Source organism: Pleomorphomonas diazotrophica (genome assembly GCF_002844595.1).
GTDB lineage: Bacteria > Pseudomonadota > Alphaproteobacteria > Rhizobiales > Pleomorphomonadaceae > Pleomorphomonas > Pleomorphomonas diazotrophica.
On the sequence record NZ_PJNW01000005.1, the window covers coordinates 1 to 55,991 of the forward strand.

53 protein-coding genes, 1 tRNA gene and 1 riboswitch are annotated in these 55,991 nt (G+C 65.8%); of the genes, 25 read left to right on the top strand and 29 right to left on the bottom strand.

The annotated features are described in order from the left end of the window. Positions 1–197: 197 nt before the first annotated feature. Entirely contained in the window at positions 198–641 is a 444-nt protein-coding gene (locus CXZ10_RS08245) for a MerR family transcriptional regulator (RefSeq protein ID WP_244617197.1), read from the bottom strand. A 339-nt stretch (positions 642–980) separates the two neighbouring features. Between CXZ10_RS08245 and CXZ10_RS08250 the strand changes: the two genes are divergently transcribed. From CXZ10_RS08250 to CXZ10_RS08260, 3 genes are all read left to right on the top strand, one after another. After that, on the top strand, positions 981–4,484 hold the full coding sequence (locus CXZ10_RS08250) for a peptidoglycan-binding protein (protein ID WP_143741499.1): 3,504 nt from the start codon (positions 981–983) through the stop codon (positions 4,482–4,484). Positions 4,485–4,654: 170 nt separating this feature from the next. Next, complete coding sequence (locus CXZ10_RS08255; protein WP_101288685.1) at positions 4,655–5,578, top strand: sulfite exporter TauE/SafE family protein; 924 nt, start codon at positions 4,655–4,657, stop codon at positions 5,576–5,578. 1 nt (position 5,579) lies between these two features. Next, a complete protein-coding gene (locus tag CXZ10_RS08260) occupies positions 5,580–6,344 on the top strand; it encodes a TIGR02186 family protein (protein ID WP_101288686.1) in 765 nt (254 codons plus the stop codon). Between the two features lie 56 nt (positions 6,345–6,400). Here CXZ10_RS08260 and pdeM read toward each other — a convergent pair whose 3' ends face one another. From pdeM to CXZ10_RS08280, 4 genes are all read right to left on the bottom strand, one after another. Further along, the gene (gene pdeM, locus CXZ10_RS08265) at positions 6,401–7,117 is read right to left on the bottom strand and encodes a ligase-associated DNA damage response endonuclease PdeM (protein ID WP_244617188.1); all 717 of its coding nucleotides are present in this window, start codon (positions 7,115–7,117) and stop codon (positions 6,401–6,403) included. Further along, positions 7,114–9,630 (bottom strand): ligase-associated DNA damage response DEXH box helicase, encoded by a 2,517-nt coding sequence (locus CXZ10_RS08270; RefSeq protein WP_101288979.1) that lies wholly within the window; start codon positions 9,628–9,630, stop codon positions 7,114–7,116. Before CXZ10_RS08270 ends, pdeM begins: the two co-directional genes overlap by 4 nt. Before the next feature lie 37 nt (positions 9,631–9,667). Further along, entirely contained in the window at positions 9,668–10,576 is a 909-nt protein-coding gene (locus CXZ10_RS08275; RefSeq protein WP_143741500.1) for a class I SAM-dependent DNA methyltransferase, read from the bottom strand. 82 nt (positions 10,577–10,658) lie between these two features. Continuing rightward, positions 10,659–11,072, bottom strand: a complete 414-nt coding sequence (locus CXZ10_RS08280; RefSeq protein ID WP_101288688.1) for a tellurite resistance TerB family protein — start codon at positions 11,070–11,072, stop codon at positions 10,659–10,661. A gap of 206 nt (positions 11,073–11,278) precedes the next feature. Between CXZ10_RS08280 and CXZ10_RS08285 the strand changes: the two genes are divergently transcribed. Further along, on the top strand, positions 11,279–12,943 hold the full coding sequence (locus tag CXZ10_RS08285) for a lysine--tRNA ligase (RefSeq protein ID WP_101288689.1): 1,665 nt from the start codon (positions 11,279–11,281) through the stop codon (positions 12,941–12,943). A gap of 49 nt (positions 12,944–12,992) precedes the next feature. Here the strand turns inward: CXZ10_RS08285 and CXZ10_RS08290 are convergent, their stop codons facing one another. Next, the gene (locus tag CXZ10_RS08290) at positions 12,993–13,688 is read right to left on the bottom strand and encodes a thermonuclease family protein (protein WP_143741501.1); all 696 of its coding nucleotides are present in this window, start codon (positions 13,686–13,688) and stop codon (positions 12,993–12,995) included. Between the two features lie 149 nt (positions 13,689–13,837). Between CXZ10_RS08290 and CXZ10_RS08295 the strand changes: the two genes are divergently transcribed. From CXZ10_RS08295 to CXZ10_RS08305, 3 genes are all read left to right on the top strand, one after another. Then, a complete protein-coding gene (locus CXZ10_RS08295; RefSeq protein WP_210199881.1) occupies positions 13,838–15,031 on the top strand; it encodes a glycosyl hydrolase family 8 in 1,194 nt (397 codons plus the stop codon). Between the two features lie 203 nt (positions 15,032–15,234). After that, positions 15,235–15,588, top strand: a complete 354-nt coding sequence (locus tag CXZ10_RS08300) for a DUF952 domain-containing protein (protein WP_101288692.1) — start codon at positions 15,235–15,237, stop codon at positions 15,586–15,588. After that, complete coding sequence (locus tag CXZ10_RS08305; RefSeq protein WP_101288693.1) at positions 15,585–16,685, top strand: quinone-dependent dihydroorotate dehydrogenase; 1,101 nt, start codon at positions 15,585–15,587, stop codon at positions 16,683–16,685. Before CXZ10_RS08300 ends, CXZ10_RS08305 begins: the two co-directional genes overlap by 4 nt. A gap of 42 nt (positions 16,686–16,727) precedes the next feature. Here CXZ10_RS08305 and CXZ10_RS08310 read toward each other — a convergent pair whose 3' ends face one another. The 7 genes from CXZ10_RS08310 to lsrF all read right to left on the bottom strand — a co-directional run bounded on the left by CXZ10_RS08310 (position 16,728) and on the right by lsrF (position 23,631). After that, positions 16,728–17,465: a ribulose-phosphate 3-epimerase gene (locus tag CXZ10_RS08310; protein WP_101288694.1), complete on the bottom strand. Its 738-nt coding sequence runs from the start codon at positions 17,463–17,465 to the stop codon at positions 16,728–16,730. A gap of 10 nt (positions 17,466–17,475) precedes the next feature. After that, positions 17,476–17,772, bottom strand: a complete 297-nt coding sequence (gene lsrG, locus CXZ10_RS08315) for a (4S)-4-hydroxy-5-phosphonooxypentane-2,3-dione isomerase (protein WP_101288695.1) — start codon at positions 17,770–17,772, stop codon at positions 17,476–17,478. 164 nt (positions 17,773–17,936) lie between these two features. Next, positions 17,937–18,962 (bottom strand): autoinducer 2 ABC transporter substrate-binding protein LsrB, encoded by a 1,026-nt coding sequence (gene lsrB, locus CXZ10_RS08320; RefSeq protein WP_101288696.1) that lies wholly within the window; start codon positions 18,960–18,962, stop codon positions 17,937–17,939. 76 nt (positions 18,963–19,038) lie between these two features. Continuing rightward, positions 19,039–20,040: an ABC transporter permease subunit gene (locus CXZ10_RS08325; protein ID WP_101288697.1), complete on the bottom strand. Its 1,002-nt coding sequence runs from the start codon at positions 20,038–20,040 to the stop codon at positions 19,039–19,041. Beyond that, positions 20,037–21,104 carry an autoinducer 2 ABC transporter permease LsrC gene (gene lsrC, locus CXZ10_RS08330; protein ID WP_210199882.1) on the bottom strand — a complete coding sequence of 356 codons (1,068 nt, stop codon included), beginning with the start codon at positions 21,102–21,104 and terminating at the stop codon, positions 20,037–20,039. The genes CXZ10_RS08325 and lsrC overlap by 4 nt, the downstream gene beginning before the upstream one ends. Then, positions 21,101–22,618, bottom strand: a complete 1,518-nt coding sequence (gene lsrA / locus CXZ10_RS08335; protein ID WP_101288698.1) for an autoinducer 2 ABC transporter ATP-binding protein LsrA — start codon at positions 22,616–22,618, stop codon at positions 21,101–21,103. Before lsrA ends, lsrC begins: the two co-directional genes overlap by 4 nt. A gap of 128 nt (positions 22,619–22,746) precedes the next feature. Continuing rightward, positions 22,747–23,631, bottom strand: a complete 885-nt coding sequence (gene lsrF / locus CXZ10_RS08340) for a 3-hydroxy-5-phosphonooxypentane-2,4-dione thiolase (RefSeq protein WP_101288699.1) — start codon at positions 23,629–23,631, stop codon at positions 22,747–22,749. Positions 23,632–23,998: 367 nt separating this feature from the next. Here lsrF and CXZ10_RS08345 point away from each other — a divergent pair, with 367 nt between their 5' ends. The 3 genes from CXZ10_RS08345 (at position 23,999) to CXZ10_RS08355 (ending at position 26,945) form a co-directional block, all read left to right on the top strand. Then, entirely contained in the window at positions 23,999–24,949 is a 951-nt protein-coding gene (locus tag CXZ10_RS08345) for a sugar-binding domain-containing protein (protein ID WP_101288981.1), read from the top strand. Beyond that, on the top strand, positions 24,946–26,508 hold the full coding sequence (gene lsrK / locus CXZ10_RS08350) for an autoinducer-2 kinase (RefSeq protein WP_101288700.1): 1,563 nt from the start codon (positions 24,946–24,948) through the stop codon (positions 26,506–26,508). Before CXZ10_RS08345 ends, lsrK begins: the two co-directional genes overlap by 4 nt. Before the next feature lie 83 nt (positions 26,509–26,591). Next, a complete protein-coding gene (locus tag CXZ10_RS08355) occupies positions 26,592–26,945 on the top strand; it encodes a cupin domain-containing protein (protein ID WP_101288701.1) in 354 nt (117 codons plus the stop codon). Here the strand turns inward: CXZ10_RS08355 and CXZ10_RS08360 are convergent. Beyond that, entirely contained in the window at positions 26,942–28,036 is a 1,095-nt protein-coding gene (locus tag CXZ10_RS08360; protein WP_101288702.1) for a low temperature requirement protein A, read from the bottom strand. The genes CXZ10_RS08355 and CXZ10_RS08360 overlap by 4 nt on opposite strands. Before the next feature lie 158 nt (positions 28,037–28,194). Here CXZ10_RS08360 and CXZ10_RS08365 point away from each other — a divergent pair, with 158 nt between their 5' ends. Further along, positions 28,195–28,557 (top strand): plasmid stabilization protein, encoded by a 363-nt coding sequence (locus CXZ10_RS08365; RefSeq protein ID WP_101288703.1) that lies wholly within the window; start codon positions 28,195–28,197, stop codon positions 28,555–28,557. Between the two features lie 245 nt (positions 28,558–28,802). Next, positions 28,803–30,356: a sensor domain-containing diguanylate cyclase gene (locus CXZ10_RS08370; RefSeq protein WP_101288704.1), complete on the top strand. Its 1,554-nt coding sequence runs from the start codon at positions 28,803–28,805 to the stop codon at positions 30,354–30,356. A gap of 63 nt (positions 30,357–30,419) precedes the next feature. Here the strand turns inward: CXZ10_RS08370 and CXZ10_RS08375 are convergent. The 3 genes from CXZ10_RS08375 to CXZ10_RS21340 all read right to left on the bottom strand — a co-directional run bounded on the left by CXZ10_RS08375 (position 30,420) and on the right by CXZ10_RS21340 (position 33,151). Next, a tRNA-Gly gene (locus CXZ10_RS08375) sits at positions 30,420–30,493 on the bottom strand. Positions 30,494–30,527: 34 nt separating this feature from the next. Continuing rightward, positions 30,528–31,619: a 2'-deoxycytidine 5'-triphosphate deaminase gene (locus CXZ10_RS08380; RefSeq protein ID WP_101288705.1), complete on the bottom strand. Its 1,092-nt coding sequence runs from the start codon at positions 31,617–31,619 to the stop codon at positions 30,528–30,530. Between the two features lie 125 nt (positions 31,620–31,744). Then, positions 31,745–33,151, bottom strand: a complete 1,407-nt coding sequence (locus tag CXZ10_RS21340) for a diguanylate cyclase domain-containing protein (RefSeq protein ID WP_180335915.1) — start codon at positions 33,149–33,151, stop codon at positions 31,745–31,747. 216 nt (positions 33,152–33,367) lie between these two features. Continuing rightward, positions 33,368–33,447: riboswitch (SAM riboswitch) on the top strand. 74 nt (positions 33,448–33,521) lie between these two features. Here CXZ10_RS21340 and CXZ10_RS08390 point away from each other — a divergent pair. The 7 genes from CXZ10_RS08390 to nudC all read left to right on the top strand — a co-directional run bounded on the left by CXZ10_RS08390 (position 33,522) and on the right by nudC (position 38,790). Further along, complete coding sequence (locus tag CXZ10_RS08390) at positions 33,522–34,700, top strand: O-succinylhomoserine sulfhydrylase (RefSeq protein ID WP_101288706.1); 1,179 nt, start codon at positions 33,522–33,524, stop codon at positions 34,698–34,700. A 48-nt stretch (positions 34,701–34,748) separates the two neighbouring features. After that, on the top strand, positions 34,749–35,099 hold the full coding sequence (locus CXZ10_RS08395) for a MarR family transcriptional regulator (protein WP_101288707.1): 351 nt from the start codon (positions 34,749–34,751) through the stop codon (positions 35,097–35,099). Continuing rightward, positions 35,096–35,980, top strand: a complete 885-nt coding sequence (locus CXZ10_RS08400; RefSeq protein WP_101288708.1) for a C40 family peptidase — start codon at positions 35,096–35,098, stop codon at positions 35,978–35,980. The genes CXZ10_RS08395 and CXZ10_RS08400 overlap by 4 nt, the downstream gene beginning before the upstream one ends. Positions 35,981–36,099: 119 nt before the next feature. Beyond that, positions 36,100–36,951: a transporter substrate-binding domain-containing protein gene (locus CXZ10_RS08405; RefSeq protein WP_180335916.1), complete on the top strand. Its 852-nt coding sequence runs from the start codon at positions 36,100–36,102 to the stop codon at positions 36,949–36,951. Between the two features lie 28 nt (positions 36,952–36,979). After that, a complete protein-coding gene (apaG, locus tag CXZ10_RS08410; protein WP_101288710.1) occupies positions 36,980–37,372 on the top strand; it encodes a Co2+/Mg2+ efflux protein ApaG in 393 nt (130 codons plus the stop codon). Positions 37,373–37,518: 146 nt separating this feature from the next. Beyond that, complete coding sequence (locus CXZ10_RS08415; protein ID WP_101288711.1) at positions 37,519–37,794, top strand: DUF6460 domain-containing protein; 276 nt, start codon at positions 37,519–37,521, stop codon at positions 37,792–37,794. Between the two features lie 60 nt (positions 37,795–37,854). Beyond that, positions 37,855–38,790 (top strand): NAD(+) diphosphatase, encoded by a 936-nt coding sequence (gene nudC / locus CXZ10_RS08420; protein WP_101288712.1) that lies wholly within the window; start codon positions 37,855–37,857, stop codon positions 38,788–38,790. Positions 38,791–38,793: 3 nt separating this feature from the next. On the opposite strand, the gene CXZ10_RS08425 is transcribed toward nudC, so the two are convergent. Further along, positions 38,794–39,678 (bottom strand): prephenate dehydratase, encoded by an 885-nt coding sequence (locus CXZ10_RS08425; protein ID WP_101288713.1) that lies wholly within the window; start codon positions 39,676–39,678, stop codon positions 38,794–38,796. 112 nt (positions 39,679–39,790) lie between these two features. After that, positions 39,791–40,537, bottom strand: a complete 747-nt coding sequence (locus CXZ10_RS08430; protein WP_101288714.1) for a 3-deoxy-manno-octulosonate cytidylyltransferase — start codon at positions 40,535–40,537, stop codon at positions 39,791–39,793. 183 nt (positions 40,538–40,720) lie between these two features. On the opposite strand from CXZ10_RS08430, the gene CXZ10_RS08435 reads away from it, so the two are divergent. After that, on the top strand, positions 40,721–41,446 hold the full coding sequence (locus tag CXZ10_RS08435) for a c-type cytochrome (RefSeq protein WP_101288715.1): 726 nt from the start codon (positions 40,721–40,723) through the stop codon (positions 41,444–41,446). 37 nt (positions 41,447–41,483) lie between these two features. Here CXZ10_RS08435 and CXZ10_RS08440 read toward each other — a convergent pair whose 3' ends face one another. Beyond that, a complete protein-coding gene (locus tag CXZ10_RS08440) occupies positions 41,484–42,362 on the bottom strand; it encodes an EamA family transporter (RefSeq protein ID WP_101288716.1) in 879 nt (292 codons plus the stop codon). 68 nt (positions 42,363–42,430) lie between these two features. Beyond that, on the bottom strand, positions 42,431–43,015 hold the full coding sequence (gene betI / locus CXZ10_RS08445) for a choline-binding transcriptional repressor BetI (RefSeq protein WP_101288717.1): 585 nt from the start codon (positions 43,013–43,015) through the stop codon (positions 42,431–42,433). Positions 43,016–43,307: 292 nt separating this feature from the next. Here betI and CXZ10_RS08450 point away from each other — a divergent pair, with 292 nt between their 5' ends. Genes CXZ10_RS08450 through CXZ10_RS08460 form a run of 3 tightly spaced genes read left to right on the top strand, consistent with a single transcriptional unit; the run spans position 43,308 to position 46,165 of the window. Further along, a complete protein-coding gene (locus CXZ10_RS08450; protein WP_101288718.1) occupies positions 43,308–44,243 on the top strand; it encodes a choline ABC transporter substrate-binding protein in 936 nt (311 codons plus the stop codon). A 33-nt stretch (positions 44,244–44,276) separates the two neighbouring features. Continuing rightward, entirely contained in the window at positions 44,277–45,107 is an 831-nt protein-coding gene (choW, locus tag CXZ10_RS08455) for a choline ABC transporter permease subunit (protein WP_101288719.1), read from the top strand. Between the two features lie 11 nt (positions 45,108–45,118). Next, positions 45,119–46,165: an ATP-binding cassette domain-containing protein gene (locus tag CXZ10_RS08460; RefSeq protein ID WP_180335917.1), complete on the top strand. Its 1,047-nt coding sequence runs from the start codon at positions 45,119–45,121 to the stop codon at positions 46,163–46,165. A 4-nt stretch (positions 46,166–46,169) separates the two neighbouring features. On the opposite strand, the gene speB is transcribed toward CXZ10_RS08460, so the two are convergent. From speB to CXZ10_RS08475, 3 genes are read right to left on the bottom strand one after another with little or no spacing between them, the layout of a single operon-like run. Continuing rightward, the gene (speB, locus tag CXZ10_RS08465) at positions 46,170–47,069 is read right to left on the bottom strand and encodes an agmatinase (protein WP_101288720.1); all 900 of its coding nucleotides are present in this window, start codon (positions 47,067–47,069) and stop codon (positions 46,170–46,172) included. A gap of 28 nt (positions 47,070–47,097) precedes the next feature. Next, on the bottom strand, positions 47,098–48,495 hold the full coding sequence (locus tag CXZ10_RS08470) for an ATP-binding protein (protein ID WP_210199883.1): 1,398 nt from the start codon (positions 48,493–48,495) through the stop codon (positions 47,098–47,100). Next, complete coding sequence (locus CXZ10_RS08475; protein ID WP_101288721.1) at positions 48,492–49,220, bottom strand: response regulator; 729 nt, start codon at positions 49,218–49,220, stop codon at positions 48,492–48,494. Before CXZ10_RS08475 ends, CXZ10_RS08470 begins: the two co-directional genes overlap by 4 nt. Positions 49,221–49,445: 225 nt before the next feature. Between CXZ10_RS08475 and CXZ10_RS08480 the strand changes: the two genes are divergently transcribed. After that, entirely contained in the window at positions 49,446–49,997 is a 552-nt protein-coding gene (locus tag CXZ10_RS08480) for an EF-hand domain-containing protein (RefSeq protein ID WP_180335918.1), read from the top strand. A 66-nt stretch (positions 49,998–50,063) separates the two neighbouring features. Here the strand turns inward: CXZ10_RS08480 and CXZ10_RS08485 are convergent, their stop codons facing one another. The 5 genes from CXZ10_RS08485 to CXZ10_RS08505 form a co-directional block, all read right to left on the bottom strand. Then, positions 50,064–51,128 carry an ABC transporter ATP-binding protein gene (locus CXZ10_RS08485; protein ID WP_101288723.1) on the bottom strand — a complete coding sequence of 355 codons (1,065 nt, stop codon included), beginning with the start codon at positions 51,126–51,128 and terminating at the stop codon, positions 50,064–50,066. Positions 51,129–51,162: 34 nt separating this feature from the next. After that, on the bottom strand, positions 51,163–51,945 hold the full coding sequence (locus tag CXZ10_RS08490; RefSeq protein ID WP_101288724.1) for an ABC transporter permease: 783 nt from the start codon (positions 51,943–51,945) through the stop codon (positions 51,163–51,165). After that, a complete protein-coding gene (locus CXZ10_RS08495) occupies positions 51,942–52,823 on the bottom strand; it encodes an ABC transporter permease (protein WP_101288725.1) in 882 nt (293 codons plus the stop codon). Before CXZ10_RS08495 ends, CXZ10_RS08490 begins: the two co-directional genes overlap by 4 nt. A 105-nt stretch (positions 52,824–52,928) precedes the next feature. Then, on the bottom strand, positions 52,929–54,029 hold the full coding sequence (locus tag CXZ10_RS08500) for an ABC transporter substrate-binding protein (RefSeq protein WP_101288984.1): 1,101 nt from the start codon (positions 54,027–54,029) through the stop codon (positions 52,929–52,931). Positions 54,030–54,297: 268 nt separating this feature from the next. After that, on the bottom strand, positions 54,298–55,239 hold the full coding sequence (locus CXZ10_RS08505; RefSeq protein ID WP_101288726.1) for a 2-hydroxyacid dehydrogenase: 942 nt from the start codon (positions 55,237–55,239) through the stop codon (positions 54,298–54,300). Between the two features lie 182 nt (positions 55,240–55,421). Between CXZ10_RS08505 and def the strand changes: the two genes are divergently transcribed. Then, on the top strand, positions 55,422–55,940 hold the full coding sequence (gene def / locus CXZ10_RS08510) for a peptide deformylase (RefSeq protein WP_101288727.1): 519 nt from the start codon (positions 55,422–55,424) through the stop codon (positions 55,938–55,940). Positions 55,941–55,991 lie beyond the last annotated feature (51 nt).

Genomic DNA, 55,991 nt, shown 5'->3' on the forward strand with positions numbered 1-55,991 from the left:
GGCTTCGGAACTATCAGGCCTCAGGCGCCGGCGGGCCTCCGGCCCTTGGCTTTCGCTCCGCTTGACGTCTTTCGAGACGCTTCGGGTCTCGAAAGACCCGCTTCGCGCGGCGTCGCTTGACGCCGGAAGCCGACAAGGCGGCTTCGGAACTATCAGGCCTCAGGCGCCGGCGGGCCTCCGGCCCTGGCGTCCGCCCTTCAGCTCCGGCGCGCGCCGGCTTCCTTCTCTTCCTTTTCCTTGAGAAGGCCGCTCACCACCGCCGTGGTCCGGCGCAGTTCCATCAGCGCCTGCTCGATTTCCTTTTTCTGCTTCTCGAGAATGGCGATCCGATCGTTGAAGCGGTCAAGGGCCACCTTGAGCTGGGCCGCCTGGCCGTCGCGCAAGTCATAAAGATCGAGCATGCCCTTGATCTCGGTCAGCGAGAAGCCGACGCGCTTTCCCATCAGCACCAGCTTGAGACGGGCACGGTCGCGACGCGAGTAAAGGCGATTGAGCCCTTCCCGACGCGGATTGATGAGGCCTTTGTCTTCGTAAAAGCGCAGCGTGCGCAGCGTGACGTCGAACTCGCGGGCGAGATCGCCAATGGAAAACAGCGATCCGCGCGGATGAACTCCGTCGTCATCCTCGAGCTTGTCGGCTATGACCGCCCCGATCTGCGCCTCGGCGGCCGGCTCGTCACTTTCGGTCACCGTCAGGTCCCTCCATGCAAGGTCGCTCCGCTTTGGCTCCGCGCCTTGAGCCAACCTGCGCATACGCTTCCCTTTACGTCAAGGGCGAGGGAGAGGGGCGCCAGTATCGTCATTTTTCGGGGCGTCCAGGTAAGGTTCCGTTCAGAGCGCTTAAAAAGTGGCAAAGAACGGCTGCCCAGTTAACCCGGCGTTTACCCTGTTTTTGCAAATTGCCCAATGAATGCATCCTGGCGGCGTTCTGCCCCGGCGGCTCTTGCCGCGAGGGCGGCGTTGCAAACGGGGAGAACAATCATGGCGTCGCGGGCTACGTCTCGTTTGGGCGGCGGAATGGACGGAGCGAGCCAGTACGATCGGGAGCCGGCAACCTTCGGCTACGGAGCGGAAAGCGGTCGGCAGGCTGGCGACCCGGTTGATCGCATCCTCACGTCGCTCGATCGGCTGGGGGAGCGCATCCGCACCCTGTCCCCGGCGGAAGAACGCCGGAGCTCCCGGCCGACGTCCCGCTCCTCCGAACCCGACGACCTGCAAAGGGCCATCGAGCAGATTTCGCGCAAGCGCGAGGCCTATGACACCGGCCGCCTCGGCCGCCGGGATGGAGCCGACGTCGCCGAACTCGGTGCTCGGGTCCGCGCACTCAGTCAGGAAATGAGTAGCGACCGGCGCCGGGCACCGGCCTTTGGTGAGGGGCTCGCCACGGAGGTGGCCGATCTCCGGGCCGAGGTGGAGCGGCTGGTCGAGGCAAGCTCAGGGAGAACGCTGGAAAGCGCCTTCGACACGCTGGTGGCGCGCCTCGACGATATCCGCGCCTCCGTCGACAATCCGCGCGTCGTCGGTGACCTCGTGCAGCGGCTTGCCGAGATCCGGCGGCTGATTGCCACGCTGCCCTCGGGCGACCAGGTCGGCGTCATCACCTCACGTCTCGATCGCCTTGCCGAGCGGCTCGACCAGGGCCTCGGCGACCAGCGGGTACTCGGCGATTTCGGACGCAGCCTGTCGGACCTTGCCGCCGCCGTGGCCCAGCTCGACAAGCGCGAGGTGATTGCCGCCATCGAACGCCGCCTCGATGACGTTGCCGGCAGCATCCGCGCCATCGAACGCGACATGGGCGATTTCTCGCGCTGGCAGGACGGCCTCGACAAGCAGAACGCCACACTGTCGCAGGTGGCCCAGCGCTCCGAGCAGTTGCCGCGCTTTGCCCATGAACTGGAACGGCAGTCGGTCTCCATCGAACGGATCGCCCGCTCGACCGAGGGGCTGCCACGCCTTGCCGAGGAGATCGACGGCCTTCGCGTTTCCCTGGACCGTCCCGGCGTAGCGCTCGATGCTGCCGCCATCCGGGCGCTCGACGAGCGGTTTGCCGAGCTCGGCCGGTCGCTGGAAGCCCAGCTCAGGCCGGCAGCCGGCGGCTTACCGGCCGACCTCACGGCAGCCCTGTCGCGCATCGAGGCCAAGCTGACCGAGCCGACGCCGAACGTCCGCATTTCGGAAATCGAAGACCGCATCGCCGTGCTGACGCGCTCGGTCGCCGACATCGACTTTGCCACCGGCAAGGATGTTGCTGCGCTCGAAAAGGCCGTGGAGCGCTTGCGTGAGGACGTGCTGGCTGCGGCCGGCCGGCCCGACGCCGGTCTTGCCGCCGACGTGCGGACGCTGGTCGAGCGCCTCGATCGGCTGGATGCGCCGTCGATCGGCACCGCCGCGTTCGACCGCCTGGAAAGCCGGATCGCCGACATAGCCGCTCGCCTGGAGACCCGGCCGAACGAAATCGCCGCCCTGGCCGACGCGCTGGAACGGCTCGACGCGACGATGTCGAGTTCGCTGTCGGTCGACGCCATCGCCGATCGCGTGGCAGCCGTTGCCGGCCGGCATGGTGACGACGCTCCTGCCCGCCTTGCCAGCGTCGAGGCCGGCATCAGCCGGCTTGGCGAGGATCTCAGGGCCGATGCCGAGCGCGACCGCGGCCTGCTGCTGGCCATCGGCCAGACGGTGGAACGCCTAGCCATGCGCGAGGTCGGCGGCAGCGGAGCGAACGCTGACACCGCCGAGCCTTCAAGCCCCTCCAAGGACAGCTGGCAAGAGATCGAACAGGCGCTCTCCAGGCGAATGCCCGCTGCCGCCGACGTCGATGAAGGCGACGACCTGCCGCGCATCTTCGGCCGCAAGTCCGCAACTCCCCCCCGTGTCGAGCCGTCGCTCGGCAAGCCGGAGCATTTGGCCGACAAGCCAGGGCATTTGGCCGATGAGCCGACGCTGCCGCCCGGTTTCGACGTCAACAAGCCGCTTGAACCCGGTTCCGGCAAGCCGCGCCTGCCGAAATCGTCTCCCACGGACGAACGGCCTGCCGCGGCGGACGCCGCGCGCACGCCGACCAAGGCCGATTTCATCGCCGCCGCCCGCCGTGCCGCCCAGGCCGCCGGCAGCGGCCTTCCCGGCGAAACCGGCAAGGATGAGGCGACGGCCAGTGGAAAGCCGCGCTTTGCCCTGCCGAAAGTCAGCTTCAACCTGCGCAAGGTGGCGGTCGCCGCCGCCGTCGTGCTGATCGCGCTTGGCCTCGCCAAGATTGCCAATGACACTCTGAACCGCTTCTCCGCCTCGGAGGAAACGCCGGCAGAATCCACAGCGTCGCCGGAACCGACCGCATCCACCACGCCGGCCCCGGAAGCGCCCGCCCCTGAGGCGCCGATCCCGACAACACCGGCCATCGAGGCGCCCCCCGCCTCCGAGCCGCCTGCTGCTGTGGCGCCCATGAGCGAGACCGCTCCTGCGCCAACACCGCCGGCCAGTATTGAGATACCCCCGGCCCCGCAGGCGGCGGCAACGCCGAGCGGCTTCTCGCAGACGCCGCCGGCACTTCCGACCGACGGCTTCGCGCCAACTACCGCTTCACCCGAAACGACGGCGGGGATGCCGGCCGCGCCGGTGACGGCCAAGGCGCCCCCCGCGCTGCCGGATGCCATCGGCTCCAAGGCGTTGCGCGACGCGGCCGCCGGCGGCGACCCGCTGGCCGCCTTCGAGGTCGCGTCCCGCTTCGACGACGGGCGGGGCGTGCCGCAAGATCTCGCGTCGGCGATCGATTGGTACCGTCATGCCGCCGAGGCAGGTCTTGCACCGGCCCAGTACCGGCTCGGCAGCCTTTATGAAAAGGGTATCGGCACGGCGCGCGATGCCAAGACCGCCGCGGAGTGGTATGCCAAGGCTGCGGCACTCGGCAACGCCAAGGCGATGCACAATCTTGCAGTGCTCAATGCCGAGGGCAGCCTCGGTTCGCCCGACTATGCGTTGGCCGCCAAGTGGTTCCAGGACGCCGCCGAACACGGCGTCCGCGATAGCCAGTTCAACCTCGGCATTCTCTACGCCCGTGGCCTTGGCGTGCCGCGCGATCTCGCAACCTCCTACAAGTGGTTCGCGCTCGCGGCCACCGGGGGCGACGCCGACAGTGCCAAGAAGCGTGACGACATCGCTCAGGTTCTGTCCAAGGAGGACCTCGCCCGCGCCCGTCTCGCCGTCGAGACATGGGTGGCCAAACCCCTCGATCCCAAGGCCGAGGACATCCCGCCGGCCGATCCGGCCTGGGCGGCGGCGCCCGAGCATACGGCCTCGGTCGACACGTCCCGGACGATCGCCCGTACCCAGGCCGTCCTCACGAGCCTAGGCTTCGACGCCGGTCCGGCCGACGGCAAGATGGGACGCAAGACGCGCGATGCCATCGCCGCCTTCCAGGCCTCAAAGGACCTGCCCGTCACGGGCGAGATCGACAAGGCGCTGATCGACGCGTTGGGCATGTCGACCATCTGAATGCCCGAAAGCTGCTTCCGCCCCCGGCGCCTCGGCCCCGGGGGCTTTCTTTTTGCCCGGCTGATGCGTTTTTTTGCCGGAAAGCCATGGCAAAGGCCGTTCCGTTGCACTTTCGCAAGGGGTTGCAAGCTAATACTGGCCGACAGATGCCTTTGAACGGATGACGGGTCGTGGATCTCTACCTGCCGATCGCCGAAATGCCGATGAACGTCTTCCTGTTGCTCGGAATGGGCGCGGCGGTCGGCTTCCTGTCCGGCATGTTCGGCGTGGGCGGCGGTTTTCTGCTGACGCCGCTCCTCATCTTTTCCGGCATCTCGCCCGCCGTCGCCGTCGCATCGGTATCCTCGCAGATCGTCGCCAACTCGGCCTCGGGCGTCCTGGCCTACCTTCGCAAGAAGACGGTCGACCTGAAGCTCGGCCTTTATCTCACGCTGTCCGGCATCATCGGCTCGTCCATTGGCGTCTGGGTTTACGGGGCCCTGCGCGGCGCCGGCCAGCTCGACGTGGTCATTGCCCTTTGCTACGTCGCCTTCCTCGGCACCATCGGCATGCTGATGACCGTCGAGGCCGTCAGGGCGATCCTCGCCAAGCAAAGGGGCACGCCGCTGCCCGTCCGCCGACCGGGGCAACACAGCTGGATCGCCGGCCTGCCGCTCCGGGTCCGCTTCCAACGGTCACGCCTCTACATCTCTGCCCTACCGGTCGTCGCGCTCGGCGCGGCCATCGGCTTCCTTGGCGCGCTGCTCGGCATCGGTGGCGGTTTCATCATGGTGCCGGCGCTCATCTATCTCTTGAAGGTACCGACCACCATCGTCATCGGCACGACGCTGGTGCAGACGCTCGGCACCATGGCCTTCACCACCTTCATGCAATCGGCCACCAACCAGACCGTGGACGTCATCCTCGGTCTTGCGCTGATGGTCGGCGGCGTGGTCGGTGCACAGTTCGGCGCCCGCGTCGGCCAGTCGCTGCGCGGCGAGACGCTGCGCCTCCTGCTCGGCCTCCTGGTGCTATCGGTCGGCCTGCGTTTCGCCGTCGATCTGGTGGCAAGGCCCGACGAGCTCTATTCGATCAGCCGCATGGGAGGGGGATGACATGCCGATCCGCCTCCTCATCCTTGCCGCAGCGCTCGTCCTTCTCTCTTCACGGCTCTCCGCCGAAACCTTGGTGACGGCTCTGTCGACCGAGCGCGTCTCCATCGAATCGAACTTCACCGGGGCGGGCGTCGTCATCTTCGGCACCGTCGAGCGCGACCAGCACACGGTCGCCCGGGGCGAGCCCTACGAAATCGTGGTAACGCTGACCGGTCCGCTGCGGTCCATGGTCGCCCGCCGCAAGGAGCGGATTGCCGGGATCTGGATCAACCGCGCCTCCGGCGAACTGCCGCGCGTGCCGGCCTTCCTGGCCATCGCCACCACGGCGCCGATGGCGGACGTGGCCGGCAATCGCGTTCGAGCCGGCCAGGGTCTCGGCTTCGACATGCTTCCGACACGCGGCCTGCCGGATGCCCTGCCGCCGGTTCGTACCGAGTTCGATGCCGCCTTCTTTCGCCTGATGCAGAAGGAGGGCCTCTTCACCCTTGATGAGGGCAGCGTCGAGTTCCTGTCACCGCAACTGTTCCGGGCGCCCATCGCCCTGCCGGCCAACGTGCCGATCGGCTGGTACACCGCGACCGTCTATCTCTTCTCCGGCGGCGTGCTGCTCGCCAAGACGACGCAGGATTTCTCGATCCTGAAAGGCGGCTTCGAGCAGACCATCACCGATCTCGCCCATCGGCAGCCGGCCCTCTACGGCCTCGCGACCGTCGTCGTGGCCTGTTTCACCGGTTGGCTGGCCGGCGTGGCGTTCCGCAGGGACTGAACACGTCTGGGTATCGCGTTGCTCGAAAGCCGGCGCCCCCTTTTTCGACGCGATGGCTAGTCCGGCAGGAACTCCCCCGAACGCACCGGATAGACGCGCCCGTCCGACAGCATCCAGGCGATGAGGCGCGACCGCTCGAACAGCCCCTTGAAGGCCGCATCCATCACGTTGAGCCCGCCGGTATAGGCGCCGAAGGCCGGCAGCAGGCAGCGGCTACCGTCGCAGACGAAGGCGCGCCGGCGGACCGTTCGGCTTCGTCCCACCTTGGCTGCCGGATGCAAGTGACCCGCCACCTCGCCAGTGCATCGGCCAACGCGCGGTTCGTGCCGGAAGACAAGAGGTCCCACGGCGATCTCGGCCACCGGCGTTCCACCGAGGCCGGCCGGCGGCGACGGGTCGTGATTGCCGGCGACCCAGGTCCAATCGACCGAACCGACCAGGGCCACCAGGTTTTCGAGGTCGGCCGGAGCAAGCCGCCCCTCGGCGTCACCATCGTGGAAGCTGTCGCCGAGGGCGATGACCCGCTCCGGCCGCAGACGGCTGATGGCCTCACCGAGCGCCCGGAGTGTCGCGCGCGTATCATAGGGCGGCACGAAACGGCCGCGCGCGCCATGGGAGGAGCCTTTTTCGAGGTGCAGGTCGGCGACCACCAAGAGCCGCTCTTCCGGCCAGTGAAGCACGCCGGACGCGTCGAAGCGCACTGCGGCGCCATTCAGATTCACGAGCCCACCCGCGGTCAGCACGTCGTCGTCTCCCTGTCTCAGCGCCGTCACGCCATGGCCTCCCGGATGATTTCGTCGGCCGCTTCACGAAGGACATCCTCGTCGGCCTCGCCCGCCACGCGCTCGCCGCCAATCTCCAGCATGATCGGTACCGCCAGGGGCGAGATGCGGTCGAGCCGTTTATGGACAATGTGACCGTTGATTCGGGAGAGCATATCCGAGAGGCGCCGGAGGTCCAAAAGACCGGTGGAGGCGTCGGCCCAGGCCGCCTCGAGCAGGATGTGATCGGGCTGGTGCTCACGCAATACGTCGTAGATGAGGTCGGTGGAAACCGTCACCTGCCGCCCCGTCTTCTGGGCGCCGATGGCATTCTTTTCGACAAGTCCGGCGATCATGGCGCAGGCCTTGAACATGCGCTTCAGGAGATAGCTCTCGGCCATCCAGGCTTCGAGATCGTCGCCCAGCATGTCCGGCTCCAGGAGGCGCGACAGCGTCGGCTCGCCATGGGCGAAGGCGCTGCCGACGTCGGCGGCGCACCAGACGCCGATCACGTAATCGGTGGCGATGAAGCCGAGCGGCTTCAAGCCGAAGCGTTCGAGCCGGCGGGTCAGCAGCATGCCGAGCGTCTGGTGGGCAAGCCGTCCCTCGAAGGGGTAAAGCACCAGGAAATGGCGTCCCCGATGGGGGAAGGTCTCGACCAGGAGTTCGTCGGGCTTGGGCAGAAGGGAATGGTCCCGCTGCAGGGCGAGCCAGTCACGCACCGGCGCCGGCAGCTTGCCCCATGACGAGGGGTCGGACAACATCCTGCGGACGCCGGCGGCGAGAAAGGTGGAGAGCGGGAACTTGCCGCCGGCATAGACGGGGATGCGCGGGTCGCTCGACCGCGCCCTCGAGACGATCACCTCCGTCTCGCGCATGCCCTCGAAGCGCAACACTTCGCCGGCAAACAGGAAGGTATCGCCCACCTTCATCTGCTCGCAGAAGTACTCCTCCACCTCGCCGAGCAGGCGTCCGCCCATCACCGGTCCGCGCCCGCGCGCCTTGCCGCCGAGCCGCACCTTCAGCATCGGACTCTCGATGATGGTGCCGACGTTTAGCCGGTAGGCCTGTGCAAAGCGCGGATGGGTCAGACGCCATGTGCCGTCGGCGGTAAGCTTGATCTTGGCGTAGCGCTCGTAGGCGCGAAGGGCGTAGCCGCCAGTGGCGACCAGGTCGACAACCCGATCGAACCGCTCGCGGTCGAGCTGGCGGTAGGGATAGGCCGAGACGACTTCGGCATAGAAGTCATCGGCCCGAAACGGGCCGGCCACCGCCCGGCCGAGCACGTGCTGGGCCAGTACGTCGAGTGCGCCGTCGCGGATCGGCGGCGTGTCCTGCGCGCCGATGTAGTTGGCATCAAGCGCCGCCTGGCATTCCAGCACCTCGAAGCGATTGGCCGGCACCAGGAGCGCCGTGGAGGGCTCGTCCATGCGGTGGTTGGCGCGACCGACCCGCTGGGCCAGACGGCTGGCGCCTTTGGGCGCACCGACGTGGATGACGAGGTCGATGTCACCCCAGTCGATGCCGAGATCGAGCGTCGAGGTGGCGACCACCGCACGGAGGCGACCGTCGGCCATCGCCGCCTCCACCTTGCGCCGCTGGCCCACGTCCAGGGACCCATGATGAAGGGCGATCGGCAAGTTGGCGTCGTTGAGCCGCCACAGCTCGGAAAAGATCATCTCCGCCTGACTGCGGGTGTTGACGAAAATCAGCGTCATGCGACGACGATCGATCTCGGCGAGCAGGCCCTCATAGGCGTAGCGGGCTGAGTGGCCGGCCCAGGGAATGGTCTCGTCCGCCTCGAAGATGCGGATGTCGGGGCGGGCGCCACCGATGACGGTGACGATCTCCGAAAGAGCCTGCGGCTTGTCCGGCGCCTGCGGCACCAGCCAGGCGCGCAGTTCATCCGGATCGGCGACGGTGGCCGACAGGCCGACGGTGCGGATGGCCGGGGCAATGGCGCGGAGACGAGACAGGCCAAGCGCCAGGAGGTCGCCGCGCTTGCTGGTCACCAGCGCATGCAGCTCGTCGAGGATGACCGTCTTCAAGTCCTCGAAAAAAGTCTCGGCGTCGTGGCCGGCAAGCAGAAGCGCCAGCTGCTCGGGCGTGGTGAGCAGGATGTCGGGCGGAATGAGCTTCTGCCGCTGACGGCGCGACGCGGACGTGTCGCCGGTACGTGTCTCGATGGCGATGTCGAGGCCAATCCCCCTGATCGGCGTTTCAAGGTTGCGCTCGATGTCGACGGCCAGCGCCTTGAGCGGCGAGACGTAGAGCGTGTGGATGCCGCGACGGCGCGTGCCCGGTTTCCACTTCGGCCGACCGGCAAGGTCGACGAGCGACGGCAGGAAGCCGGCCAGCGTCTTGCCGGCACCCGTCGGGGCGATCAACAGCACCGAACGACCCGCAAGGCCGTGGTCGAGCAGCGCAAGCTGATGGGCGCGCGGGCTCCAGCCGCGCGACGCGAACCAGGCCTCGAACTTGGGGGGCAGAAGATTCGTCTCGGTCACGGCGGGAGTAAGCCCGATTTCCGCGAACAAGTGAAGAACATTTGCGTGAGAGCGGTCAGCCCTCGTGCCGAGCCACCACGATCAATCCTCGGATCGGTTCACCGCGATCGAACCTCAGCGTGTCGCGCTCAAGCTCGACGACGGCCAAGCCGGCCTCGGCGAGCACTCGCCGGACATAGGACTCGCCATGGGCGTAGCGCAGGCTGTCGCGCAGCACCAGGCCGTCGCTGTCGGCCTCTTCGACCGTGAACGAGAAAAGACCATCTGGCGCGAGGCGGTCGGCGACCGCCGGAAACAATGTGTCGAGGGCACCGACATAGACCAAAACGTCGGCGGCGGTGACGAGGTCGTAGCCGTCGTCGGCGGCGGCAAGGAAGGTGGCCGCATCGGCAACCACCAGTCTCTGATAGCGCCGTCCGGCCTCGGCGCGGCCGATCATCTCCGGCGAGAGGTCACAGCCCGACACATGCTCGATCCGGCCTTTCAGCACCTCCGCCATCAGGCCGGTGCCGCAACCGAGATCGAGACCACGGGCAAAGCTCGCGCCGGGACGGACTCTGTCGATGAGATCGGCAATCAGCCAGGGTGCGCGATAACCGAGGTCTTCCACCAGTGCCGTCTCGAAGCGGTCGGCATAGTCGTCGAAGAGCCCGCGCACATAGGCGGCAGGCGGCGCGTCGGGAACTTCGGCAAGGCCGAGCGCGGCGAGCTTCAGCGATATGCCGAACAGCCCGTCATGGTCGCGCTCCGCCGCCTCTCGCAGCAGCGGCTCGGCTTCCTCCCGGCGACCATCGGCGGCGAGGGCATCGGCCGCGCCGACCAGGGCCGGCAGCCAGCCGGGCGTGCGCTCCAGCGCTTGCAGAAAAAGGTCGGCGGCGGCCGCATGATCGCCGGCGTCGAGATAGGCGCGGGCGTATTCGTAGCGGCGGTCGGCGAGAAGATCCCCGGAGGAGACAGCGTGCAAGATGATGACACTCGGCGGAAAGGGCGCCGCGTCATCCCGCCAAAGCCCGCCGTCGTCAAGATGGATTCCACAGCCTCTCGGCTTAACTCAGCTTGCGATAGCGGACGCGGGCCGAGTGCTCGATGGCGGCGACGGCCAGCTTGTCGAGGGCGAAGCGGTCTTCCAGCATCTGCAGGAACACCAGCTCCTCCTGCTTGACGTCGACGTCGGAGGCGGCAACCTCGATGGCCAACGCATAGGCCGTCTCATAGAGGCGCTCGGGCAACGACGTGGCCACCCGATCGAGGATGTGGTCGATGCCGTTCACCGACTTCAAGTTGGCCGAACAGGCGTCGGCGATCTCGCCGATCGACCCCTCGAAGCCCTGGAACACCGGCAGGAAACCGATCAGCCGCTCGAACTGGTTGAGTTCGCGCTCGGTCATGTTGCGGTCGGCGATGGCGGCGGTGACCATCACCCAGATCAGCGCTTCCTGGGTGGACAACGGCTTATGCATGGAATCCTCGGCCAAAGGTCAAACGGCACCCTATTTGGGACGCCGTTGGAAAAAGCGCAAGCATCCTCTCGGCGGAGGCGCTTGCCTTGCCGCCCATCTTGCCGCCGATTGACGAGAAAAGCCGGCGCGTCCTTGACCTTTCCGGGCCTCGTCCCTACTGTCCGCCCCGCCCGGAAACTCCGGGTTTTCTCGAACAGAGGCAACCGATGGCAACCGTTTCTTCCACCCTGCTCTCCGATCCCGCGCTCCTCGCCGCGGCCGGCCGCTCCAAGGCCTGGCCCTTCGAGGAAGCCAAGAAGATCGTGGCGCGGATCGAGAAACGCAAAGACGCCTCGAAGCCGGTGATCTTCGAGACCGGCTACGGCCCGTCGGGCCTGCCCCACATCGGCACCTTTGGCGAAGTGGCGCGCACCACCATGGTGCGCCATGCCTTCCGCGTGCTGACCGGCGACAGCGTGCCGACGCGCCTTGTCTGCTTCTCGGACGACATGGACGGGATGCGCAAGGTGCCGGACAACGTGCCGAACCCGGAGCTGCTCAGGGCCAACCTCGGCAAGGCGCTGACCAACGTGCCGAACCCGTTCGATAACGGCTATCCGAGCTTCGGCCACAACAACAACGCCAAGCTCCGGCAGTTCCTCGACACCTTCGGCTTCGACTACGAGTTCATGTCGGCCACCGAGGAGTACAAGAAGGGCACCTTCGACGAGATGCTGCTGCGCATGCTCGCCAAGTATGATGCCGTCATGGAGATCATGCTGCCGACGTTGCGCGAGGAGCGGCGAAAGACCTACTCGCCCTTCCTGCCGGTGCATCCCAAGACGGAAGTCGTCATGCAGGTGCCGGTCGAAGAGCGCAACCTTGAAAAGGGCACCATCGTCTGGACCGACCCGGCGACAGGCGAGCGCTTCGAGACGCCGGTCACCGGCGGCCACGCCAAGTGCCAGTGGAAGCCGGACTGGGCTCTGCGCTGGGCGGCGCTCGGCGTCGACTACGAGATGAGCGGCAAGGACCACATCGACAACGTCAAGACGTCGTCGCGCATCTGCAAGGTGCTGGGCGGCAACCCGCCGGACGGCTTCAATTTCGAGCTGTTCCTCGACGAGAACGGCGAGAAGATCTCGAAGTCGAAGGGCAACGGCCTGACCATCGACGAGTGGCTGACCTATGCCTCGCCCGACAGCCTTGCCCTCTACATGTTCCAGAAGCCGAAGACGGCCAAACGATTGTTCTTCGACGTGATCCCGCGCGCCGTCGACGAGTATTTCGCCTATCTCGAGAAATACCCGACGATGGACGTCGACCAGCAGCTTGCCAATCCGGTCTGGCACATCCATTCCGGAGAGCCGCCGGTGACGCCGGTGCCGGTCAGCTTCTCGATGCTGCTCAACCTCGTGTCGGCCAGCCATGCCCACGACAAGGGTGCGCTCTGGGCCTATATCGGCCGGCATACGCCGGGCGTGACGCCGGAAACGCACCCGAAGCTCGACGAGCTCTGCGGCTACGCGCTGGCCTATTACCAGGATCGGGTGAAGCCCTTCGTCACCTTCCGCACACCGGACGACGAGGAGCGGCAGGCGCTCGCCAAGCTGCGTGACGCGCTCGACGCGCTGCCGGTCACCACCAGCGCCGAAGCCATCCAGGACACGGTACTGTCGGTCGGCCGCTCGTTCCCGCGCTTCCAGGATCCGTCCAAGAAGAGTCCCGATGGCGGACCGGGCGTCAGCCTCGAATGGTTCGCGACGCTCTACCAGGTGCTGCTCGGACAGGAGAAGGGCCCGCGCTTCGGCTCCTTCGTCGAGCTCTACGGCCTGAAGGAGACCGTGGCGATGATCGACGCGGCGCTTGCAGGCACGCTCGGCCAGGCCTGACGTTCACAGGCAGCAAGACATTGAAGGCTGGCGTTCGCGCCGGCCTTTTTCATTCCGGGACGGGTGGCTGGAGACTGCCGTCGCCATAGCGGCCGAGCTTGTCTTCCTTTGCCTTGGCGGCGTAGGGCGCCAGCAGCGGATCGGCGGGGTCGAGCGGTTCGGCCCAGCCTCGGCTCACCATGAACAGCGACAGGTTGCGGTTGCCGACCCAGCAGTCGGCCAAGCTATCGCCATCCTCACCCGGCGCGGCGATACCGACGCAGCCGACCGAGCGCGGGCCGATCAGGCGCGCAAGGTCGGCGCGGGCGCGGGCGCCGCAGTTCCATCGGCCGGCCGTCCCGTCGCAAGTATCGGAAAAGGCAGTACCAGTAACACCTGCGAGATGGACAACCATCGTCTCCCGGTCGCGGATGGCTCGGAAGCGCACGGCATCGAGCACGGTGACGCGGGGATATAGCGCCTCGAAGCTCGCTGGCGGCGGAGGCGGTGGCGGCAGTTTCGGTCGATCAGCCGCCTGGCCCAGGGCGACCTCGACCGGAGGCGGCGCCTTGGCGGCGAGCGGTTGCCGGAGAACGGGTGGCGACGGCGGGCGGCCGAAGTCGAGTATGGTTGGCCGGACCTTCGCCAAATCGTCGCGCTTGGTGTCGTCCCACAGCCAGAGCAGCGCTGTGGCGGTCAGCGCCAAGCCGGCGACCAGTGGCGCCAGGCAGCCCATGAGAAAACCGTGCCGTCCCTGTCGAGCCATCGCCTGAGAAATGTCCTTGTCTGAAGGTGTGCGGCGGAAAATGCTGGATTCTCGTTATCGGAGCAAGCTGTCGCGGGCCTTGGCCGTGCTTTACTGACATTTGGCGCCTATGGTTGCCGGCAGTCCCGCGGACAATGGAAGGACGCCACATGCGCAGAGCTCTACTGGTTCTGATACTTCTCCTTCCCCTGGCGGCAGAGGCGTTGCCGCTCTCCCCTTCGATGCCGCGAAGCGAGCGCCTTACGGTCCTCGATACGTTCTGGGCCGAATGGAAACGGCTCTACCTGCGCGAGGGTTGCGGCGGCGCCTATGTTGCCACGTCCGGCGACGGAAAGACGACCTGGGGCGGGAGCGCCGCAAAGACGCTGACGGTGTCCGAGGCTCACGGATATGGCATGCTTGCCCTGGTCCAGATGGCCGATCGTGATCCTGACGCACATCGCCTCTTCGACCTGATGCAGGCTTTCTTTGTCGCTCATCCCGCCGCCTCCGGTCCCGGCCTCATGGCCTGGAACCAGACCGGAGATTGCCGCGACGCACCGGATGGCGGCGACCGTTCGGCATCGGACGGCGATCTCGACGTGGCGCTGGCGCTCCTGAAGGCCGACCAGCGCTGGGGCGGATACGGCAAGCTGGCCGCCTCCGTCCGGACGGCCATCCTCGCCCGCGAAGTTACCCCCGACGGCATGATGATGCTCGGCGACTGGGCACGGAACGATGATGACGGCACCTATGCCGGTTCCTCGCGGTCCTCGGACTTCATGCCGGCCAGTTTCGCCGCGTTCGCCGCGGCCGGTGATCGGGATGCCAGGCGCTGGAGCGAGCTTCGCGATCGGGGCTACCTGGTCTGGGGCGATCTGTCCCGGCGCTACGCTCGAAAAACCGGCCTCGTTCCCGACTTCCTGACCGGTCTGCCGGACGAGCCGCGTCCCGTGCCGACCAACTTCCTCGAAGGCCGTTTCGACGGGGCTTTCTCCTGGAACGCCTTACGCTTTCCGTGGCGGCTGTCGCTGGACTTACTGATGACCGGTGACGAGCGTGCAGCCTCCCATCTTGCCGCGCTCAATCGCTGGATCCGAAAGGCGAGCGGCGGTGATCCCCTGCGCATCGCAACGACTTATCGCCTCGACGGGCGAGTGCCTCCGGACCAGGACACCGGCTCGGCGGCATTCATCGCCATGTTCGCGGCCGGCGCCACGGCTGGAAGCGGCGATGCTGCGGCGGATCAGGCATGGCTGGATACCCTGTGGGCCGCGTTGCTGACGATACCCGCCACCGAAGAGGACTATTACGGCAACACCCTGAAACTCCTGGCAATGATTTCGCTCTGCGAAGAGACCTAAGCCATCGATCATCCCGATCCTTTGCACCGCTCTCGTCAAATAGCTCTTGCCAGACGCAGGTGCATGCCTTTACTCCGGCCCGTGCTCGCAGCCTGACGGCTTGACCAAGAAGCCCTCCCTTGACCGGTGAACTTCATTCCGTCCGAGCGAACTGCGACGCCGATTGAACCTATGGAAGGGCCACGGCCTTTCGGAGTTCCGCCATGGATCGTCTCGTCTACAAGATTGTGCCGCGCGCTTTGTGGGAAGCCGCCGAAGCGACCGGCGTGTTCGCCGGCGCATCCGTCGATTTCGAGGATGGCTTCATCCACCTGTCCTCGGCGGCGCAGGTCAGGGAGACGGCGCGGCTCTACTTTGCCGGTCAGAACGACCTTCTGCTGATCGGCGTCGAGACCGCCCCCCTCGGCGAGGCGCTGAAATGGGAGGTTTCGCGCGGCGGCGATCTCTTCCCGCATCTCTACGCACCGCTGGAGTTCACGGCCGTGGACTTCGTGGTGCCGCTGCCGCTCGGGCTGGATGGCGCCCATCAGTTCCCCGACCTGGAGACCGGACGATGACCCTTTCCGAACTGATCGGCTCGTTCAGCGCCGCCGCGCTCCGGCGCTTCGATCCGGAGATGGCGCACGCGCTGGCCGTCACCGCCATGCGGCTCAATCTCGCGCCCGGCCTGCCCAAGATGGTGGACGATCGCCTTGTCGTCGACTTCTTCGACATGCGGCTCGACCACCCGGTCGGGCTGGCCGCCGGCTTCGACAAGGATGCCGAGATCGCCGATGCGCTGCTGACGCAGGGCTTTTCCCATGTCGAAGTCGGCACGGTGACGCCGCGGCCGCAGCCGGGCAACCCCAAGCCGCGCATCTTCCGCCTGCCCGAGGCGAATGCGGTGATCAACCGCTGCGGTTTCAACGGCAAGGGGCATGCCCATGCCCTCAAGCAGCTCGAACGGCGTAATGGCCGGCCGGGGGTCATCGGCGTCAACGTCGGCGCCAACAAGGACAGCGCCGACCGCACGGCCGATTATGTGACGGGCATCAAAGCCTTCGCGGGCCTCGCGTCCTATTTCACCGTCAACATTTCCTCGCCCAACACGCCGGGCCTCCGCGACCTGCAGGCGAGCGCCGCGCTGTCCGATCTCATTGCCCGCGTCATCGAGGCGCGCGATGAGACCGCAGTGGCCGTCGGCCGGCGGACGCCCGTGCTGGTCAAGATCGCGCCCGACCTCGACGAGGCGGCGCTTGACGACATCGCCGCCGTCATCTCAGCCCGCAGCGCCGACGGTCTCGTCGTCTCCAATACGACGCTGTCCAGGAGCGGCGTGTTCGGGCCGACTGCTGCCGAGCCGGGCGGCCTGTCCGGCAAGCCGCTGTTCGAGCGCTCGACGGTCGTGCTCGCCAAGATGCGCGAGCGGGTCGGCCGCGCCCTGCCGATCATCGGCGTCGGCGGCGTGATGACCGGTGAGGATGCCTATCTCAAGATCGCCGCCGGCGCCAATCTGGTGCAGGTCTACACCGCTTTCATCTACGGTGGCGGCAACGCCATCAACGCCATCAACGCCGACCTGCTGGCGCGTATCGAGAAGAGCGGCATCGGCTCGGCGCGGGCGCTTGCCAGCTCTGACAGCCGCGCCTGGGCCAGCCGTCCGATTCCAGCCTGAAGCGCCCGCCGGTCAGGTTGACTCAACCTGACCGAAAAGCGGCTATCGCCGAGCGGCGGCGTGCAGCCCTTCGAGATTGTCGGCGATGCTGGCGCCGGCCTTGAAGACGGCGCTGCCGCTGACGATGACATCCGGCCGGAAGCCAGAGGCAATGCCGATGGTTGCCTCGGTAATGCCGCCGTCGATGGCGATGAGCGGGTCGACGCCGGCCTCGGCGGCGAGCAGCCTCAGCCGCTCGACCTTGCGGCCGAGCGCCGCGTCGGGAGCCCCACCGCTCCAGCCGGGATCGACGGCGAGCAACGTCACCATGTCAATCTGATCAAGGACCGGCGCCACGACATCAACCGGCGTCGCCGGGTTGAGCGCCACCGCGCGCAGCACGCGCCGGCCCGACCGTCCCGCCACGTCGACGTCCAGCATGGCGAGCGCCCGGTGGAGATGCGTGAGCCCTTCTGGATGGACGTGCACGATATCCGCGCCGGCCTTCAGCGTGGCAGGTATCAGGGCGATCGGGTCGGCCACCATCAGGTGGACGTCTTTCAGCATTTGGGTTCGCGCTGCCGCGACGAGCAAGGGGCCGGCGGTGAAGGCGGGGCAGAAGACGCCGTCCATCACATCGAAATGCAGGAGGGCGCTGCCGGCCGCCTCAAGGTCTGCAACAGCGGTGCCGTAGGCCATGGCATCGGCCGCCAGAAGACCAACGCTGAGGCAAGGCGCCGCGCGGCGCAGGAACGCTTTCAGGGCGTCGCGCGTCGCAAGATCATCCAGAGTGGGGAACATCGGCTCCTCGTCAGTCGCGCGGCATGATGCCGACAAACACCTTGTGGCTGCGCGGCCCGGTCATGATGTCTTCGAGCTCGGCCTTCACCTTGAGATAATGCGGTGTCGTCTTGTGGAATTTCACCGCCGCCTCGTCGACGAAGGCCTCGTAGATCGTGAAGCGGGTGGGCTCGGCGGGATCCTGCAGCACGTCGAAGCGGCGGCAGCCGGGCTCCTTGAGGGTGCCGTCGCGATTGGCGCCGAAGACGCGCAGGAAATCGTCGATGCGGTCGGGCTTGACGTTGATCTCGACGAGCGTGACGTGCATGGCCGGAACCTCCAGATTGAGCGAGAAGAAAAGGATGGCCGGCCGCCGATGAATAGCGGCCGGCTCTCCGGAATCCCGAGCGGCCTGATGGGGGGACGGCCGACGGGGGAGGAGCGGACGGCGGAACGGGAGGGACCGCCGTCTCGCGGAGCTTGCGGCTTCGATCAGAAGTCGAAGTTGTCGATGTTGTCCTTGGTGAACACCTGACGCTCGGGCAGCAGGATAATGCCGTTGTCGTCGGCTTCATAGCTGTAGCCCTGGACGCTGTTCGGGCTCACTTCGACGGTGCCGATCTCGGGAATGTCGAGCTTGTCGCCGACCTTCATCGCGCCGTTCTTGAGGAGGTGATCGGCGACATAGATCGAGATGGCACCCTGCTTGGTGACGTCCCAGAGGCCAAAGGCCTTGACGGTGTCACGCTTGACGTAGGGACGCATCACGTTCGGCGTCGAGAAGCCGACGATGGTCACCTTGCCGGCGCGGCCGACGTTCTCGGCAGCCTGGGCGGCGGCGGGAAGCGCGTTGGCGTCGGGGGCGATGATGATGTCGACATCCTTGTAGGCCTGCAGGATGCTTTCACCCGTCTGCAGCGACTTCTGGGCATCGTTGTAGCCATACTGGGTGGTGACGATCTCCCAGCCCGGCTTGTCCTTGGCGATGATCGCCTTGGCCTGCTCGACCCACTGGTTCTGGTCGGTCACCGTCGGGCTCGAGTAGAAGAAGGCCACCTTGGCCTTGTCGGCCGGGTGCTGCTCGGCGGCCATGTCGACCAGGAGCTTGCCGAGCTGGGCCGGCGTGCCCTGGTTGATGTAGTAGCTGCGGCACTCGGGATTGACGTCGCTATCCCAGGTCAGGACCTTGATGCCGCGCTGCATGGCGCGCTTCAGCGCCGGGCAGAGACCGTCGGGCGACACGGCGGAAACGACGATGGCATTGAAGCCCTGGTTGGCGAAGGTGTTGATATACTGCACCTGGCCGGACACCGACGGCTCGGTCGGGCCGTCATAGGTCACCTCGACGCCGAGCTTCTTGCCGGCCTCGACGGCGCCCTTGCCGCCGGAGGTGAAGAAGCCGACGCCCACCAGCTTCGGGATGAAGGCGATGCGGGTGCTGTCGGCGGCGACCGACGGTCCGGCGAAGGTCGCGGCGGTGGCCACGGCAAGCGCGAGGGAAACGGTACCAAACTTCATTGTTTGCTCTCCTTCCAAGCATGGCCCATGGGGCTGGAGCCCCTGTTTGGGCCTTTCCTCCACAAACGTCTGACCGTCATTCGGCGGCAACGTTCCTCAAGACCCGCCTGTGCTGGAACCAGACGCGTCCCATTTCAGAGAGGCTGCGCAAGGCAACCACGATGACCAAGAGGCCGCCCGACAGGGCGCTCGATACATGGCTCGACACGCCGACGAGCTGGAGACCGGTCTGCAGATAGCCGACCAGGAGCGCGGCGAGCGCCGTACCCAGGATGGTGCCCGAGCCGCCGTAGATCGACGTACCACCGAGCACCACGGCGGTGATCGCCGGCATCAGCGCCGTCGACCCGAAGTCGGAGCGGGCCGAGCCGAAGTAGGAAGCGAGGATCAGACCGGACAGCGCCGCCATCAGGCTGGTCAGCGCATAGGCGACCACCAGCGTGCGGAACACCGGCGTGCCGGCATAGGCGGCGGCGCGCGGGTTCTGGCCGATCAGGTAGACGTAGCGACCGAAGCGGGTCCGGTGAAGCAGCGCCATGAAGCCGACGGTCAGCACCAGGAACAGAGCGAAGGGCAACGGCAGGCCGAAGACCTCGAGATTGGCGAGATTGACGAAGGCCGGGTCGAAGTTGCTGATGCCCTCGTAGCCGGTGGCGCCGGCGAGGCCGGACAGCACCAGTGCGGCGCCGCCGAACAGGAAGCCGGTGCCGAGCGTGATCACCAGCGGGTTGACCTTCGACAGATGGATGGCGACGGCGTTGAAGACGCCGCCAAGCGTGCCGACGGCGAGCGCTGCCACGGCCGCCATCCAGATGTCGACGCCGCCCACCCAGAGGATGCCCAAGGTGATGGCCGACAGGCCCATCACCGAGCCGAGCGACAGGTCGATGCCGCCGGTGATGATGACCAGCGTCAGGGCCAGCGCGGTGATGCCGACATGGATGAAGTCGGAGGTGGCGTAGAGCAGCATGGACGGCTGCAGGAACACCGGGTTGATGGCGCCGAACACCAGGATCTCGGCAATCAGGAGCAGTGCGAGCACGCTCTCCCAGCGCTTGAGGGCAGGATGAAGCTTCATTTGCGCGCCTCCGAGGTCTCAAGTGCCGTCTTGAGCGGCCGCACCGCGGCCTTGGCAAGCTCGCCTTGCTGGCCGGCCGCCTGCGGATCGATGAACTTGCGGTATTTCTGGTAGCGGAGGAGGCGATCGACGGCCTCGCGGATCTTGCCATCGGTGATCAGCACCACCAGCAGGATGGCGCCGGCGATGATGTCGTTCCAGTAGGCCTCGAGGCGCAGCAGCACGAGGATGCTGTCGATCGACGTCATGAAGTAGGCGCCAAGCGCCGCGCCGAGCACCGTTCCGGTGCCGCCCAGCAGGCTGACGCCGCCAAGTACGCTGGACGCGATGGCGCGCATCTCCATGCCGGTGCCTGCGGTGTTGGGAATGAAGCCGATCTGCGAAGCGAAGATGACGCCGGCCAGCGCGGCCAGGAGGCCGTTGAGCCCGTAGGCGACGATCTGCACCTCGTTGACGCGGATGCCGATGAGACGGGCGCCCTCGCGGTTGTCGCCGACCGCGAACATCGACCGGCCGAAGGCGGTGTAGCGCAGGCCGAGATGGGCGGCGATCAACAGGACCAGCACCAGCCAGGCGACCGGCGACAGGCCGAGCGCCCCGGCCTTGGTCAAGGCCTTGAACCCTTCCGGCAGACCCTCGATCCAGCTGCCGCCCGACAGGAGATGGACGAAGCCGCGGTAGAGGCCGAGCGTGCCGAGCGTGGCAACGATGGCCGACACCTTCAGCCACGACACCAGGACACCGTTGAAGAGGCCACAGAGAAGACCGACGAGAAGCGCGACGCCGATCGAGGCGGGAATGCCCCAGCCGGCATTCATCAACAGGCCGGCGACCACCGCCGCAAGGCCCATGATCGAACCGACGGAGACGTCGAGGCCGTGCGTCGCCATGACCATGGTGGCGCCGATCGCCAGCACGAACAGGATGAGGCTATTGCCATAGACGAGCAGCATCGTGTCGAGGGACAGGTAGCTGTGGTCGACGAGGCCGAGAATCGCGAAGAGGAAGACGATGATCAGCGCGACCGAGGCTTCGCGGTGGCGCTGCAGGAAGCGGATGATCATTGCGCAGCGTCCATTTTGGCGCCGACCCCGAAGGAGAGGCGGGCAATGGCGTTGATGGTGATGTCGGAGCCTTCGAGCAGGCCGCCCGGATAGCCGTGGTTCATCACCAAGACGCGGTGGCTGAGGCGTTCGACCTCCTCGTGGTCGGAAGAAATCAGGAGGATGGCGAGGCCCTCGCCGGCCAGCCGGTCGATCAGCCGGTAGATGTCGGCACGCACGGCGACGTCGACGCCGCGCGTCGGCTCGTCGAGGATGAGGACGCGCGGACCGGCGGCGAGGCACTTGGCGAGCAGCACCTTCTGCTGGTTGCCGCCCGACAGCGTGCGAACCGGCTGATCGGCACTGCCGCAGACGATGCCCAGCAGTTTGATCTGTTCGGAGAAATCGGCCCGTTCCTTGGCGAGCGGCAGCCATTCGCGCCCCCGGTGGAGCACCAGCGCCGAGGCGTTCCAAACGAGCGGTGCGTTGACGAACAGCCCCGACACTTGCCGGTCTTCCGGCAGGTAGACGACGCCGGCATCGAGGCTCTGGCGCGGGCCATGACCGGTAAGCGGCTTGCCGTCGACGAGGATGCGGCCACGGGCGGCGGGGCGGATGCCGTAGATGGTCTCGGCGAGTTCGGTACGTCCGGAGCCGACGACGCCAGCAAGGCCGAGGATCTCGCCGGAATGCAGCGAAAAGGTCACGTCGGCGAAGCCTTCGCCGGCCAGTCCTTCAACGCGCAGCCGTTCGGGCCCGCGCTCCACCGGGGCGGCGGCGCGGCCGAGCGTGAAGCCTTCCTTGCCCTCGACATGGGTCATGGCGGCGACGATCTCGGCGTCGGTGAAGGACTTCGGCGGGCCGGCCAGCACCACTTGGCCGTCGCGCAGGATGGAGACAATGTCGGCGATCTCGCGGATCTCGCCAAGCTTGTGGGAAATGAAGAAAATGCCGACACCCTGGGCGGTGAGCGCCCGGATGCGCTCGAACAGCTTGCCCACCTCGCGCGGGGTCAACGCTGACGTCGGCTCGTCGAGAATGAGGATGCGGGCGTCACGGATGAGGCCGCGCAGGATCTCGACCATCTGCTGGTCGGCCACTTCGAGCTGGCCGGCCTGGGTCGACAGCGTCATGCCGGCGCCAATCTCGGCGATCAGCGTTTCGAGGCGGGCACGCAGGTCCTTGCGATTGCCGGGAACGTGCATCAGCACGTTTTCCTCGACCGACAGGCTCGGGAACAGCATCGGCTCCTGCGGCACCAGATGGATGCCGGCCTGACGGGCGGTGACCGGCGTCATCGCCGAAGCGTCTTCACCGCAGACCAGGAGTTCGCCTCGGTCGACGCAATGCAGGCCGGCGATCATCTTCATCAGCGTCGACTTGCCGGCACCGTTGCCACCCAGCAGCGCGTGCACCTCGCCCGGCCGAAGCGTCAGGTCGACGCCGCGCAGCACGGCGATGGAGCCGAAGAATTTCCAGATTTGCCTGGCTTCGACCAGCGGGCATCGCTGGTCGGTCGGCGAGATCCCCGCCATGTCGACAGTCTCCCAACTTTGTTCTTGGAAACGCTGGGGCATGCCCGCGCCTCGGTGCCCTTGCCGGGCGGTCCGCCGGACCTCCCATGGAGGCCCGACGGCGCGGTTCGCGGTCCGTGTAACTGGCCTTAGGCGGCCTTGGCCTTGCCGGCCTTGTAGATGTCGTAGGCCTTGTCGACGCTCTCTCCGTCATGCACCACGGCGCGCACGGCAGCGATCATCGCGACAGGACAATCGGACTGGAAGATGTTGCGACCCATGTCGACGCCGGCCGCTCCCTGGTCGATGGCGCGCCAGGCCATTTCGAGCGCATCGCGTTCCGGCAGCTTCTTGCCGCCTGCGATGACGATCGGCACCGGGCAGCCGGCCACGACCTTCTCGAAGCCAGTGTCGATATAATAGGACTTCACGATGTGGGCGCCGAGTTCGGCACAGATGCGCGTGGCGAGGCCGAAATAGCGGGCGTCGCGCACCATGTCCTTACCGACACCCGTCACCGCCATGGTCGGAATGCCGTAGCGATTGCCGGTGTCGATCAGCTTGACGAGATTGGCGAGCGACTGATGCTCGTACTCGGCGCCGACGTAGACATTGGTGGTGATCGCCGAGGCATTGAGGCGGATGGCATCCTCAATATCGACCGCGACCAGTTCGCGCGACAGCTCGGTGAGCACGCTCATGCCGCCAGAACAACGCAGCACCACGGGCTTGCGGCTGTCGGCAGGCATGGTCTGGCGGAGACCGCCGCGCGTGCACATCAACACGTCGGTGTAGGGAACGAGCGGGCGAATGGTGAGATCGAGCCGTTCAAGGCCGGTGGCCGGCCCCTGGAAATAGCCGTGATCGAAGGCCAGCATGACGGTGCGGCCGCTCTTGGGCTGGAAGATGCGGGCAAGACGATCCTGCATGCCCCAATCGAGAGAAACGGAACCACGAACGGGGAACGCCTTCACCTCGACCGGTTTGTCCAATCCGAAATCCTTGCCTTCCTTCACGTCGTCCAAATCGGCCATGAGGTCCTCCAATGGGTGGGCGGGGTCTGCAATCAGCAGTACCTATCGTTCAAATGAACGCCGCCTTATCAATTGCACACCGGATTATTTGCCGACCGGCCGCCATCGTCAACCAGAATTCTGCACATAAGTGACATCGCGATCCAAACGAACCCGGCCGCAAATTTCAGGCATTCGAGAAATCCCGTGATAACTCATTGATTTTCCTTATACACGCGGTGATCACCCAAAAGCCTAATGCGACTTAATGATGATCAGAAACTTCCCGTCTTGCGCTTATGTGCGCATCGTGATCATATGATCGACGGAAACACCGCGTCGAGCCGCTGATCGGGTCGTGCGTGCAAATGTCTTGAAGGTGAGCGACGTGAACGAAGCCAACGACGAACTGGCATTCGAGCCGCACGAGGAAGAGCTGCTGAGCCGCGTTGCCTGGCACTATTATCACGACGGCCTGACGCAGAGCGAAATCGGCGAGCGCCTGAACCTATCGCGCATCAAGGTGTCGCGCATGCTCGACCGCGGCCGGAAGATGGGACTGATCCACGTTCACATCAACTCCAGCTATGGCGGCTGCTTTGCGCTCGAGGCCAGGCTGCAGGAAATCTACGGCCTCGACGAAGCGCGCGTCATTCCCGCCCAGGAGACCGGCAACATCAACGATCGTCTCGCGGAAGCGGCCAGCCAGTATCTGATGGGCCGCCTCAAGGACCAGGAAATGCTGGCGGTCGGCTGGGGCGCCACCGTGATGGGCACGCTGCAACGCCTCGCCCGCACCCTTTCCTACAGAGACATCTCACTGGTGAGCCTGACCGGCGGCGTCTCGGCCTATATCGAAGGCGTCGCCTCCGGCCGCTCGTCCCAGAACGTCCATCTCATTCCGGCGCCGCTCGTCGTGTCGCAGGAGAATATCGCCGAGGCGATCCGGGCCGAGCGGCATGTCGTCGAGGTGATGAGCATGGCGCGGACGGCCAACTATGCGCTGGTCGGCATCGGCGCCGTCGCCGACGAAGCGACGCTGATCGCCTCCGGCTACGCCAGCCGCTCGCAGTTCGAGATCTTCCGCCGCCAGGGTGCCGTCGGCGACATTATCGGCATCTTCTACGACCAGAACGGCGAGCCGCTCGACCTTCCCTTCCACAAGATGCTGGTCGGCCTCGATTTCGGCGCCCTATCGGCCATCCCGCAGGTCATCGCCGCCGCCGGCGGCCCCAAGAAGATCGATGCCATCCGCGCCGCCGCCCGTGGTGGGCGCATCGACGTGCTGATCACCGACGAGCCGACCGCCCAAGCCATCATCGAGAAAGACCAAGCATGACCCCCCACGTTCTCGCCATCGATGCCGGCACCGGCAGCGGCCGGGCCGTCATTTTCGATCGGGCCGGCCGCCAGGTGGCGGTGGCGCAGGAAGAATGGACGCATCTCAGCGATCCGCGTCATCCCGGCTCCATGGAGTTCGACTGCGCCGCCAACTGGGCCTTGCTCGTCCGTTGCGTGCGCAAGGCGCTGGCTGACTCTGGCCTACCGGCATCGGCTATCCGGGCCGTCAGTGCCACATCGATGCGCGAAGGCATCGTTCTGTGGGACCGGAATGGGCGCGAGCTCTGGGCCTGCGCCAATGTCGACTCGCGAGCGTCCGACGAGACGAAGGCCCTTAAGGCTGCCATGCCCGGCTTCGAGCGCGACGCCTATGCCGTGACCGGCCAGACCTTCGCGCTCGGCGCCATTCCGCGGCTCAAATGGATCGAGCGCCACCTGCCCGATGTCCACGCCCGCACGGCGCGGATGTGCATGCTGTCCGACTGGATCGTTGCCCGTCTCTCGGGCGAAATCGTCTGCGATCCGTCGAATGGCGGGACCAGCGGCCTCCTGGCGCTCGACAGCAGGACCTGGGATGCCGATGTTGCCCGCCGGGCCGGTGTCGACCCGGCCATCCTGCCGCCCGTCCATGAAACCGGCACGGCGATCGGCCGCGTGACGGCCGCTGCGGCGGCGGACACCGGTCTTGCGGCAGGAACGCCGGTGGTGGTCGGGGGCGGCGATGTGCAGCTCGGCGCGCTCGGCCTTGGTGTCGGTCGCGCCGGCGAAGCGGCGGTGCTCGGCGGCACCTTCTGGCAGGAAGTGGTCAACATGCCCAGGCCGACCGCCGATCCGGCCATGCGGGTGCGCGTCAACCCACACGTGGTGCCCGGCCTCAGCCAGGCCGAAGGCATCGCCTTCATGGTCGGCATGACCACCCGCTGGTTCCGCGACGCCTTCTGCGACGAGGAAAAGCGAATCGCCGCCGAGCGAGGCATCGACGTCTACGCCCTGCTCGAGGAGAAGTCGGCGACGGTGGCGCCCGGCGCCAACGGCATCCTGCCCATATTCTCGGACGTGATGAACTGCGGCGCCTGGTATCACGCCGCGCCGTCGCTTCTGAACCTGTCGCTCGACGCCAGCGTCTGCGGCAAGCCGCAGATCTTCCGCGCCATCCAGGAGAATGCGGCCATTGTCGCCTCGGAGAACCTGCGGCTCGCCGCAGACCTCGCCGGCGTGACGCTCACCGATCTCGTCTTCGCCGGCGGCGCGTCCAAGGGGGCGCTCTGGGGTCAGATCCTGTCCGACGTCACCGGCCTGCCGGTGAAGGTGCCGGAAGTCACCGAGGCCACTGCGCTGGCCGCCGGTCTCGCCGCCTGGGTCGGCATCGGCGAATACGCCTCGCTGCCGGAAGCGGCCGACGCCGTCGTTCGCTGGCGCCGCCGCTACGAGCCGGATGCCAGTCGACACCTCTTCTATGGCGAGGTGACCCAGCGCTGGCGCACGGCCTATGCCGCCCAGCGGCAGCTCGTGGACGCCGGCATTACCCGATCGATGTGGAAGGCTCCCGGCCTCTAGCGCCTGCGCCGGAAGCCAGCCGTAAACCGAAGATTCGAGTTGAAAAGGACCGTCGTCCCGACAAGGACAGCGGCGGAGGACCAATGTTCAAGACCAAAGAAGACGAGCACGACTATCGCTTCGGCGATCATGGCCCCAAATATCTGCTGCGCGGTCCGCGCATCGATATCGGCGTGGTGACGCTGCAGCCGGGCCAGCATTTCAACACCCACAAGCACCAGCATATCGAGGAGAACTTCCTGACGATCGCCGGCGAGGTGCACATGTATGTGGACGGCGAGCTGCATGTGCTCGGCGTCGGCGATTTCCTGCGCTGCGAGCCCGGCGAAGGCCATCACGTGGTCAACCGCGGCGATACGCCGTGGAAAGCGGTGTTCGTCAAGGCGCCCTACGATCCCAAGGACAGCGTACCGATCGCCTGGTCGCCCGAAGATTAGTGGCCGGCGCGCGCCATCATCTCATCAGCGATGAGTGCAGCGACGGCGATCGCCAAGGCGAGGCCGAGAAGCCCGGCCGGCGGGAGCGAAACCACAGAAAGCAAGCCGCCTGCGACGGCCGCGGCGAGACGCGGCAGCGCGCCGTGAAGCTTCATGCCATGGCGGAACAGAGCCGTTCCGGCATAGTAAAAGACCAGTCCGAGAGCGAGCCAGAAGGAAAGATGCGCCTCCCCTGCCTGCGGACCGAAATGCTCCTTGAGGCCGACCGACAGGCACAGCACGCCGCCGATCATCATCAGGAAGGCGAACCAATAGGCCACCAGCGCGGCCCGTCCGCGCTCGGCCGGAGCAAGAGCGGATAGCCGCCGTTCGGCGCGCCTGTCGTCACCGGCAAAGTAGGCCGACCACAGCGCGATGATGATGGCAAGCGACAGGCCCGCCTCGATCAGACCGGTCACCACGCCGCCGGCGGAGAGCGAAATGCCGATCGAAATAACGCTCTCGCCAAAGACAATGAGCAGCAGCAAGCCATGCCGCTCGACGAAGTGGTCGGGTGACAGCGTGAATGCGCGCGCCGAATAGAGCAGCGCCATGGCGACCAGAACGACGACCACCAGAGCCTGGGCGATACTGCCGGCAAGACCTGGCAGGTAGCCGGACACGCCCAGCAACAGCGCGGTACCGACATTGACGGCGCCGAAGCGCAAGGTCGGACCGACCAGGCCGGCGAGTTTGGCGAAAGCCAGGATATGCACCGCCACGACAAACAGAGCGCCACCGCCGAGCACGGCGGTACTGTGCTCGTGCAGCCCCGGAATGCCGATGGCGAGGAAGAACGTGCCGGCCATGGCGACCAGCATGACCGCTGTCAACGCTCGCGGCGAGGCGATGTGGCTCGCCAGCCAGACGTAACCACCATACATCCACCATAGGAAAGTCAGGATCGACAGGGCGCCGATGACATCGCCTGGCGTGTGCGCCGCCTTCAGAAGATGTGTGACTTGGGTGATCGCAAAGACGAAGGTCAGGTCAAAAAGAAGCTCGACCGTCGCCGCGCGACGCTCGCCTGTCCCCTCAACTGCTGAAGTCATCGAGGCCCCCGCCCAAAACGACGCCGAAATGCAGATCGACAAGAATGACTGGGAGAGTAGTCGATTCGAGGTGCCATGCAACCGAAGACGGCGCGACGCGGAACTTTCTCGTCAGCGGGCGGTTTAGGCCGAACCCACCAGCAGGAAGGAGAGGTTCCATGCCCCGGGGAGACAAATCCGCCTATACCGACAAGCAGAAGCGCAAGGCCGAGCATATCGAGGAAAGCTACGAAGAGCGTGGCGTATCCGAGGACGAAGCCGTGCGCCGCGCCTGGGCGACTGTCAACAAGGAAAGCGGCGGCGGCAACAAGTCCGGCTCGGGACGCGGCCGTCCGGACACCCACGTTTCCTCCGAGAAAGGTGGCCGCAGAGGTGGTGCCGCCTCGGCATCCCGGTCGCGGGAAGACCGCTCGGCCTCGGCCAAGAAAGCCGCGGCCTCCCGATCCAGAGAGGAACGATCGGCTTCAGCCAAGAAGGCCGCTGCGACCCGCAAGCGCAACCGGGAGGGGGCTGCCGGGTAAGCTTTGCCCGGCGGCGGGGATCAGGAAAGCTTTGGCACACGGTTCGTCGAGATTCCGTCCGATTCAGTTGCAACATTCTCGCCTTTTAGTGAAAACGTTTTCTTTCTCTGAATTTGACTGACAGGCAGCAGGTTTTTTCCGACCCGGCTCTATATCATTTTGATTGATAAGCGATTTTTCACTGTTGCCTGATAGTGACCCTTGGGCGCCTTACTGTCGCTTTGTTTCGCTTGCCCGAGGCTTTAATGCGAATCCGCCTTGTCGTTCTCGCCGTGCTGTCCATTTGCCTGACACCCTTTCTTGTCGGGCAAATCATTGGGGCGCAGAAGGAGCGAGCGGATGCCGTCAGGAACGTCGAGCAAGGGCTCAGAACGTCCATCAACAGAACGCGCGATTTCCTGATGGACGTACAAGCCGACGTCGAGAATATGGCTTCGCTCATCGCGGCCAATGACAGCTTTCAACGTGTCCCCCCCGCCGAATGCAGCGAAAACCTCAATAAAATCCGCTCCATGGATAAGCGGATCGAACATATTTCCATTATGACACCCAAAGCGGTCGTCTACTGCTCCTCCACAAGCTCTGCGGAAGGGATTGCCGCACAGGGGCCATCAAAGCATTTCAAGAGCATACGCCACAGCAATACATTCTGGGGAGACATCCACTACAGCAGCATCTCCAATACTGTCGTCATATCATCTGTATCCGTCATAAAAAAGAACGATAAAGTCGAGTATCTCGTCGTCATATCCCTTACCGTATCCGCTTTGCGGAACGATATCTTCGACCTGTTTCAAGTTCCACTTGGGAAGGCGATCCTTGTGAACGGGAAAGGAGAAACACTCGACTCGGCGGCCCTGGCTCAGCCAGATTTGTCTTTCGACCAAACCACAATAGACGCGTCGTCTTCCATCGAGGCAGGTATCATCGCACCACGGACGAAGGACGAGACTGCCAGTTACATCGGCGTTGTAAAGCTCCCCATGAACGATGCGCGCATGCTTTTCTCAACACCTCTGAAGGGGGTTTACTCCAGAGAAGATCAGAAGCTCGGGTTTGCCATCGTCATATCCCTCTTTGAAGTCATCATTCTGGCCGCCACCGTCATGACGGCGATCGAGTTCTTCTTCTTCCGGACCTTGAGGAAAATAACGAAGCTCGCCAGCGAGATCACCTCCGGCGGACAGGGGCAGCGCATCTCGGTCAAATCGCCCTTCCCCGATTTCAAGGTGCTCGCCTCCGCCCTCAACCTCATGGTGGAGAGACTGGACGATGCCAGCAAGCTGGATTCCCTGACGGGGCTGGCGAACCGGCGCGCGCTCGACGTCCATTTCGAGCATTGCGACCGGCTTTTGGCCGATGAGCAAACGGCTCTCGCCGTTGCCATGATCGATATCGACGGCTTCAAGCGCTTCAACGACAGATTTGGCCACGCGGCCGGCGACAACGCCTTGCAGCAGGTCGGCCGAACGTTGCGTCGTGTCGCAAGGCGCGGAACCGAAATAGCGGCACGCTACGGCGGCGAGGAATTCACGCTGGTGCTGACCATCACCGACGCCGCCAAGCTCTACGCCTACCTGGATTCGGTGCGGCAGTCGGTGGAGGATCTCGCTATCCAGCACCCAGACTCGCCCTTTGGCCACATAACCATCAGCATCGGCTATGCCGTGGCCTCCCCTGGAATGACCATGCGACAGACTGTGGAGATGGCCGACGCGGCGCTCTACGCCTCCAAGGCTGCAGGCCGCAACCGGGTAACGGCCGGCCAGGCGTCACCGCCCATTGCAGCCGACATTTGAGGCCGCAGACCCGGGTCGCACGCAAGAACACCTGCGCGATCAACTCACTGGAGCGATGAAAGCTGGAGCGGGTGAAGGGAATCGAACCCTCGTATTCAGCTTGGGAAGCTGCTGCTCTACCATTGAGCTACACCCGCGACGCGACCTAGATCGCAGCCCCGCCCGGCGCTGTCAAGAGGCCCGGAAGTGCTTGGACAGCTTCAGCCCTTGCGCCTGATAGTTGGATCCCATGCCCTGACCATAGAGGGTGGACGGCACCTCCACCATGCGCTCGTAAACGAGGCGGCCGATGGTCTGCCCATGGTCGAGGATGAAGGGCACGTCGTGGCTTCTCACCTCCAGCACGGCGCGCGCGCCCTTGCCGCCGGCCGGGGCGTGACCGAAGCCGGGATCGAAGAAGCCTGCGTAGTGAACGCGAAACTCGCCCACCAGGGGATCGATCGCCACCATCTCGGCCGCCGTTTCGGGGGGCACCTGCACCGCCTCGCGCGAAACCAAGATGTAGAACTCGTCCGGGTCGAGGATCAGCGACGGCCGGCCGCGCGCCGTGATCGGCTCCCAAAAATCGGCGACCTCCTGGGCGGCCTTGGCGTCGACGTCGAGAACGCTGGTGTGGCGTCGGGCCCGATAGCCGATCAGCGCGCCCTCGCCCGCCCCGGCAAGATCGATGGACAGCGTCAGGCCGTGCTCGAAGCGCGGCTCCCGATCGACCAGCGGATAGCGAGCGTGAAGCGACGCCAACTCGGTATCATCGAGGCGCGCGTCGCCGCGGCGGAAACGGACCTGGCTCAGCCGCGACCCGGCCCGCACCTTGATCGGGAAGGTGCGCGGCGACACCTCGACCCAGAGCCGCCCGCGGTAGCCGGCGGCGATCTGGTCGAAGGCGACGCCATGATCGGTGATCAGCCGGGTGAAAACATCGATGCGACCGGTCGAGCTCTTGGGATTGGCGGAGGCTGAAACCTCGGCCGGCAGCGCCAGGGATTCAAGCACCGGCACGAGGTAGACACCGCCCGTCTCCAGCACCGCGCCGGCGCTCAGATCGAGTTCATGCAGTGCGAGATAGCCGAGCTTCTCCTCGACGGTGGCGTCACCGCCGGGAAGGAAACTCGCCCGCAAGCGATAGGCGACCGGCCCCAGGCGCAGATCGAGGCTAGCCGGCTGGATCTGATCGGCATCGAGCGGCCGCGTCGAAGCGATGGCACCGGCGTCGAACAACTCGCGAATGCGATGGGCGGGAAGAATGCCGGCGGTCTCGGTCATGGCGTGCTAAGCATCCGGAAGGCAAGGAGAAGGCCGGCATCGGAAGGGTGCCGGCCAAGCTTTCCGAAGCTCTAGCCTGTTTTGCCGTCCATGGAAACTCGAAGACCGGCGAAAATCATCGCCCCTCAGGCTCCGGCAGGCTGAGGGGCGACAGGATTCCGGGAAACCGTCTCGCTGCGCATGTTCTTGCGATAGAATCTGACCAGTCCCTTGCCGCCCTGCTTGGCCGCGTAGAGCGCGGCATCGGCCTTGTGCAGCAAGGCGGCAACGTCGAGGCCATGTTCCGGCGCCAAGGCAACGCCGATGCTGACACCGATGACCAGCGAGTGACCATTGTACTGATAGGGACTGCTCAAGGCGGCCAGCACCGCTTCGGCACGCGCTTCGATCAGCTGCCGATCGTCCGTCGGGATGACCATGACGAACTCGTCGCCGCCGAGCCGGGCCACCGTGTCCTCGGCCCGGCAGAACTCGCGCAGACGACGCGCCACGCCGATCAGGACGGCATCACCGGCGGCATGGCCGGCGCTGTCGTTGACCTCCTTGAAGCCGTCCAGGTCGAGATAGAAGACCGCTGCCGCGGCGTCGTCGCCGCGCTTCGGTTCAAGCAGGCGTTTCATGCGGTCGAGCAGCAGCAGCCGGTTCGGTAGGCCGGTAAGCGGATCGTGCAGCGCTTTCTCCTCGCTGACGCTGATCAGCCTGACAGCGCGGCGTGCAAAGACCAGCACCACGGCCGTCAGCACCAGATAGCCCGCGAAGACCAGCACCAACCCTGGTCCGACGGCCTTGAGAATCTGGTCACCCAGCAGGATGGGATCCCAGACCAGCGAGTCGCCCATGGTGCCATTCTGGCTCATCAGGCGCAGGCGGCCGGGACCTTCAGTCGTCTGCCCGAAGCCGGGCTCGTAGCTGAGGTTCGGCAGCATGAAAGTTTCGGCCAGGTCTTCCAGGCTGGCGCGGTCGACACGGCGACCGATCGCGAGAACATGGCCGCCATCGGCCGACTTGTCGCGGTCGTCGACGGCATGAATTCCGGCCAACGCGAACAATATGGGCGCGCCGTCGACCGCGATGAGCTGGGTAGCCGTGTCGGCCAGGCGGCCGGCACGCCAGCGCGAGATCAACTGGCTGAAGGCCGGCGGCAGAACACCACGCGCTTCCGTCGACACGACCCGCCCGCCGGTACGTGAGAACAGGGTCCGATCATCCGGGTCGAGAATGAAGAAGAAGGCCTCGTCCTGGTCGGCCGTGAGATGGCTGGCAAGCCAACCGGCATCGAAGGCATCGACGACATGAGCGGCCGTCTCATCGCGACCGGCCATGCCGGCGGCCTGGTTGGCGAGCTCTTCGGCGAAATGCTGAAAGGCATTCTTCGCCGCGCGCTGCTGGAACTCGATGGACAGGTGGTTCTGCTTGGACGACAGCATCAGCACGCCGACGATGGCGCCGGCGAGCAAAAGGGCGATCAGGCCGAACATCGGCAGGATCACCCGCAGGAAGAATCGGCGATCAAGGCTGGCCGTCGGGGTCATCTGGGCTCCGGAGATACGGTCGCATGACCAATATCCTGAACCTCCATCAACCAATAATCCGTGCAGGTCCGGGATTAATCTCGGTATGCCAAACGCGATCTTATGAGGATGGGCAATTTCGCCGTTGCCCTCTGCTGCCTCAGGCGGCACTCCGCCGATTCTGCAACGAGCGGCAATGGCCTTCGGCTTGACCTTTGTCCGCGCTTCCCCTAGCCTTGATTCCATCGTGGTTCTTTGAGCCGACCGGCTTGCCGCCACGCTAAACAAGGCTGCTAAAAGGTCGGGACGGACATGTCGATCGTTGACACCCGGCTCGCCTATGCGCAGCCGGGTTTGCTTTTTCCGGTCTCCGACAGCGAAGGACGAAGACATGACCAAGGTCACCTGGCATCCCGACACCGCCCTCGTGCATGGCGGCAGCCTGCGCTCGCAGTGGGGGGAGACGTCCGAGTCGATGTTCGTGACGCAGGGCTTCGTCTATGACAGCGCCGAGCAGGCGGAGGCGCGTTTTCTCAACCTCGATCCGGGCTTCCAGTACAGCCGGTTCTCCAATCCGACCGTCACCATGTTCGAGGAGCGCATGGCACTGCTCGAAGGCGCGCCGGTGGCGCGGGCGACGGCCACCGGCATGGCGGCGGTGACGGCCGCCATTCTGTCGCAGGCGTCGGCCGGCGACCATATCGTGGCGGCGCGGGCGCTGTTCGGCTCCTGTCGCTACATCGTCGAGGACCTGGCGCCGCGCTTCGGCATCTCATGCACGCTGGTCGACGGCCGTGACCTCGACCAGTGGCGGGCGGCGGTACGGCCGAACACCCGCGTCTTCTTCTTCGAGAGCCCGACCAATCCGACGCTGGAAGTGGTGGACATCGCCGCCGTGGCCGAGATCGCCCATGCCGCCGGCGCGCGCCTCGTCGTCGACAACGTCTTCGCCACCGCCCTCTACCAGAAACCACTGGAACTCGGCGCCGACGTGGTCGCCTATTCGGCCACCAAGCATATCGACGGTCAGGGTCGCTGCCTCGGCGGCGTCGTCCTGTGCAACGAGGAGTTCCTGGAGAAACATCTCCAGGTGTTCCTGCGCCAGACCGGCCCCACCATGAGCCCGTTCAATGCCTGGGTGATGCTGAAGGCCCTCGAAACCTTCTCGCTGCGGGTCGGCCGCCAGACGGAGACCGCCGCAAAGATCGCCACCTTCCTCGAAGGGCATCCAAAGATCGAGCGAGTGATCTATCCAGGATCGGACAGCCATCCGCAGGCGGATATCTGCCGCAAGCAGATGAGCGGCGGATCGACCATGATCGCCCTCGAGGTGAAGGGCGGCCGCGACGGCGCCTTCGCTGCCATGAACAAGCTCGGCATCATCAAGATCTCCAACAATCTGGGCGACGCGAAGAGCCTCGTCACTCATCCCTCAACAACGACGCACCAGCGTTTCACCGAGGAGGTTCGGCAGGAGCTCGGCATCAACCAGGGTCTGCTGCGTCTGTCGGTCGGCCTCGAACATGCCGACGACCTGATCGCCGATCTTGAACAGGCGCTCGGCGCCTGAGCGCCTGATAATAACGCCTCCGAAACGAATAGAGTGTAGAAGGGGCGCATGCCGATCGACATGCGCCCCGCTCAGGCCCTCAGACTTTGGCACGACGTTTCGCTCGCCACCGTGCGCGAGAACGGCGCAGACCTGTCGCCGCGCCAGATCACCGTGCTGCTCACCGTCTACCTCGAACCGCCGCCGCATACGGTGCGCGGCCTTGCGGAGAAGCTTGGCGTCACCAAGCCGGCGATCACCCGTGCCCTCGATACCATGGGCGAGTTGAAGCTTCTGGGCCGCAGGCGCGATGAGGCCGACAGGCGCAATGTCATCGTTCATCGGACGGTCGAGGGAGCGTTGTTCCTCGAACGCCTCGCCGATATCATCGTGGACAAAGCCAGGGAGCTGCCGCGTTGACCGTCGATCGCCGCACCACATTCGCCCGCACCGACCTTGCCGACGCCGCACTCGCTGGCATCGTGGCGGCCGAGCGGTATGTCGAGCCGCGGCCGGCCCGAATCGTGGCGCCGACCGCCGGCCTACGGCGCGAGCCGCGCTTCGATTGCCCGCTCGACAGCGAGGCATTACATGGCGAGGCGATCCGCGTCTTGGACGTCGATGACGAAGGCTGGGCCTTCGTTGAGATGAGGCGCGATGGCTACGTCGGCTACATGCCGGCCGAGGCGCTCTCCTTCTCGGCTCCCGAGCCGACGCACGCCGTAGCACAGCTTCGCTCCTTCGCCTTCTCCGGCTCCGACCTCAAGCTGCCAGTGGCCTACCCTCTGGTCCAGGGCGCGCTCGTCGCGGTCACGGGCGAGGTCGAGCGGCGCAATCTCGTCTACGCCTTGCTCGCCGATGGCACCGCAACCGTGATGAAACACCTCGCGCCGCTCGGTGCGCCGGCAGCTGGCGATTTCGTCGCTGTCGCCGCCGCCTATGTCGGTACACCCTATCTGTGGGGCGGTTGCTCCAGCCTCGGCATCGACTGCTCCGGCCTCATCCAGCGGGCGCTGGCCGAGACCGGTGTTGCCGCGCCCCGCGACACCGACCAGCAGGAGGCCGCCATCGGCGAGCCGGTCGACTGGAATGGCGACCCCGATGCTCTCCGGCGTGGCGACCTCGTGTTCTGGAAAGGTCATGTCGGCATCGTTGCCGGGCCGGACCAACTCCTGCACGCCAACGGGTTCCACATGGCGACGGTCGTCGAGCCGCTCGGCGCCGCCATTGCCCGCATAGCCTCAGGCGGCGTGCCGGTGACCAGCGTCCGCCGGCTGCCGGGCTACCTTGCCAAGGCGTGACGCACGGTTCTCCGGCTGCGCGTTGGGCCGGGCCACGGCAGGCGCGAGGCTTTCGCCGACCGAGGAGTTCGGCTAGCCTCAAGAGAATGTCTTGTGAGCAGCCGCCGAGTCGACTGAAGATGCGCCTGTCGAAACCCTTGATCGCAGCGACTCTGGGCGTGCTTTTCTGCCTCTTCGCGCCGGAAGGATTGCCCATCTCGGTTGCCCAGGCGGCGGAGGCCGATTATCCCCGGCTTGTGCCCGTTGGTACCGGAGCGACTGCTGGCGCGAGCCCGCCGTCGATCCGCTTCGTCACGTCCGACGACTTTCCGCCGTTCAACTTCGTCGATGGCTCCGGCCTTATCACCGGCTTCAACGTTGAAGTCGCCAGGGCGATCTGCGCGCGCCTTTCCATTCCCTGTACCGTGCAGGTGCGGCCGTTTCCGCTGTTGCTCGAGGCGGTGCGCGAGAACAAGGCCGACGCCATCGCCGCCGGCGTCGCCGATACGCCGGCGCTGCGCCAACATCTTTCCTATTCCGTTCCCTATTTCCGCGAGCCGGCCCGCTTCGTCCGCCGCTGGCCGGCACTGGTGGAACCATCGCCGCGTACACTCGCCGGCAAGTCGGTGGGCGTCGTCACCGGCAGCCGTTACGCGGATTTCATTCAGGACTTCTTTCCGGCGGCCAAGCCCCAACCGGCCGGCAGCGAGGCGGAGCTGTTCGCGCTCCTCAAGAGCGGCGAAGTCGATGCCGTCTTCACCGGGGCGGTCGGCGCGTCCTTCTGGCTGGCCGGACCGGTGGCCAAGGGCTGCTGCGCCTTTTCCGGCGGCGCCTATACCGAACCGGCCTATTTCGGCGACGGCATGAAGATCGCCGTTGCAGCCGACAATGCGGCGCTCAAGGCCAGCATCGACGGTGCGCTGCGGGCGCTCGATGCCGATGGCACCCTCGCCGATCTCGCCTTGCGCTTCTTCCCCGAAAGCCTTTACTGACGCCAAGCAGCAATCCAACGGGCCCGCCATGTTCACCGCCGTCAGCCATGAGATCGTCGTCAGCGTCGAACCGAGCTATCTGCCCGAGGAATCCGATCCCGACGAGCACCGCTACGTCTGGTCCTATCGGGTGGTCATCGCCAATCATGGTCGGCGCGCCGTGCAACTGATGACGCGCTTCTGGGAGATCACCGACGCCAACGGCATCCGGCGCACGGTGACCGGTCCCGGCGTGGTCGGACAGCAGCCGATCATCGAGCCGGGCGAGGCTTTCGAGTATACGAGCGGCTGTCCTCTCTCGACGCCCAGCGGCATCATGTCGGGAAGCTACCGCATGGTCGACGATCGCGGCACCGCGCTCGACGTCGTCATTCCCGCTTTCTCGCTCGACAGCCCGGTGGCGGCGCGCACGTTGAATTAAGCCCGCATCGGTTGCTGTCTGCCGCCGGAAGCCGCCGACGCGGCTTCAAACGATTGCCCGGGCTTAACGGCGCGAATGGCTGGACAAGCCCTGTTGCCGCGCCTATCTGTCGGCGACCTTCCTCATTGGAAAGCCGGAGCGTTTCCATGTCCGACCGTTTCGTGCGCCTGTTCGGCGACAGCCCGGCGCGCCTGCTTCTCAGGCTCGTCATTCTCTCCTTGATCGTCGGCGTCGTGCTGGCGGCGCTCGGCGTCGAACCCTATGACATCGTCACGTCGGCGCTACGTTTCGTCGACCGCATTTGGTCGATGGGCTTCGACGCTGTCGACCGTGTCTGGCGCTACTTCCTGCTCGGCGCCGTGGTGGTGATCCCGGTCTGGCTGGTGCTGCGGCTGCTCAACATCGGCCGCAGCCGCTCCTGACCGACGGCATCATGCATGCGTCCGGCCTTGAAGCCCGGCGCGCGGAAAGCGAATTTTGAAATGATCCTGCCTCCCGACCCTCCTTCCGGTTTCGACTGGTCGAGCCACAACACCTATTCGGTCAGCCTGCTTCACCGCCACTCCGAACAACGCACCGACGAAACGCTGGTGCAGCGTCACCTCGACGATCCGCAGCGCCGCCTGATGATGCTGTTCGGGGACCGCGTGCTCGTAAGGTCCGGCCGCGCCGACTTCGAGGGCAATGCCGCCAGCGCGTTGTTTCAGGAGACGGATACCCAGATCTTTCTCGGCCTGGATCCGGAAGGGCGCCCCTGGTTTGCCGGCGAGTTCAGGAGCGAGCCCGAGCTTGAGCCGGGAGAAGCCCTCGTCGATCTTCGCAGCCTTGCCCGCGACGCCATCGTCGGCTCCGACAGTTTCGGGCCGCTGGCCCAGGCGCGCGCCACGCTATTCTGGCACCAGCGCCATCGCTTCTGCGGCGTCTGCGGTGCACCGACGGTGAGCATCGCCGCCGGCTACCAGCGCAACTGCACCGGCTGCGGCACGCAGCATTTCCCGCGCACCGACCCGGTGGTGATCATGCTGATCCAGGATGGCGAAGACCGGGTGCTGCTCGGCCGCACGCCGCGCTTCGAGGCGGGCATGTATACCTGCCTCGCCGGCTTCATGGAGCCGGGCGAGACGGTGGAAGATGCCGTCCGCCGTGAGACGAAGGAAGAGTCGGGCATCGACGTCGGCGCCGTGCGCTATCACGCCAGCCAGCCCTGGCCGTTCCCGGCCAACCTGATGCTCGGCTGCTATGGCGAGGCGATCTCCACGGACATCGAGGTCGACAAGGCCGAGATGGACGATTGCCGCTGGTTCAGCCGCGATGAGGTCAAGGCAATGCTGGCGACCACCGAGGTCGGCAAGCTTCACTGCCCGCCGAGGCTCGCGGTGGCCCGCCACCTCATCGAGGTGTGGGCCGACCTCAAGTGACGATCATTCTCCGGGCCGGAGCCCCAGATGGGCCGCCGGCTCGCGGATCTTGTCGCGGAACGGACTGGCCGGATAGCTGCCGAACACCTTGACCTCGCGGCTGAAGAACTCCAACTCCTCAAGCGCGAACTTCACCGCCGGATCGTCCGGATGCCCTTCGACGTCGGCGTAGAATTGCGTCGCGAAGAACTGACCTTCGAGCTGGTAGCTCTCCAGCTTGGTCATGTTGATGCCGTTGGTGGCAAAGCCGCCGAGCGCCTTGTAGAGCGCGGCCGGAATGTTGCGGACGCGGAAGATGAAGGTGGTGACCGTCGGCGTCCCGTAGGGCGGGGCGGCGCGAGGACGCGGCGACAGGATGATGAAGCGCGTCGTGTTGTGGAGCGTGTCCTCGCAATCGGCCTTCAGCACGTCGAGACCGTAAATGTCGGCGGCCAACGACGAGGCGATGGCGGCGCGCGTGGGATCGCCCCCCTCGGCGATCTCGCGGGCCGAACCGGCGGTGTCGGCACCGACGATCGGGGTAATGCCCAGGGAGCGCAGCGTCTGCCGGCATTGGCCGAGCGCCTGCACGTGGCTCTGCGCCGTGCGAATGCTCTCGAGCCGTGCACCGCGAACGCCGAGAAGCTGATGATGCACCGGCAGGAAGTGCTCGCCGATGATATGCACGTCGGCCTGCGGCAGGATGTGGTGGATGTCGGCGACGCGGCCGGCGGTCGAGTTCTCGATCGGAATCATGCCGAGATGCCCGGCGCCGGAAGCGAGCGCTGCAAAGCAGTCCTCGAAGGTGGGGCAGGCGATGGCCTCGCAATCGGGATAGACCTCGAGGGCGGCGAGATGGGAATTGGCGCCCGGCTCGCCCTGGAACACGACCTTAAGCTTCTCCGACATCGTTCTCTTCCGCTTTTTCAAAAGGCGAAAAGCGGCATAGCAGTCGCGCCGGAGCAATTCCAGCAAAAGCGGACACCGGGTTTGCGACAGAAAAGATAACGCCCCGGGGCCGTCAGCCCTTGAGCGACGCGCCGATGACCGCCCTGGCGCGGTCGAGATCGTGCTGCGTGTCGACGCCGAGCGGCACGTCGTCGACGATGGCCGCGTCGATGCGCATGCCCGCTTCAAGCAGGCGGAGCTGCTCGAGCTTCTCGCGCCTCTCGAGCGTCGATGGCGGCAGCGTCACGAAGCGGGCGAGCGCCGAGCGGCGATAGGCGTAGAGCCCGATGTGATGGTAGAGCGGGCCGTCGCCATGGGGCGCGGTGGCGCGGGTGAAATAGAGCGCCCGAAGCCGGCGCTCGGCCACCGGCGAGCCGACCACCTTGACGACGTTGGGGTCGATCTTCTCCTCGTCGCGGGTGATTTCGGCGGTCAGCGTGGCCACGTCGACAGCTGGATCGAGAAGCGGATCGAAGCAGGCGCGGACCGCTGACGGCGCGATGGTCGGCAGATCGCCCTGCACGTTGACGATCACCTCGACCCGTCCCTCGGGATCGGCCTTGGACAGCGCCTCGAAGATGCGGTCCGATCCGCTCGGGTGATCGGGGCGGGTCAGCACCGCGCGGCCGCCGGCCGCCTCGATCGCCGCCATGATCGAAGGGTGATCGCAGGCGACGACCACCTCGCCAATGCCGGCTTCCACGGCCCGCCGCCAGACGTGGACGATCATTGCCTCACCGTGGATGTCGGCGAGCGGCTTGTTGGGCAAGCGCGTCGACCCGAGGCGCGAGGGGATGATCACCAGGGCGTTCGGCTTCATTTCGGACACGTGGATACCCTCCCCCAAAAGACGGCAAATCGACATCGGTCGGCCCGCTTGTCAGAGGCCGCTTTATACGGCCTGACACGACCTGAGGATAGTTTGCAGCAGGGCGCAAAATCCCGTATATGCTGCCGGGTGTGACCCAAAAGCCTCTGGCGCGGTCCATTCCGAAATTGCCAAATGTCACGCGCGCCGGGGCGGGCGCCGCGCGACCCCAAGGAGCCGGTGTCCCTGATGTCGCTGCAACCCAACAAGATTCTCGGCGCCGTGCTGGCGGTCGCCGTCGTCGCCTTTGCCATCGATTTCGTTTCCGATCAGATTTTCGCCAAGCAGGATCTCAAGACGCCCGGCTATGTCGTGGACATGAACGCCGCTCCGGCCGTCGCCGCCGCCGAGGCGCCCGCCCCCGCCGCGGTCGAGCCTGATCCCAACGCGTCGGCCCCTGCCGGGGCCCAGCAGGCAGCGACGGCCGCCGACGCGGGCGCCGCTCCCGAAACGCAGCAGGTCGCTGCGGCCGCACCGGCAGCGGCTGCCGCATCGGACGTGGCGCCGATCGCCGATCGCCTCAAGACGGCCGACGTCGCTGCCGGCGAGAAGGCCAGCAAGGTCTGCACCGCCTGTCATTCGTTCGCCGATTCGGGCGCCAACAAGGTTGGCCCGGGCCTTTGGGAAGTGGTGAACCGCAAGCCGGGTACCCATGAAGGCTTCAAGTATTCGCCTGCCATGATGACCTTCGGCGAAACCCACACCTGGGATTACGCCACGCTTGACGTCTATCTCACCAATCCCAAGGCCGAGGTGCCCGGCAACAAGATGGCCTTCGCCGGCGTCAAGAAGCCGGAGGACCGCGCCAATCTCATCGCCTATCTCCGGTCGCTGTCGGCCAATCCGGCCCCGTTGCCGTGAGGCGGCGTCCAAGGAAACCGGAAAGCGCGGGCGGCCGTCAGGCCGCCCGTTGTCTTTTGGCGAAGGCCGGTAGCGGCAGGGCGATGGTGGCGAGACCGAGAAGGATCAGGCCCATGCCGGCGACGCGCAGCGGCGAGAAGGTCTCGCCCAGCACCAGCCAGGACGACAGCGTGCCGAACAGCGGCACCAGGAGCGAGAAGGGCGCCACCGTCGAGGCCGGGTGGTTCTTGAGCAGGAAGCCCCAGAGGCCGAAGCCGACCAGCGTGGCGAGCAGGGCGAGATAGAGCACCGAACCGGCGCCGACGAGGCCCATACCGGTGACGCCCGTAACAATGGCCGGCCAGCCCTCGATGGCCAGCGACAGCGCGAACAGCGGGATCGGCGGCACCAGACTCAGCCAGACCATCATGGCGAACATGTCGACCTTGCCGGCACCGCGCATCAGAACGTTGCCGAGCGCCCAGCTTGCGGCCGAAGCGATGGTGAGGCCGAGGCCGATCATCGTGAAGTCGCCACCCACCGTCGAGGCGATGGTGAGAAGGCCGAGCGCGGCGACGCCGGCGCCGGCAAGCTGGCGCGGCCTTGGCCGCTCGCCGAGGGCCAGCGCGGCGAACAGGATGGTCAGAAAGGCCTGGCTTTGCAGCGTCACCGAGGCGAGGCCGGGTGGCATTCCGAGCTTCATCGCCGGGAAGAGAAAGGCGAACTGGCCGACGAACAACGTCATGCCCACGGCGATCATCCGCCCCGGCGGCACATTCGGCCGGGCGAGGAAGACGACCGGCAAGGCGGCAACGACAAAGCGCAGCGCGGCGAGCAGCAGCGGTGGCACCGAGCCGAGCCCGAGGCGGATGACGACGAAGTTGAAGCCCCAGATCGCCGTGACGAGGACGGCGAGGGCGATGTGGCGCATGGGCATGGGCGAACGGCTCCGGCAGGACAACCAAGCCTAGCGGCGTGGAGACCATGACGCAAAGGGGGAAATCATCACGTCCGCGCGACGGCAAGGCGGCCGTCGACGTAGTCGCGCAGGATGCCGAGCGCTTCGCCGGGAGACCGATGCAGCGTCGGCAAGGCGGCGTGCAGCCAGAGACCGTCGATCATCGCCGCGATGCCCCTGGCAAGGGCGGGCGCACCGTCGCCCACAAGCGGTCGCAGATCGTGCCGAAGGTTGGCTTCAAGCCGCTTCAGGTAGATGGCGAGCAAACGCGCCGCAGCCGTGTCGTGGATCGACTGCATGTAGAAGGCGAGCCAGGCGGAGATGACCGCCGGCGAGAACTGCTCGGGGGCAAAACACGCCTCCAGAATGGCGTCGACGCGTCCGCGCGGATCTCCGGCCTCGGCGAGGCGGCGCCGGGCGGCGAGCGCGAACTCGCCGAGGAGATGCCGCATGGTCGCCGACAGCAACTCGTCCTTCGAGCCGAAATAATGGTGGGCCAGCGCCGGCGACACGCCGGCCCTTTTGGCGATGTCGCCCATGGTGACGCCGTTCAGCCCGCGCTCGTGAATGGCCTGGACGGCCGCGACGACCAGTTCATGCCGGCGGATCGGCTGCATGCCGCGTTTCGGCATCCCACTCTCCCTCACTGTCGGCCACAGCATATTTTTAATTGACTGCTCAATCAATAAAAATCCAACAACGTTGATCTGGACCGATTTCAGACCAAAACAGCGCGGAGCCAGCCAGAAATACGCTTCGGAGCGCGGATTCCGGCGGAAACCACAAAGTAGTCCACGGACATTTTCCAAAAAACCATTGGCAAGCGCAGGAAAATGCGTATTCATTTCGCACCATATGGTCATAAAACTTTCATGGCCCCATAGAGACGCCGTCTCCGGAGGGGGCCTAGGAGCGATACCGCCGATGAAGTCCGCCTTTGCCGCCCTGCCGATCGCCCTTGCCCTTGCAGGCCCCACGCTCGCCGCCGAGGGCGACGCCTGCACAACGGTGCGCTTCGCCGACGTCGGCTGGACCGACATCGCCGCGACCACCGGTGCCGCCTCGGTGGTGCTGGAGGGGCTGGGCTATCAGCCGGAGGTGCAGCTTCTGGCCTTACCGGTCACCTTCGCCTCTCTCGCCAACGGCGATATCGACGTCTTCCTCGGCAACTGGATGCCGACCATGGAGGCCGACCTCAAGCCCTATCTCGACAAGGGGACGATCGAGGTGACGGGGGTCAACCTCGAAGGCGCCAAATACACGCTGGCGGTGCCGAAATACACCTTCGACGCCGGCCTCAAGACCTTCGGCGACATCGCCAAGTTCAAGGCCGAGCTCGGCGGCAAGCTCTACGGCATCGAGCCGGGCAACGACGGCAACCGCCTGATCCTCGGCATGATCGAAGGCAACACGTTCGGCCTCAACGGCTTCGAGCTGGTGGAAAGCTCCGAGCAGGGCATGCTGGCCGAAGTGAGCCGGGCAGTGAAGGACAACAAGCCGATCGTCTTCCTCGGCTGGGAGCCGCATCCGATGAACGCCCGCTTCGAGATGGCCTATCTCGAAGGCGGCGACGACGTGTTCGGACCCAATCTGGGCGGCGCCACCATCTACACCAACACGCGCAAGGGCTTCTCGACCGACTGTCCCAACCTCGGGCGCTTCCTCGGCAACCTGAAATTCTCGCTGGCGCTCGAGAACGAAATCATGGGCGACATCCTCGACAACGGGGTCGAGGCGAAGGAGGCCGCCAAGACCTGGCTGAAAGCGCATCCCGACATGCTGGGTCCCTGGCTCGACGGCGTGACGACGCGCGACGGCAAGGACGGCCTTGCCGCGGTGAAGGCGTCGCTAGGACTCTGATGATGACGCGGCGAATGGGAGGCTGAGGCGAAGATGGATTTCCTCACGGCCTACAAGATCCCGGTCGGCCCCTGGGCCAAGACGCTGGTCGACTGGCTGACGGCCAACGGCGGCGGAGCGTTCGACGCCATCGCCGCCGTGCTGGGCGGCGCCGTCGGCTGGATCGTGCTGGCGCTGCAAGCGCCGCCGCCTCCGGTCACCGTGGCGCTGATCGCCACCTTGGCCTTCGTGCTGAAGCGCTCGATCCCGCTCGCCCTGTTCGTTGCCGCCGCCCTACTCTTCATCGTCAACCAGGGCTTCTGGAAGGAAACCACCCAGACGCTGGCGCTCGTCGTCGCCTCTTCGGCGGTCTGCATGGGCCTCGGCGTGCCGATCGGCATCCTGGCGGCCCGCCGTCCCTGGGCGATGGCGGCGCTGCGTCCGGTGCTCGACCTGATGCAGACGATCCCCACCTTCGTCTACCTCATTCCGGCGCTGGTGCTGTTCGGCCTGGGCATGGTGCCAGGCCTGATCGCCACGGTGATCTTCGCCCTGCCCGCCTCGATCCGCCTCACCGCCCTCGGCGTCTCCTCGACGCCTAAGCCGCTGATCGAGGCCGCCGACAGCTTCGGCGCCACGCCGTTGCAGCGCCTCGTCAAGGTGGAGCTGCCCTATGCGATGCCGCAGATCCTCGCCGGCCTCACCCAGACCATCATGCTGTCGCTGTCCATGGTGGTGATCGCGGCCATGGTCGGTGCCAACGGTCTCGGCGTGCCGGTGGTCAGGGCGCTCAACACCGTCAACATCGGCATGGGCTTTACCGCCGGTCTCGCCATCGTGCTGATTGCCATCATGCTCGACCGCATGTGCCGGATTCGCGGCTGAGGAGTTGTTTCTTGTCACCCTCCCGCGTTCGCGACGCGCTGCGCTTCGAGCGCGTCGACATCCTCTTCGGCAAGAAGCCGGAGGCCGCCTTTCCCCTGATCGACGCCGGCCTCAGCCCGTCCGAGATCTCCGCCGATACCGGCCTCACCATCGGCGCCATGCAGGCGTCCTTTTCGGTGCGCGAGGGCGAATGCCTCGTGCTGATGGGGCTCTCCGGCTCAGGCAAGTCGACGCTGATCCGCGCCGTCAACGGCCTCAACCGGGTGAGCCGCGGCCGCCTGTTCGTCCGCGATGGCGAGGAGGAAGTGGACGTCGCGCGCTGCGATGCCGCGACGCTGCGCCGCATCCGCCGCCGGCGCGTCGCCATGGTGTTCCAGCAGTTCGGTCTCCTGCCCTGGCGGACGGTGGCCGACAACGTGGCGCTCGGCCTTGAGCTTGCCGGCGTGCCCAAGGCCGAGATCGCCCCGCGCGTCGAAGCCGAGCTCCAGCGCGTTCACCTTGCCGACTGGGCCGGACGCCGGGTGCAGGAACTGTCCGGCGGAATGCAGCAGCGGGTCGGCCTTGCCCGCGCCTTTGCCACGGAAGCGCCGATCCTCCTGATGGACGAGCCTTTCTCGGCGCTCGACCCGTTGATCCGCGACAAGCTGCAGGACGAGCTGATCGGCTTCCGCTCCGAACTCAAACGGACCATCCTGTTCGTCAGCCACGACCTCGACGAGGCGATGAAGCTCGGCGACCGCATCGCCATCATGGCTGGCGGGCGCGTGGTGCAGGTCGGCACCGCGCAGGAGATCATGCTCAACCCGGCGACGCCCTATGTCGCCGAGTTCGTCGCCCACATGAACCCGCTCAACGTGCTGCGCGCCGCCGACGTCATGACGCCGGCAAGCGAGACGCCTCGCGACGAGGAGAGCGCCATAGTGGCCCTCCGCACTCCGATCCGTGAGGTGATGGCTGCTTCCGTCGCCACCGGCAAGCCGGTGCTCGTCGAAAACGGCGGCGAGATCGTCGGCGCCATCTCCTCCGAGGCGATCCTGAAGGCCATTCTCAGGAGGTAGCCCCTTAGGCCTTCTGGGAGCCGACGAGACCGAGATAATCCCAGATCACCGTGGCGGCGGCGAGCGAGGTGATCTCGGAGACGTCATAGGCCGGCGCCACCTCGACGACGTCCATGCCGACGAAGCCGATACCCGTGAGATTCCGCAGGATCGCCTGGCTCTGCCAGGGAAGAATGCCGGCAAACTCCGGCGTGCCGGTCCCGGGCGCAAAGGCCGGGTCGAGGCAGTCGACGTCATAGCTGAAATAGGCCGGCCCGGTGCCGATCACCTGCCGAACGCGCTCCGCCACGGCCGCCGGCCCTGTCGCATGGACATCCTGAGCGCTGAGAATGGTGACGCCCTTGCCGATCGTCCAATCCCACACCTCGCGCTGCACCGGCGAGCGGATACCGATCTGGATCATCCTTCTGGGATCGACGAGGCCTTCCTCGATGGCATGATAGAAAGGCGAGCCGTGGCCGTAGACCTGACCGAAGTTGTCGGGCCAGGTGTCGACATGGGCGTCGAAATGAACGAGGCCGAGCGGCGCGCCGACCTTGCGTCGTAGCGCCCTGAGGAGCGGCAGCGTGATGCCGTGCTCACCGCCGATGGCAAGAAGGTGGTTCAAGCCTTCGGCCTGCGCTTCGATCAACCGGTAGCTTTCGGACAGATCACCCAGAGCGATCGTGAAATCACCGATGTCGGCGAGGTCGAGGCGCGTCGGGTCGGTCCAGAAATGCGGATGGTCGCCGTCGGTCAGCATGCGGCTCGCCGCGCGGACGGCAGCCGGGCCGGACCGGGCGCCGGTGCGGTTGGTGACGCCGATATCAAGCGGAATGCCGGCCAGCGCATAGTCTGCGCTGCGATCGAAGCGGGAAAGCCCCATGAAGCTCGGGGCAACGGCAAAGGTCGGGATACCGGACATGACGCTCCTGGACGGTCTCGGCGCCGCCTCAGGTCTCGGCGGCCACCGGCAGATGGATTGCGGCAGTCAAGCCGCCACCGGGCCGGTTGGCAAGCGTCAATTCACCGCCATGCGCCCGAACGATCGAACGCGCCGTGGCGAGACCGAGGCCGACGCCGCCCGTTTCCAGATTGCGCGAGGTTTCGAGCCGGGTAAAGGGCGCGAACACCTCCTCCAGCTTGTCCTCGGGAATGCCTGGACCGTCGTCGTCGACCGCGATGATCACGCCGGTTGGAGCGGCCTCCAGCCTGACACGGGCACGGACGCCGTAGCGGACGGCGTTCTCGACGAGATTGCGCAGGGCGCGACGGAGTGACACCGGCCGGACCGAGAGATAGACATGCTCCGGCCCCTCGACGGTGACATCCTGACCCAGATCGGAAAAGTCGGCCGATACCGCTTCCACCAGCGCCACGAGGTCGGTGTTGCGCGACTCTTCGGCCGTCGCGTCGTCGCGGGCAAAGGCCAATGTCGCCTCGGCCATGCGCGTCATCTCGTCGATGGTGTCGACCATCCGCTCGCGCGTCTCGTCGTCGTCGATGAACTCCGCCCTCAGGCGCAAGGAGGTGAGCGGCGTCCGAAGGTCGTGGCTGATGGCCGCCACCATGCGCGTGCGATCGGCCACGAAGCGGCTGACGCGCGCCTGCATGGCATTGAAGGCACGGTTGGTGCGAACGATCTCCTCCGGACCGCGCTCCGGCAACTCAGGGACGCCCTCGCCGCGACCGAGCCGATCGGAAGCCTGCGCCAGCTCGCGGAGCGGCCTGGTGATGCGGCGCACCGATAGCGCGGTGACCAGTGATACGGCGATCACAGTCAGCAAGGTCGACATGACAATCGGCCAGGCCCAAAGCTCAGGACGCGGCAACAGCGTCTCGGAGTTGAGCCAGGAACCGTCGGAGAGATGCACGGACAGCGCCAGCGTCGGCGGCCAATGCTTGATGACTCGCCGTTGCCAGCCGCCCGGACCAAGACGGTGGCGCTGCATCATTGTGCCGCTGCCCTCGTCATCTCGATCGCTGTCGGCGAACTCGGCGCGCACCTGCCGGCCTGGGCCGAAGATCTCATCGAGCTTGGCTCGCGGTTCCCCCTCCGGCCAAACGGTGGTGGACCCCTCAACCAAGGGCCCCGGGGTAACCGAATAGGCGAACCGACTGGTACTGAGCGCGGCGAGAATGCGGTCGCGCTGACCGACCGGTGTTTCCTCGATCAGCTTGGCCAGCGTGGCGATCCGGCCGAGCACCTGTTCGCGTGCGGCCGCGTCGATCGCCGACCGCCGACTTTCGGCGAAGAAGACCAGCATGATCACCTGGGCGACCAGCACCGCGGCGATCAGCAGCACGGAAAGCTGGCCGGCAAGGCTGCGGGGGAAGAAGCGTAGCCTCACTCGGACAATTCCTCGACGTCGGCGGCGAAGATGTAGCCACCGCCCCAGACCGTCTTGATCAGCTCGGGGTTCTTCGGATCGACCTCGATCTTCTTGCGCAACCGGCTCACCTGGTTGTCGATCGATCGATCGAAGATCTGTGGGGTTCGTCCGGAGGTGAGATCCATCAGCTGGTCGCGGTTGAGAACCATGTTGGGGCGTTTCAGGAAGGCCGTGAGCAACTGGAACTCCGCCGTCGACAAGGGCAGCGCCACACCATCGCCGCCGACCAGCTCGCGTCGTCGGGCGTCGAGCACAAAGCGATCGAACCTCAGCCGCCGCGCTTCCAGGGGGTCTCGCGGCTTGGGCACCGCCTGGGTCCGCCTGAGCACGGCGCGGATGCGCGCAAGCAACTCGCGCGGATTGAAAGGCTTGGTGACATAGTCGTCGGCGCCGATCTCCAGGCCGACGACCCGGTCGGTATCCTCGGCCATGGCGGTGAGCAGGATCACCGGCGTGTCCGAACTCTCGCGCAGGAAGCGGCAGAGGCTGAGACCATCCTCGCCGGGCATCATGATATCGAGCACCACGAGATCGACCGCCGCCGCCTTCAGCGCCTTACGCGCCGCCGCCGCGTTTTCCGACGTGGTGACGCGGAAGCCATTCTTCAGAAGATAGCGGCCGATGAGGTCTCGGATCTCGCGATGGTCGTCCACCACCAGGATGTGGGGCTGGGGTTCGGTCATGTCGGGTACTCAAACGTTCCGTTCCCCAAGAATAGCGATCCGCCGGAAGGATGCCAAAGGAAATGGTATCAAGATGTATCAGTCGCCGATGAGGTTACGCCTCAATACAACCGAGGCCTTTCCCGGCGAATTTGCGCGACAATTGGTGCCTATGTTGAGTTCGGCCGCCAACGGGAACCCCCTTTTCAAGCCGTGGGCGGAACGGACAAACAAGGAGAAGCTCCCGTGAAAGCGCTCACACTCGCAACGATTTCCGCCCTCTCGATCGTCACCATCGGCACGGTCGCCTTCGCCGCCGGTCCCGGCATGGGGCCGATGGGCTTTGGTCCGGCTGGCGGACCGATGAAGCTGTTCGCCGAGGCGGACACCAACAAGGACGGCAAGCTCGACGCCGCCGAGCTGACCGCCTATCGCGACAAGATGTTCGCCGAGGCCAACAGCGACGGCAAGGACGGCGTGACCATCCAGGAGTTCGAGCCCTGGTTCTGGAAGCAGCACCGCGAGATGATGGTGCGCGCCTTCCAGCGCCTCGACGCCGACGGTGACGGCCAGATCACCAAGGCCGAGGCGGACGCGGCCGGAGAGATGATGATCAATCGCTTCGACCGCAACGATGATGGGGTACTGTCGGCTGACGATCGCCCCGGCCGTGGTGGCTGGGAGCGTGACGCCCGGCACGGCCGCCATCACGGCCCCGGCATGATGAAGCGGTGGATGGATCAGGGCGGTCCCGCCGAGGACGCGCCCGCCGACGAGACGCCGGCGCCCGCCAACTGATGCGATGATCGGCAAACGCTAATCGAGAAGCGAAGGCCGCCCTTCCCGGAGGGCGGCCTTCCGCGTTCAGTGCCGGTCGATGATCAAGAGGTCGTCCTTCTTGAAGGAGACGGTGGCCGCGGCGCCGATCTTGGGCAGGTCCAGTGCCGGATCGTTGAAGATGTCGAGCGACACCCGCGCCTCGCGAAGCCGCACCCGCACGCGTATCACCGCACCGAGGAAAGCCACTTCTTCCACGGTGCCGGTCAGGGTGTTGCGGTCGCCTTCACCGCCGCCAAGCGTCAGTGCCTCCGGCCTCAGCGCCACCGTCGCCTCGTCGGCGATGCCATAGGTGGAAATGTCGCGGGCCGTCACCACCGGCTGGCCATCGATCGACACGCGGCCGGTTGCCGGATCGACGACGCGGGCCTCGAACAGGTTGAGCGTGCCGACGAAGCTTGCCACGAAACGCGTCGCGGGATTGTTGTAGATCTCCGAGGGCGTGCCGACCTGATCGGCCCGACCCTCGTTCATCACCACGATGCGGTCGGAGATGGACAGCGCCTCCTCCTGGTCATGAGTCACGAAGACGGTGGTGATGCCGAGTTCGCGCTGGAGAGCCCTGATCTCCTCGCGCAGGGATACGCGGATCTTGGCGTCGAGCGCTGACAGCGGCTCATCGAGCAGCAGCACCTGCGGCTTGATCGCCAGCGCCCGGGCGAGCGCCACGCGCTGCTGCTGACCCCCCGAAAGCTGGTAAGGGTAGCGATCACCGAGGTCGGGCAGCTTGATCAGTTCCAGCATCTCGGCAACTCGGGCGTCGATCTCGCTGCGGTCCTTGCCGGCGATCTTGAGGCCGAAGCCGATGTTGCCGGCCACCGTGAGGTTGGGGAACAGCGCATAGGCCTGGAACACCATGCCGACATTGCGCTTGGCCGGCGGCAGGTGGGTCATCTCGGCGCCGCCGACGCGGATCGAGCCGGACGACGCCGTCTCGAAGCCGGCGATCATCCTGAGGATGGTGGTCTTGCCGCAGCCGGACGGGCCGAGGAAGGAAATGAACTCGCCCTTTTCGATGGACAAGTTGAAGTCGTGGACCACGGTGTTCGGACCGAAGGACTTCTTGAGATGGCTGATTTCGATGAAGGACATCGGGCGTTCCGTGGATGCGGCGGGTTGGGCCGGGTCAGGGGCGGGCGGCAGCGGCATTGCGGGAGATCACCTGGATGATGCCCATGCAGGCCCATGTGATCATGAAGGCCATGACGGCCAGCGCCGCCGGCTCGTAGGCGCGGTTGGCGCCGATGAGCTGGAGGTAGGGGCCGAAGGCGGGTCGATTGAGCAGGCTGGCGAAGGTAAACTCGCCGATGACGATGGCGAAGGTCAGGAAAGCGCCCGACAGCATGGCCGACCGGATGTTGGGCAGGATGATGCGCCAGATGATGGTTCCCGAGGATGCGCCGAGGCTCTCGGCGGCCTCGGTCAGCGTCCTGACATCGATGGAGCGGAGGCCGGTCTCGATGGACCGATACATGTAGGGCAGCGCCAGGGTCACGTAGCCGCAGGTCAGCAGGAAGTTGGTGCCGAGCGAGGAGTTGGTCAGCGGCAGGAGGCTCGACGAGTTGTAGAGCCGGAGATAGCCGAAGACGATGACGATGGCCGGCACCACCAGCGGCAGCAGCGTCACGAACTCGACGAAAGGCCTGAGTTTCCTGAGCCTCAACTCGACGAAATAGGCCATCGGCACGATGATCGCCATGCCGAAGACGATGGTGACCACCGCAAGGCCGACCGAGAAGGTGAAGGACGACTGGAACTGCGGGTCGGCCAGCACCACACGGTAGGCCTCGAAGCTGTAGACGCCCCGGAGCTTTCTCAGCGAGAACTCGAAGGTGGCGGCGAGCGGCACCAGGAAATACAGCGTGCCGATCAGGATGGCGAGCCAGTGGCCGAGACGGTCGGTCTTCATTTGAGCCACCTTTCGCTACGCACGCGGAGCAGGATGTAGCAGAGGTTCGACAGGCCGGTGATGACGATCATGCCGAAGGCGATGGCGTAACCGAGGTTCTGGTCGTGCAACACGTCGCCGCGGATCTGCGCATAGAGCAGGATGGTGACGATGTTCAGCGACGAGCCGGTCAGCGCATAGGCCGTGGCGATGGCGCCGAAGGCGTTGGCGAACAGCAGCAGCGCCGCGCCGAGGAAGCTCGGCAGCAGCACCGGACCGGCGATATGACGCCAGTATTGCCAGGTGGAGGCGCCGAGGATGGTGGCCGCCTCGCGCCATTCCTTCTTGAGCCCCTCGATGGCCGGGGTGACGATCAGCACCATCAGCGGGATCTGGAAGTAGAGATAGGTGAGCGTCAGCCCCCAGAAGGACAGAAGGTTGAAACCCTGGGCGTAGATGTTGAGCCCGAAGACCGACGAAAGGAAGATGGTCACCAGCCCCTGGCGGCCGAGCGTCGCCAGGAAAGCGAAGGCCAAGGGTACGCCGGCAAACTGCGAAGCGACGCCGGAGAAGGTCATGATGGTCGGGCGGATCCAGCGCGGCAGGCCGCCGGATACCGCCGCATAAGCGATGAAGGCGCCGATTGCCGCACCGATCACCGCCGAGGCGACCGACACCTTGATGGAAATCCAGTAGGACGACAGGATGGTCGGGGTCCACAGCTTGCCGAGGTTGGAAAGCGTGAAGCCGCCTTCGTTGTCCTGAAACGCACCGACCACCAGGAACAGGGTCGGCAGGATCAGGAACAGCACGGCAAAGGCCATGAACGGCGTGACCCCGACAACGGCCCAGGGCACGCGTGGACGGGGAAGACTGGCGGGTGAAGCGTTGGAAGCCATGCTGCTCGCTATCCGGATCGACGATCGCGGAAACCGCCCCCCGGCACAGGCCGGAGGGCGGTATCGAGGGATCGGGTACAGGCGGCCGTCAGGCCGCGCCGGGTCTTACTTGACGTCGGCGCCGACGACGCTGTCCCAGTTCTTGGTGATGGTTTCCTTGTAGGCCGCCTGCTCGTCGAGCGTCGGGAAGACGGCGCTGGCGTAAGCCTCGGCCGGCGGCAGCTTGTCGAGCAACTCCTGCGGCACCTTGCCGTTCTTGGCGAGGTCGTTGAAGCGGATCGGATGGCAGTAGCCCTTCAGCCAGCCGAGCTGACCTTCGTCGGAATAGAGGTATTCCATCCACAGCTTGGCGGCGTTGGGATGGGGCGCATAGGCGGAGATCGCCTGAACGTAGACGCCGGCCACGACACCGGTCTTCGGCACGACGACGTCGATCGGCGGGTTGCCGGCCAGCGTATCGCGCCAGGACAGGAGGTTATAATCCCAGGCGGCGATGATCGGGGTGGTGCCCTGAGCGAGCGAAGCCGACTTGCCGATTACCGGCACGAAGTTACCCTTGGCGACGACATCCTTGAAGAAGCCGAGACCGGCTTCGCCCGCCTTGGCGACATCGCCGCCGGCGGCCGACAGGCCGGCCGCGAAGACCGCCGAGATGGCCTGGGACGAGGCGCGTGGATCGCCGGCCAGCGCCACGGCGTTGGCAAGCTCGGGCTTCATGAGATCGGCCCAGTCGGCCGGGCTGTCCTTGACGAGATCCTTGTTGATGCCGAGCGACATCACGCCATAGTAGTCGCCATACCAGTAGCCCTCGGCGTCCTTGGCGGTCTCGGGAATGGTATCCCAGGTCGACACCTTGTAGGGCTGCAGCAAGCCCTCGGCCTTGGCCGACGGGCCGAAGCTGAGGCCGACGTCGATCACGTCGGGGGCCTGATCGCCAGTGTTGCCCTTGTTGGCCTTGATCGCCTCGATCTCGTCGCCGGAACCGGCATCGGGATTGAGCTCGTTGACCTCGAGACCATACTTGGCCTTGAAACCTTCGATGACGGCGCCATAGCCGCACCAGTCGTGCGGCAGAGCGATGGTGGTCAGCTTGCCTTCCTTCTTGGCGGCAGCGACGAGATCATCGAGCGAAGCAGCAAACGTCGGCGCAGCACACAGGACGGCCTGCGCGGCGATGGTCGACGCGAGAAACAACTTGAACGACATGACGATTCCCCTGTTGGCCAGGCGCCCCGGCACCCGGATTTCCCACTCTTCGGCAACGGCCGGCTTCCTTCCGCAATGAAGGGACGCAAGCCTCGCGCGATTTAGATGGCGCACCGATCCGGGATGCCGCGAGCGGTCCGGGAAAGGTTCGCCGTCTCCGCGTTCTTAGTTACCTTACTTATATGACAGTTTGTTGTGAGTGCCGTCAATTCTGACAGGCCTTTAGCGACGCTGCCTTTTTCGCCGCCTAACCGCTTTCCGCATTGCCTCAGTAGCCCTTGCCGCGATCCACGAGATGGCGAAGCGGTTGGCCGGCCTCGTAAGCGACAATCTCTCCCAGGACATAGCGACTGAGTGCCACCGGATCACTTTCCGCTGCCACATGCGGCGTCATAAAGAGGTTGGGGGCGCCCCAGAGGGGGCTCTCCGGCGGCAATGGTTCGGTTGCGAAGACGTCGAGGCTCGCCCCCCTCAGTCGCCCGTCGTTCAACGCGTCGAGCAGGTCTGCTTCGACCAGCGACCGACCGCGGCCGGCGTTGAGGATGACTGGCCCGCCGAGCGGCCCATCCTTTGCGAGGGCATCAATGACGGAGCGATCGATCAGGTTCTCGGTCTCCGCCGTCAGCGGCAACAACGACACGAGGATATCCGTCCGGGCGAGAAAGGGAGCGAGGCCCTCTCTGCCATGGAAGCAGTCGACGCCCTCCATACGCTTTTCGGTCCGGCTCCAGCCGCTGACGTTGAACCCCAGTGCCAGGAGCGCGCGCGCCGCATCGCGCCCAAGCTCGCCAAGCCCCATGATGCCGACCCGAACGGCACCAGCCGCCCATTGGCGGAGCGGCTTCCAACTGCACGATGTCTGCGCCGCAGCGTAATGGGCATGGCGGCGATGATGCAGGAGCACGTTCAGCACCACCCATTCGGTCATTCGTCCCGTGAGGTCCGGGTCGACGATGCGGACGACGGGCAGATCCGGCAGATCGGGGTCGGTGGTCAGATGGTCGACGCCGGCGCCTAGTGAGAAGATCACCTCCAGCTTCTCGAACGTCTTGAGGTAGCCCGGTTCCGGCTTCCAGACGAGGGCATAGCGGACGCTGGAGGAATCGAAATCGTCGCCGGGCAGCACCACACTCCGATCGGGTGCGACCTCGCGCAGGGCATGGATCCAATGATCGGGCTTCCAGCCCCGAACGGCGACAAGAATGGTCATGGCGATTCCCGGATGAAGAGAAGATGACTCACCTTGCCCGGCTGGCCCACGGGATGGCAAGCCAAGCCTGCTCGCAGTTGTAAGGCGGCGATGCGCAGCTCGGCCCGACACCTTACAGTCTCCGGAAAATGCCCGGATGGTCGCTATTGACGGGAATTGCTGCCGTGCGTATCTGACTTTTCATGTCAACACGCCCTCTCGTCATCCTTCCCGCTCCGCAGCTTCGTCTGGCCTCGGCGCCCATCGCCCGTGTCGATGACGGCACCCGCAAGCTCGCCGAGGACATGCTCGAGACCATGTACGCGGCGCCCGGTATCGGGCTTGCTGCCGTGCAGGTCGGCGAGATGACCCGCCTCATCACCATCGACGTGTCGCACGACGAGGCTGCCAAGGAGCCACGCGTCTTCGTCAATCCGGAGATCCTCTGGAAATCCGAGGATCTGTCGGTCTACGAAGAAGGCTGCCTCTCCATTCCCGACTACTATGAGGAAGTCGAGCGGCCGGCCCGGATTCGCGTCCGCTACACCAACCTTGCCGGTGAACCAGAGGAGTTGGAGGCGGACGGCCTGCTCGCCACCTGCCTGCAGCACGAGATCGACCACCTCGACGGCGTGCTGTTCATCGACCACATCTCCAAGCTGAAACGCGACCGCGTCACCAAGAAGTTCGTCAAGGCGGCCAAGGAGAAGGCGAGAATTTAGTTCCCCTCGCTAATAGGCAGCGCGAGATCGCTTAAGCGTCTATCTCGGCCC

Excerpts from the sequence above, each read along its gene's own strand:
- CXZ10_RS08485 (WP_101288723.1), bottom strand. The coding sequence starts at position 51,128 with ATGTCCTTCATCGAAATCAGCCATCTCAAGAAGTCCTTCGGTCCGAAC.
- lsrK (WP_101288700.1), top strand. The coding sequence starts at position 24,946 with ATGACCCCCCACGTTCTCGCCATCGATGCCGGCACCGGCAGCGGCCGG.
- CXZ10_RS08425 (WP_101288713.1), bottom strand. The coding sequence starts at position 39,678 with ATGTCGGAGAAGCTTAAGGTCGTGTTCCAGGGCGAGCCGGGCGCCAAT.
- lsrG (WP_101288695.1), bottom strand. The coding sequence starts at position 17,772 with ATGCACGTCACGCTCGTCGAGATCAACGTCAAGCCCGACCGCATCGAC.
- CXZ10_RS08435 (WP_101288715.1), top strand. The coding sequence starts at position 40,721 with ATGTCACGCGCGCCGGGGCGGGCGCCGCGCGACCCCAAGGAGCCGGTG.
- CXZ10_RS08325 (WP_101288697.1), bottom strand. The coding sequence starts at position 20,040 with ATGAAGCTTCATCCTGCCCTCAAGCGCTGGGAGAGCGTGCTCGCACTG.
- CXZ10_RS08260 (WP_101288686.1), top strand. The coding sequence starts at position 5,580 with ATGCCGATCCGCCTCCTCATCCTTGCCGCAGCGCTCGTCCTTCTCTCT.
- CXZ10_RS08440 (WP_101288716.1), bottom strand. The coding sequence starts at position 42,362 with ATGCCCATGCGCCACATCGCCCTCGCCGTCCTCGTCACGGCGATCTGG.
- CXZ10_RS08280 (WP_101288688.1), bottom strand. The coding sequence starts at position 11,072 with ATGCATAAGCCGTTGTCCACCCAGGAAGCGCTGATCTGGGTGATGGTC.
- speB (WP_101288720.1), bottom strand. The coding sequence starts at position 47,069 with ATGTCCGGTATCCCGACCTTTGCCGTTGCCCCGAGCTTCATGGGGCTT.
- CXZ10_RS08495 (WP_101288725.1), bottom strand. The coding sequence starts at position 52,823 with ATGGCTTCCAACGCTTCACCCGCCAGTCTTCCCCGTCCACGCGTGCCC.
- CXZ10_RS08285 (WP_101288689.1), top strand. The coding sequence starts at position 11,279 with ATGGCAACCGTTTCTTCCACCCTGCTCTCCGATCCCGCGCTCCTCGCC.
- CXZ10_RS08370 (WP_101288704.1), top strand. The coding sequence starts at position 28,803 with ATGCGAATCCGCCTTGTCGTTCTCGCCGTGCTGTCCATTTGCCTGACA.
- def (WP_101288727.1), top strand. The coding sequence starts at position 55,422 with ATGTCAACACGCCCTCTCGTCATCCTTCCCGCTCCGCAGCTTCGTCTG.
- CXZ10_RS08290 (WP_143741501.1), bottom strand. The coding sequence starts at position 13,688 with ATGGCTCGACAGGGACGGCACGGTTTTCTCATGGGCTGCCTGGCGCCA.
- CXZ10_RS08405 (WP_180335916.1), top strand. The coding sequence starts at position 36,100 with ATGCGCCTGTCGAAACCCTTGATCGCAGCGACTCTGGGCGTGCTTTTC.
- CXZ10_RS08360 (WP_101288702.1), bottom strand. The coding sequence starts at position 28,036 with ATGACTTCAGCAGTTGAGGGGACAGGCGAGCGTCGCGCGGCGACGGTC.
- CXZ10_RS08295 (WP_210199881.1), top strand. The coding sequence starts at position 13,838 with ATGCGCAGAGCTCTACTGGTTCTGATACTTCTCCTTCCCCTGGCGGCA.
- nudC (WP_101288712.1), top strand. The coding sequence starts at position 37,855 with ATGATCCTGCCTCCCGACCCTCCTTCCGGTTTCGACTGGTCGAGCCAC.
- CXZ10_RS08415 (WP_101288711.1), top strand. The coding sequence starts at position 37,519 with ATGTCCGACCGTTTCGTGCGCCTGTTCGGCGACAGCCCGGCGCGCCTG.
- CXZ10_RS08475 (WP_101288721.1), bottom strand. The coding sequence starts at position 49,220 with ATGACCGAACCCCAGCCCCACATCCTGGTGGTGGACGACCATCGCGAG.
- lsrA (WP_101288698.1), bottom strand. The coding sequence starts at position 22,618 with ATGGCGGGGATCTCGCCGACCGACCAGCGATGCCCGCTGGTCGAAGCC.
- lsrB (WP_101288696.1), bottom strand. The coding sequence starts at position 18,962 with ATGAAGTTTGGTACCGTTTCCCTCGCGCTTGCCGTGGCCACCGCCGCG.
- apaG (WP_101288710.1), top strand. The coding sequence starts at position 36,980 with ATGTTCACCGCCGTCAGCCATGAGATCGTCGTCAGCGTCGAACCGAGC.
- CXZ10_RS08395 (WP_101288707.1), top strand. The coding sequence starts at position 34,749 with ATGCCGATCGACATGCGCCCCGCTCAGGCCCTCAGACTTTGGCACGAC.
- CXZ10_RS08310 (WP_101288694.1), bottom strand. The coding sequence starts at position 17,465 with ATGTTCCCCACTCTGGATGATCTTGCGACGCGCGACGCCCTGAAAGCG.
- CXZ10_RS08450 (WP_101288718.1), top strand. The coding sequence starts at position 43,308 with ATGAAGTCCGCCTTTGCCGCCCTGCCGATCGCCCTTGCCCTTGCAGGC.
- lsrF (WP_101288699.1), bottom strand. The coding sequence starts at position 23,631 with ATGGCCGATTTGGACGACGTGAAGGAAGGCAAGGATTTCGGATTGGAC.
- CXZ10_RS08390 (WP_101288706.1), top strand. The coding sequence starts at position 33,522 with ATGACCAAGGTCACCTGGCATCCCGACACCGCCCTCGTGCATGGCGGC.
- CXZ10_RS08490 (WP_101288724.1), bottom strand. The coding sequence starts at position 51,945 with ATGAAGACCGACCGTCTCGGCCACTGGCTCGCCATCCTGATCGGCACG.
- CXZ10_RS08380 (WP_101288705.1), bottom strand. The coding sequence starts at position 31,619 with ATGACCGAGACCGCCGGCATTCTTCCCGCCCATCGCATTCGCGAGTTG.
- CXZ10_RS08365 (WP_101288703.1), top strand. The coding sequence starts at position 28,195 with ATGCCCCGGGGAGACAAATCCGCCTATACCGACAAGCAGAAGCGCAAG.
- CXZ10_RS08305 (WP_101288693.1), top strand. The coding sequence starts at position 15,585 with ATGACCCTTTCCGAACTGATCGGCTCGTTCAGCGCCGCCGCGCTCCGG.
- lsrC (WP_210199882.1), bottom strand. The coding sequence starts at position 21,104 with ATGATCATCCGCTTCCTGCAGCGCCACCGCGAAGCCTCGGTCGCGCTG.
- CXZ10_RS08500 (WP_101288984.1), bottom strand. The coding sequence starts at position 54,029 with ATGTCGTTCAAGTTGTTTCTCGCGTCGACCATCGCCGCGCAGGCCGTC.
- betI (WP_101288717.1), bottom strand. The coding sequence starts at position 43,015 with ATGCCGAAACGCGGCATGCAGCCGATCCGCCGGCATGAACTGGTCGTC.
- CXZ10_RS08505 (WP_101288726.1), bottom strand. The coding sequence starts at position 55,239 with ATGACCATTCTTGTCGCCGTTCGGGGCTGGAAGCCCGATCATTGGATC.
- CXZ10_RS08300 (WP_101288692.1), top strand. The coding sequence starts at position 15,235 with ATGGATCGTCTCGTCTACAAGATTGTGCCGCGCGCTTTGTGGGAAGCC.
- CXZ10_RS08250 (WP_143741499.1), top strand. The coding sequence starts at position 981 with ATGGCGTCGCGGGCTACGTCTCGTTTGGGCGGCGGAATGGACGGAGCG.
- CXZ10_RS21340 (WP_180335915.1), bottom strand. The coding sequence starts at position 33,151 with ATGACCCCGACGGCCAGCCTTGATCGCCGATTCTTCCTGCGGGTGATC.
- CXZ10_RS08430 (WP_101288714.1), bottom strand. The coding sequence starts at position 40,537 with ATGAAGCCGAACGCCCTGGTGATCATCCCCTCGCGCCTCGGGTCGACG.
- CXZ10_RS08355 (WP_101288701.1), top strand. The coding sequence starts at position 26,592 with ATGTTCAAGACCAAAGAAGACGAGCACGACTATCGCTTCGGCGATCAT.
- choW (WP_101288719.1), top strand. The coding sequence starts at position 44,277 with ATGGATTTCCTCACGGCCTACAAGATCCCGGTCGGCCCCTGGGCCAAG.